Annotated in this window: 38 protein-coding genes, 4 tRNA genes, 1 rRNA gene and 2 pseudogenes; 24 read left to right on the forward strand and 21 right to left on the reverse strand. The window is 56.7% G+C overall.

Features of this window, described 5'->3' with window-relative positions:
- Positions 1–9: 9 nt before the first annotated feature.
- A tRNA-Thr gene (locus tag HA43_RS12825) sits at positions 10–85 on the forward strand.
- Between the two features lie 37 nt (positions 86–122).
- A 5S ribosomal RNA gene (rrf, locus tag HA43_RS12830) occupies positions 123–238 on the forward strand.
- Between the two features lie 122 nt (positions 239–360).
- Here the strand turns inward: rrf and HA43_RS12835 are convergent.
- From HA43_RS12835 to msrP, 14 genes are all read right to left on the reverse strand, one after another.
- Positions 361–1,122 carry an amino acid ABC transporter ATP-binding protein gene (locus HA43_RS12835; protein WP_071669154.1) on the reverse strand — a complete coding sequence of 254 codons (762 nt, stop codon included), beginning with the start codon at positions 1,120–1,122 and terminating at the stop codon, positions 361–363.
- A gap of 8 nt (positions 1,123–1,130) precedes the next feature.
- Positions 1,131–2,231 (reverse strand): amino acid ABC transporter permease, encoded by a 1,101-nt coding sequence (locus tag HA43_RS12840; protein WP_071669155.1) that lies wholly within the window; start codon positions 2,229–2,231, stop codon positions 1,131–1,133.
- Between the two features lie 14 nt (positions 2,232–2,245).
- Positions 2,246–3,424, reverse strand: a complete 1,179-nt coding sequence (locus HA43_RS12845) for an amino acid ABC transporter permease (protein ID WP_071669156.1) — start codon at positions 3,422–3,424, stop codon at positions 2,246–2,248.
- A 68-nt stretch (positions 3,425–3,492) separates the two neighbouring features.
- Positions 3,493–4,518, reverse strand: coding sequence for an amino acid ABC transporter substrate-binding protein (locus HA43_RS12850; RefSeq protein WP_094111838.1), 1,026 nt, complete (start codon positions 4,516–4,518; stop codon positions 3,493–3,495).
- A 505-nt stretch (positions 4,519–5,023) separates the two neighbouring features.
- Positions 5,024–5,320 carry a DNA-binding transcriptional regulator Fis gene (gene fis, locus HA43_RS12855; RefSeq protein ID WP_003855228.1) on the reverse strand — a complete coding sequence of 99 codons (297 nt, stop codon included), beginning with the start codon at positions 5,318–5,320 and terminating at the stop codon, positions 5,024–5,026.
- A gap of 24 nt (positions 5,321–5,344) precedes the next feature.
- Entirely contained in the window at positions 5,345–6,310 is a 966-nt protein-coding gene (dusB, locus tag HA43_RS12860; protein WP_039380734.1) for a tRNA dihydrouridine synthase DusB, read from the reverse strand.
- Between the two features lie 371 nt (positions 6,311–6,681).
- On the reverse strand, positions 6,682–7,563 hold the full coding sequence (gene prmA / locus HA43_RS12865) for a 50S ribosomal protein L11 methyltransferase (protein ID WP_094111839.1): 882 nt from the start codon (positions 7,561–7,563) through the stop codon (positions 6,682–6,684).
- 11 nt (positions 7,564–7,574) lie between these two features.
- On the reverse strand, positions 7,575–9,020 hold the full coding sequence (gene panF, locus HA43_RS12870) for a sodium/pantothenate symporter (RefSeq protein WP_094111840.1): 1,446 nt from the start codon (positions 9,018–9,020) through the stop codon (positions 7,575–7,577).
- Positions 9,010–9,252: a YhdT family protein gene (locus HA43_RS12875; protein ID WP_071669160.1), complete on the reverse strand. Its 243-nt coding sequence runs from the start codon at positions 9,250–9,252 to the stop codon at positions 9,010–9,012. The genes panF and HA43_RS12875 overlap by 11 nt, the downstream gene beginning before the upstream one ends.
- Before the next feature lie 71 nt (positions 9,253–9,323).
- Positions 9,324–10,673, reverse strand: a complete 1,350-nt coding sequence (accC, locus tag HA43_RS12880; protein WP_071669161.1) for an acetyl-CoA carboxylase biotin carboxylase subunit — start codon at positions 10,671–10,673, stop codon at positions 9,324–9,326.
- An 11-nt stretch (positions 10,674–10,684) separates the two neighbouring features.
- The gene (accB, locus tag HA43_RS12885; RefSeq protein WP_039380716.1) at positions 10,685–11,149 is read right to left on the reverse strand and encodes an acetyl-CoA carboxylase biotin carboxyl carrier protein; all 465 of its coding nucleotides are present in this window, start codon (positions 11,147–11,149) and stop codon (positions 10,685–10,687) included.
- 21 nt (positions 11,150–11,170) lie between these two features.
- A complete protein-coding gene (gene aroQ, locus HA43_RS12890; protein WP_071669162.1) occupies positions 11,171–11,623 on the reverse strand; it encodes a type II 3-dehydroquinate dehydratase in 453 nt (150 codons plus the stop codon).
- 232 nt (positions 11,624–11,855) lie between these two features.
- Positions 11,856–12,458 (reverse strand): protein-methionine-sulfoxide reductase heme-binding subunit MsrQ, encoded by a 603-nt coding sequence (msrQ, locus tag HA43_RS12895; RefSeq protein ID WP_094111841.1) that lies wholly within the window; start codon positions 12,456–12,458, stop codon positions 11,856–11,858.
- Positions 12,459–13,463 carry a protein-methionine-sulfoxide reductase catalytic subunit MsrP gene (gene msrP, locus HA43_RS12900; RefSeq protein ID WP_071669248.1) on the reverse strand — a complete coding sequence of 335 codons (1,005 nt, stop codon included), beginning with the start codon at positions 13,461–13,463 and terminating at the stop codon, positions 12,459–12,461. It abuts the gene before it with no gap.
- A 297-nt stretch (positions 13,464–13,760) separates the two neighbouring features.
- On the opposite strand from msrP, the gene csrD reads away from it, so the two are divergent.
- From csrD to HA43_RS12965, 13 genes and pseudogenes are all read left to right on the forward strand, one after another.
- A complete protein-coding gene (csrD, locus tag HA43_RS12905; RefSeq protein WP_094111842.1) occupies positions 13,761–15,707 on the forward strand; it encodes an RNase E specificity factor CsrD in 1,947 nt (648 codons plus the stop codon).
- A gap of 309 nt (positions 15,708–16,016) precedes the next feature.
- Positions 16,017–17,060, forward strand: coding sequence for a rod shape-determining protein MreB (mreB, locus tag HA43_RS12910; RefSeq protein ID WP_003855260.1), 1,044 nt, complete (start codon positions 16,017–16,019; stop codon positions 17,058–17,060).
- Between the two features lie 212 nt (positions 17,061–17,272).
- The gene (gene mreC, locus HA43_RS12915; protein WP_094111843.1) at positions 17,273–18,307 is read left to right on the forward strand and encodes a rod shape-determining protein MreC; all 1,035 of its coding nucleotides are present in this window, start codon (positions 17,273–17,275) and stop codon (positions 18,305–18,307) included.
- Positions 18,304–18,791 (forward strand): annotated as a pseudogene (mreD, locus tag HA43_RS12920) (rod shape-determining protein MreD). The gene mreC and the pseudogene mreD overlap by 4 nt, the downstream one beginning before the upstream one ends.
- A gap of 8 nt (positions 18,792–18,799) precedes the next feature.
- Positions 18,800–19,393, forward strand: coding sequence for a Maf family protein (locus tag HA43_RS12925; RefSeq protein ID WP_094111844.1), 594 nt, complete (start codon positions 18,800–18,802; stop codon positions 19,391–19,393).
- Positions 19,383–20,852 carry a ribonuclease G gene (gene rng, locus HA43_RS12930; protein ID WP_071669165.1) on the forward strand — a complete coding sequence of 490 codons (1,470 nt, stop codon included), beginning with the start codon at positions 19,383–19,385 and terminating at the stop codon, positions 20,850–20,852. Before HA43_RS12925 ends, rng begins: the two co-directional genes overlap by 11 nt.
- A 47-nt stretch (positions 20,853–20,899) precedes the next feature.
- Positions 20,900–24,694, forward strand: coding sequence for an AsmA2 domain-containing protein YhdP (gene yhdP, locus HA43_RS12935; protein WP_094111845.1), 3,795 nt, complete (start codon positions 20,900–20,902; stop codon positions 24,692–24,694).
- A 64-nt stretch (positions 24,695–24,758) separates the two neighbouring features.
- On the forward strand, positions 24,759–26,204 hold the full coding sequence (tldD, locus tag HA43_RS12940) for a metalloprotease TldD (protein ID WP_039380688.1): 1,446 nt from the start codon (positions 24,759–24,761) through the stop codon (positions 26,202–26,204).
- A 377-nt stretch (positions 26,205–26,581) separates the two neighbouring features.
- Entirely contained in the window at positions 26,582–26,785 is a 204-nt protein-coding gene (aaeX, locus tag HA43_RS12945; RefSeq protein ID WP_065648072.1) for a p-hydroxybenzoic acid efflux pump operon protein AaeX, read from the forward strand.
- An 8-nt stretch (positions 26,786–26,793) separates the two neighbouring features.
- Positions 26,794–27,723: a p-hydroxybenzoic acid efflux pump subunit AaeA gene (aaeA, locus tag HA43_RS12950; protein WP_094111846.1), complete on the forward strand. Its 930-nt coding sequence runs from the start codon at positions 26,794–26,796 to the stop codon at positions 27,721–27,723.
- Between the two features lie 11 nt (positions 27,724–27,734).
- Positions 27,735–29,687, forward strand: coding sequence for a p-hydroxybenzoic acid efflux pump subunit AaeB (gene aaeB, locus HA43_RS12955; RefSeq protein WP_094111847.1), 1,953 nt, complete (start codon positions 27,735–27,737; stop codon positions 29,685–29,687).
- 105 nt (positions 29,688–29,792) lie between these two features.
- Positions 29,793–31,247, forward strand: a complete 1,455-nt coding sequence (locus HA43_RS12960; RefSeq protein ID WP_094111848.1) for an NAD-dependent succinate-semialdehyde dehydrogenase — start codon at positions 29,793–29,795, stop codon at positions 31,245–31,247.
- 14 nt (positions 31,248–31,261) lie between these two features.
- Entirely contained in the window at positions 31,262–31,531 is a 270-nt protein-coding gene (locus tag HA43_RS12965) for a barstar family protein (RefSeq protein ID WP_094111849.1), read from the forward strand.
- A 60-nt stretch (positions 31,532–31,591) separates the two neighbouring features.
- Here HA43_RS12965 and yhcN (HA43_RS12970) read toward each other — a convergent pair whose 3' ends face one another.
- The 3 genes from yhcN (HA43_RS12970) to argR all read right to left on the reverse strand — a co-directional run bounded on the left by yhcN (HA43_RS12970) (position 31,592) and on the right by argR (position 33,151).
- Positions 31,592–31,858: a peroxide/acid stress response protein YhcN gene (yhcN, locus tag HA43_RS12970; RefSeq protein WP_039380672.1), complete on the reverse strand. Its 267-nt coding sequence runs from the start codon at positions 31,856–31,858 to the stop codon at positions 31,592–31,594.
- Positions 31,859–31,951: 93 nt separating this feature from the next.
- Complete coding sequence (gene yhcN, locus HA43_RS12975; RefSeq protein WP_094111850.1) at positions 31,952–32,215, reverse strand: peroxide/acid stress response protein YhcN; 264 nt, start codon at positions 32,213–32,215, stop codon at positions 31,952–31,954.
- A gap of 465 nt (positions 32,216–32,680) precedes the next feature.
- On the reverse strand, positions 32,681–33,151 hold the full coding sequence (argR, locus tag HA43_RS12980; protein WP_039380667.1) for a transcriptional regulator ArgR: 471 nt from the start codon (positions 33,149–33,151) through the stop codon (positions 32,681–32,683).
- A gap of 419 nt (positions 33,152–33,570) precedes the next feature.
- On the opposite strand from argR, the gene mdh reads away from it, so the two are divergent.
- Positions 33,571–34,509 carry a malate dehydrogenase gene (gene mdh / locus HA43_RS12985; RefSeq protein WP_094111851.1) on the forward strand — a complete coding sequence of 313 codons (939 nt, stop codon included), beginning with the start codon at positions 33,571–33,573 and terminating at the stop codon, positions 34,507–34,509.
- A gap of 47 nt (positions 34,510–34,556) precedes the next feature.
- Here mdh and mscM read toward each other — a convergent pair whose 3' ends face one another.
- The 3 genes from mscM to rsgA form a co-directional block, all read right to left on the reverse strand.
- Positions 34,557–37,892 (reverse strand): miniconductance mechanosensitive channel MscM, encoded by a 3,336-nt coding sequence (gene mscM / locus HA43_RS12990; protein WP_094111852.1) that lies wholly within the window; start codon positions 37,890–37,892, stop codon positions 34,557–34,559.
- Between the two features lie 16 nt (positions 37,893–37,908).
- Positions 37,909–38,805 (reverse strand): archaetidylserine decarboxylase, encoded by an 897-nt coding sequence (gene asd / locus HA43_RS12995; protein WP_094111853.1) that lies wholly within the window; start codon positions 38,803–38,805, stop codon positions 37,909–37,911.
- 96 nt (positions 38,806–38,901) lie between these two features.
- A complete protein-coding gene (gene rsgA, locus HA43_RS13000) occupies positions 38,902–39,951 on the reverse strand; it encodes a small ribosomal subunit biogenesis GTPase RsgA (protein ID WP_039380655.1) in 1,050 nt (349 codons plus the stop codon).
- Positions 39,952–40,053: 102 nt separating this feature from the next.
- On the opposite strand from rsgA, the gene orn reads away from it, so the two are divergent.
- The 4 genes from orn (at position 40,054) to HA43_RS13020 (ending at position 41,151) form a co-directional block, all read left to right on the forward strand.
- Positions 40,054–40,602 (forward strand): oligoribonuclease, encoded by a 549-nt coding sequence (gene orn, locus HA43_RS13005; RefSeq protein ID WP_039380653.1) that lies wholly within the window; start codon positions 40,054–40,056, stop codon positions 40,600–40,602.
- 218 nt (positions 40,603–40,820) lie between these two features.
- Positions 40,821–40,896, forward strand: a tRNA-Gly gene (locus tag HA43_RS13010).
- Positions 40,897–40,974: 78 nt separating this feature from the next.
- Positions 40,975–41,050, forward strand: a tRNA-Gly gene (locus tag HA43_RS13015).
- A gap of 25 nt (positions 41,051–41,075) precedes the next feature.
- Positions 41,076–41,151 (forward strand) — tRNA-Gly (locus HA43_RS13020).
- A gap of 425 nt (positions 41,152–41,576) precedes the next feature.
- On the opposite strand, the gene queG is transcribed toward HA43_RS13020, so the two are convergent.
- Positions 41,577–42,716 (reverse strand): tRNA epoxyqueuosine(34) reductase QueG, encoded by a 1,140-nt coding sequence (queG, locus tag HA43_RS13025; RefSeq protein WP_094111856.1) that lies wholly within the window; start codon positions 42,714–42,716, stop codon positions 41,577–41,579.
- Between queG and nnr the strand changes: the two are divergent.
- From nnr to mutL, 4 genes and pseudogenes are all read left to right on the forward strand, one after another.
- A pseudogene (nnr, locus tag HA43_RS13030) lies at positions 42,715–44,228 on the forward strand (bifunctional ADP-dependent NAD(P)H-hydrate dehydratase/NAD(P)H-hydrate epimerase). The gene queG and the pseudogene nnr sit on opposite strands and share 2 nt — an antisense overlap.
- 6 nt (positions 44,229–44,234) lie before the next feature.
- Positions 44,235–44,708 (forward strand): tRNA (adenosine(37)-N6)-threonylcarbamoyltransferase complex ATPase subunit type 1 TsaE, encoded by a 474-nt coding sequence (gene tsaE, locus HA43_RS13035; RefSeq protein WP_039380649.1) that lies wholly within the window; start codon positions 44,235–44,237, stop codon positions 44,706–44,708.
- Positions 44,705–46,366, forward strand: coding sequence for an N-acetylmuramoyl-L-alanine amidase AmiB (amiB, locus tag HA43_RS13040; protein WP_094111854.1), 1,662 nt, complete (start codon positions 44,705–44,707; stop codon positions 46,364–46,366). Before tsaE ends, amiB begins: the two co-directional genes overlap by 4 nt.
- A gap of 40 nt (positions 46,367–46,406) precedes the next feature.
- Positions 46,407–47,535, forward strand: a 1,129-nt coding sequence (mutL, locus tag HA43_RS13045) for a DNA mismatch repair endonuclease MutL (protein WP_094111855.1), incomplete at its 3' end; no start/stop codon positions are given.

Raw genomic sequence — 47,535 nt, forward strand, 5'->3', positions numbered from 1 at the left:
TTAAAGCGTGCTGATATGGCTCAGTTGGTAGAGCGCACCCTTGGTAAGGGTGAGGTCCCCAGTTCGACTCTGGGTATCAGCACCAGTTTTAAAAAAAGCATGAGTTCGGGTAAAAGAATTTGCCTGGCGGCACTAGCGCGGTGGTCCCACCTGACCCCATGCCGAACTCAGAAGTGAAACACCGTAGCGCCGATGGTAGTGTGGGGTCTCCCCATGCGAGAGTAGGGAACTGCCAGGCACCAAACACAGAAGCCCTGAACGAAAGTTCAGGGCTTTTTTGTTTTTGCCTGACAGGATAAAAACGCGAAGCCATAAAAAAGCCCCTGCTGCATGGCAGGGGCAGAGCTAAGGGCGCTGAGATCAGTGAATAACCTGCGACAGAAACGCGCGGGTACGCTCTGAGCGTGGATTAGCGAAGAACTCCTCTGGCGGCGCCATCTCTACGATCTCTCCCCGATCCATAAAGATCACCCGATCAGCCACCGTACGTGCAAATCCCATTTCATGCGTCACACACAGCATGGTCATGCCATCTTCTGCCAGGCCAATCATGGTATCCAGCACCTCTTTTACCATCTCAGGATCAAGGGCTGAAGTCGGCTCGTCAAACAGCATAATTTTGGGTTTCATACAGAGCGAACGGGCTATCGCCACACGTTGCTGCTGACCACCAGAGAGCTGTCCCGGAAACTTATGTGCATGTTCGGCGATGCGCACCCGCTCAAGGTAGTGCATCGCCAGCGCTTCCGCCTCCTTCTTCGGCATCTTTCTCACCCAGACAGGGGCCAGCGTGCAGTTCTGCAGAACGGTAAGATGCGGGAACAGATTAAAGTGCTGAAACACCATGCCGACTTCGGTGCGTACCCGTTCGATGTTACGCACGTCATCGTTAAGATGAATACCGTCCACGACGATACGTCCCTGCTGATGCTCTTCCAGATGGTTGATACAGCGAATAGTGGTCGATTTTCCTGAGCCTGACGGGCCGCAGAGTACAATGCGCTCACGCGGTTTAACCTGCAGATTAATATCCTTAAGCACGTGAAACTGTCCGTACCACTTGTTCACGTTTTCGAGCGTAATCATCATAGCGTTAGCCGCCGTCGTTATTGTGGATGTCATAGTAAACCTCAGTGCGCTTTACGCCCGGTGTGAAAACGCTTCTCCAGATACTGGCTATAGCGCGACATGCTAAAACAGAAAATCCAGTAGACCAGTGCAGCAAAGACATAGCCTTCTGTGGACATGCCCAGCCATGCAGGATCGACCGTGGCCTGCTGCACGCTGCTGAACAGATCAAACAGGCCAATAATGATCACCAGACTGGTATCTTTGAAGAGTGCGATAATGGTATTCACCAGCCCGGGAATGGTGAGCTTAAGCGCCTGCGGCAGGATCACCAGCGCCTGCGTCCGCCAGTATCCCAGCGCCAGCGATTCAGCCGCTTCATACTGGCCTTTTGGCAGCGCCTGCAGACCGCCGCGCACCACTTCCGCCACATAGGCGGACTGAAACAGAATCACGCCAACCAGCGCCCGAACCAGTTTGTCGATAGTCGTGCCTTCCGCCATAAACAGCGGCAGCATGACAGAGGACATAAACAGCACGGTGATCAGCGGTACGCCACGCCAGAACTCAATAAAAATAACGGATAGCGTACGCACCACCGGCAGGTTTGAGCGCCGGCCCAGTGCCAGCAGAATACCCAGCGGTAATGCGCCGGCGATACCAACGGATGCGATAATCAGCGTCAGCGTCAGGCCGCCCCACTGACGGGTTTCCACCCGCTCCAGACCAAAATAGCCGCCATAAAGCAGTAGCCACACCGCGATCGGATAGAGCACCGCCCAGCAGGCCAGATAGCGGCCACGGCGCGGCATGGCGCGGATAAAGAGCGGAATGACTGACAGTAAACCGATAACCAGAGCCAGGTTGATTCGCCAGCGCAGTTCGTGCGGATAGAGTCCATACATAAACTGACCAAAGCGCGCATGGATAAACACCCAGCAGGCCCCCGCTTTAGTGCAGTCAGCACGGGTTTCACCCAGCCAGTTTGCCTGAAATATCAGCCAGTTCAGTGCCGGTGGAATAACACTCCAGATGAGCCACAGACTGACCAGCGTAAGCAGGGTATTCAGCCAGCCGGAAAAGAGATTTTTGCGCGCCCAGCTCCAGCTCTTCTGCAGCAGATTACTGCTTACCGGCGGCGTTTCATGCGTTGTCACAGACATAGTGTTTCGTTCTCTTAACGCTCAACCAGCGCAATTTTGCGGTTATAGAGGTTCATCAGCAGGGAAATGGTCAGGCTGATGATGAGATAAACCGCCATGGTAATCGCAATGGTTTCTATTGCCTGGCCGGTCTGATTAAGCACCGTACCGGCAAAAAGCGACACCATATCGGGGTAGCCGATAGCGGCGGCCAGCGACGAGTTTTTGACTACGTTTAAATACTGACTGGTCAGCGGAGGAATAATGACGCGCATCGCCTGAGGAATAATGACCTGACGTAGCGTCACGGGATTCGGCAGTCCCAGCGAGCGCGCTGCTTCACTCTGGCCATGTGGTACTGACTGAATACCGGCGCGGATCACCTCAGCAATAAATGAAGAGGTATAAATAGAGAGCGCCACCGTCAGCGCCGCCAGCTCCGGGATCATCACAAAGCCACCGCGGAAATTGAATCCGCGTAGCTCAGGCACATCCCAGTGCACGCCCGCGCCGAACAGGGTATGGGCAATCAGCGGCAGCAGCACAATGAGCCCGGCTGCAGCGGGCCAGGTACGACGCAGCTGACCGGTTTTCAGCTGATGTTTGCGATTAAAGCGAAACAGCGCCAGGCTGGCGATAATGCTTAATGCCAGCGCAACCAGAAATGGCAGTGTACCGGGCGCATACTGTGGCCATGGAATATACAGGCCACGATTACTGACAAAGGCGAGGTCAAAGGCGTTCAGTGCCTGACGCGGGCCGGGCAGATTACGCAGTACGGCAAAGTACCAGAAGAAAATCTGCAGCAGCGGCGGAATATTACGGAACGTCTCAATATAAATGGCAGAGAGCTTACGCAGCAGCCAGTTATCGGACAGGCGCGCCAGGCCTACCGCAAAGCCAAGCAGGGATGCAAAGACGATGCAAAGCGCGGAGACCAGCAGGGTATTGGTCAGCCCGACCATAAAGACCCGGGCGTAGGTGTCTCCTTCGGTGTAGTCAATCAGATGCTGAACAATACCAAAACCGGCACTGCGCTCCAGAAAGCCAAAACCTGACGTAATGCCGCGGTTAGCCAGATTGATAATGGTGTTGTGGATTAAATATCCCACCACGGCCACTACCGCAATAATCGCGACAAACTGGTAAAGCCAGGCGCGAACCGCAGGGTTACCGAATGAAAAATCCCTTTTCACGGTTGGGCGTTGCGACATGTTGAAACCTCAATGATAGATACGCGTGGGCACCGCAGGACGCGGTGCCCGACTGGCACAGCAGTAAATCAGCGCACCGGCGGTGCGTACTGAATACCGCCCTGATTCCAGAGCGCATTCTGTCCGCGTGCGATTTTCAGCGCGCTATCTTTACCGACGTTGCGGTCAAAAATTTCCTGATAGTTGCCCACCTGCTTGATGATGTTATAGGCCCACTTGTTATCAAGTTTCAGGTCTTTACCAAAGTCGCCTTCTGCACCCAGCAGATGCGCCATGTCAGGCGTGGTCGGTTTTGCTGCCATCTGATCGACGTTCTTTGAGCTGATGCCCATCTCTTCGGCATTCAGCATGGCAAACAGCGACCACTTAACAATCGTAAACCAGTCGTCGTCACCGCGACGTACCAGCGGCCCGAGCGGCTCTTTGGAGATCACTTCCGGCAGTACGATAAATTCGTCAGGCTTGCCCAGCTTGATACGCAGCGCATAGAGCTGGGATTGATCGGAGGAGAGCGTATCGCAGCGGCCGCTATCAAGTGCTTTGGCTGACTCATCGGAGCGGTCAAAGGTGACCGGGGTGTACTGCATTTTATTCGCTTTGAAATAGTCGGCGACATTGAGTTCGGTATCGGTACCCGCCTGAATACAGACCGTTGCGCCATCCAGCTCTTTGGCACTTTTCAGTCCCGCTTTCTTATGCGTCAGAAAGCCGATGCCGTCATAGTAGTTTACGCCGGCAAACAGAAAGCCCATGCCGCCATCGCGCGAAGAGGTCCAGGTAGTATTACGCGACAGGATATCCACTTCGCCCGACTGCAGCGCAGTGAAGCGCTCTTTAGCCGTCAGCGGGGTATATTTAACTTTGCCGGCATCGCCAAACACGGCGGCGGCGGCGGCACGGCAGACATCCACATCAATACCCGTGAATTTGCCGCTGGCATCTGCGTATGAGAAACCAGGCAGTCCATCACTGATCCCACACTGCACAAAACCTTTCTTTTTAATTGCGTCCAGAGTGGCGCCTGCATGCGCCTGCTGAGTCACGGTCAGCAGCGTGGCAGCGGCAATCAGGGTGGAGAGCATCATCTTTTTCATAAAGCATCCTGTGTGGCGGTTCGTCTGTTGTTATTGTGGTGCGCACTTTGTAGTGCACTGCTGTCTGTCGGTGGCAATCAGCCATCCAGCCTGTTGCAAAGCTGATGCCAGGTTTGCAGCAAGCTGAATTCTTCAGGAAAGAGCGTCAGAAAAGGGCAGGAAGTAACGTGCGGTTACTATCGCGCACCAAAAGGCGGCATGACGAGTCGCCGCGATCACAAATAGTGCAAATAGTTTCACTATTGGAGCGCAGTGTGAGCTACCGCTCATTAGCCGGACCAGTTAATGCCGCTATGGGTAAACGCAGCAGTGACCGGGGATAGTGGCAGGCACGTGTGAACAGCCCGCAGATTTACGCAGGAGAGGGAGCAGGAAAAATGACGCAGGAGATTGCAACGATAGTTACCATTCAGGCGGTAACTGTTTCATGCAGGGTGACAGACGGAAGCGGCAACAGAAACAAAAACGCCAGCCCGGAGGCTGGCGTTATCGCAGCAACGAACAATTAGTTCATGCCGTATTTTTTCAGCTTCTTACGCAGAGTACCACGGTTGATACCCATCATCAGGGCTGCACGGGTCTGGTTGCCACGGGTATACTGCATTACCATGTCCAACAGAGGCTGCTCAACTTCAGCCAGTACCAGCTCATACAGATCACTAACATCCTGACCATTCAGTTGAGCAAAATAGTTCTTCAGTGCCTGTTTAACCGAATCACGCAGTGGCTTTTGGGTCACCTGATCCTGTGAGTTAACGGTAGAAACGGTCAGTACGTCAGAATTTACGCGTTGTTCGAACATAGTTCTTTCAGCTCTTTATTTCGTTTACGCAAGATTTTCGAAGTATGCCTCCAACGCCTCCAGCTGTTCGCTGGCATCCTCAATGGCGTTGAATGTGCGCCGAAACTGGTCGTCAGGGGCACTTTCCTGCAAATACCAGGAAACGTGTTTTCGGGCAATACGGTATCCCTTGCGCTGACCGTAAAAGTCGTGCAGCTCCCGTATATGTCCAATCAGCATTTGCTTCACCTCTGCCAGCGGCTTTGGTGCAAGCAGCTCCCCTGTGTCCAGATAATGCTGGATTTCCCGGAAGATCCACGGTCTTCCCTGAGCAGCACGTCCTACCATCAGAGCATCTGCCCCGGTGTAGTCGAGCACTGCCCTGGCTTTATGCGGGTCAGTTATGTCCCCATTCGCGATAATCGGAATGGAAACGCTCTGCTTAACTGTCCGAATGCTGTCGTATTCAGCCTGCCCCTCAAACAAACAGGCGCGGGTGCGTCCATGAATGGTGAGAGCCTGAATGCCACAACGTTCAGCCAATTGGGCAATCTCTGTACAATTACGATTTTCTTTGTCCCAGCCGGTGCGAATCTTCAGCGTAACCGGTACGTCTACTGCATTAACGACCGCACGGAGAATCGATTCTACCAGTTGCGGATGCTGCAGCAGCGCGGAGCCAGCCATCTTACGATTCACTTTTTTAGCCGGACAACCCATATTGATATCGATAACCTGCGCGCCAGACGCAACGTTAATTCGCGCGGCGGCAGCCATCTCATCGGGATCGCAGCCAGCAATTTGCACGGCACGAATGCCGGGCTCGTCACTATGCACCATACGCAGCCGGGATTTGTCACTGGCCCAGACTTCCGGGTTAGATGACAGCATCTCGGAGACAGTCATACCGGCGCCGTTCTCGTAACAGAGTGTGCGAAATGGCTTGTCGGTTACTCCGGCCATAGGCGCAGCAATGAGGCGATTACGTAGCTGGTGGTGTCCAATGCGCATGAAAAAAGAAGTGACCCTAACTGTTCGCAAGGCGGCGTATATTACGCATTTTTTCCGGAAGATGAAAGGCCAAACTTTGAACAACAGCCTCTTAACATTAAAGCGTCTGCGCTGCCATCAACCCGCCTCTCGTAATAGTCTTTTAAAATCATTAGGTTAAATATTTAAGGCGAAATTGTGAACAAACATTTTTCTGAATTCAGACCGCAAAGTGCGATATAAAAGCCGCGATTTTAACGAATTAACCACAGAATTAACGGCTATTTGCGCAAATTTAATACAAAATTATTCTGTCCGAAGACAGTGCCGGTGGTGCATGCTATCTGTTCCGAAGAAACCCCAGGCTTGCGCTTGCAGACCTGGGGTAAAAACTAACGCAGGCGTCCGGTAATACGGCACCACTCTTCTTTCTCCGCGACCGGATCAAGCGCGAAGCGCTCAGCATAAGCTTCACAGACGCTTTCTGCCTGACTGGCCAGTACGCCAGAGAGGCCAAGGTCGCCGCCTGCTTTTGGCAGAACGCCAATCAGCGGTGCCAGTTCGCGCAGCGGGCCCGCCAGAATGTTGGCGACCACCACGTCAGCCTGCAGGTTTTCAGGCTGCTGATGTGGCAAGTAGAGCGACAGGCGATCTGCCACGCCGTTGCGTTCAGCATTATCACGGCTCGCCTGAATGGCCTGCGGATCGATATCGATTCCGATCGCCTGTGCGGCACCCAGCTTGAGCGCGGCGATAGCCAGAATGCCGGAGCCGCAGCCAAAGTCGATCACCGTTTTGCCCTGCAGATCGAGACCATCCAGCCAGCTCAGGCAGAGTGACGTGGTAGGGTGAGTTCCGGTGCCGAAGGCCAGGCCGGGATCGAGCATGACGTTGACCGCGTCCGGATCGGGAACATCCCGCCAGCTTGGACAGATCCACAGGCGTTCACCAAAGCGCATCGGATGGAAGTTGTCCATCCACTCGCGCTCCCAGTCTTTATCTTCGATCTGCTCGATCTTGTAGTGAAAGGTCGATCCCGGCACCGGCTGCAGACGCAGTGCGGCTACCACCTCATCCATATCACTTTCGGCGTCAAACAGGCCAATGACATCAGTATCACCCCACAGTCGGGTTTCACCCGGGAGGGGTTCATACACCGGATTGTCGTGCGTGTCCTGAAACGTCACCGAGACGGCACCCACTTCCATCAGAGCATCGCTCAGCGGCTCAGCCTGTTCTCCGGTGCTGTTAATCTTGATTTGAATCCATGGCATAGTGTTTCTCTTTATTTCAGTGCAGCGTCGTGCGTCGCAGACGCGCTGCCAAACAGGTTACCTGCCAGAAAAGCGAGCAGGCTCAGGGTTAGCGAGGGAACAATAGGGTGGAGTCCCCACCACTCAATATTCAGGCTGGCGAGCAGCGTATAGCTTACGGCGCCGGCGATCATACCGCTGATGGCTCCGGCAGCATTGGCGCGCTCCCAGTAGAGACCCAGCACCAGCGGCCACAGAAAGACCGCTTCCAGCCCGCCAAACGCCAGCAGATTAAGCCAGATGATCATATCCGGCGGATTCCAGGCCGCCAGCAGCAGCAGGATGCCCAGCACAAAAGTAATCGTGCCGGAGAGCATGCGCAGCCGCGCTTCATTTTCACTCTGCCGGGGCGCAAGACGCAGATAGAGATCTTTGATCAGCGTAGCGGATGCCTGCAGGAGCTGCGCGTTAATGGTCGACATAATGGCCGCCATCGGCGCGGCAAGAAAAATGCCGGCTGCCATCGGCGGCAGTACGGTAATCATCAGCGTCGGGATCACCTGGTCAGGTATGGTCAGGTCAGGCAATACCGCACGTCCCAGCGCGCCAGCCAGATGCATCCCCAGCATCAGTATCACCACCACGATGGTGCCGAGAATGATCCCGCGATGCATCGCCTTGCTGTCTTTGTAAGAGATGCAGCGTACGGCGGTATGTGGCAAACCGATAACGCCAAAGCAGACCAGTACGGCGAATGAGCTGAGGAAGGCAGGTGTAATCACATTGTCTGCCCCTTCCGGCGACACCAGTTGCGGATCGATAGCGCGCAGCGTGCTGACCGCGTGACTCAGCCCGCCGGCATGATGAATAACAGCAAACAGCAGCAGAAACGTGCCAGCCAGCATTACCAGCCCCTGCATCGCATCGTTCAGCACGCTGGCGCGAAAGCCCCCGAAAGCCGTATAAAGGGCGATAGTTCCGCCAAAAATCAGCAGGCCCGTATCGTAAGGAATGCCCGCCGCCGTTTCCAGCAGGCGAGCGCCGCCGATAAACTGCACGGTCATGGCACCGATAAATGCCACCAGCAGGCTGATACTGGCCAGCCAGATCAGCAGCGGGCTGCGATAGCGACCATAAAGCATATCGTTGAGCGTTACTGCGTTATAGCGCCGGGCCAGAATGGCAAATTTCTTGCCGAGCACGCCCAGTGATAGCCAGACGGCAGGCACCTGAATCATCGCCAGCAGTACCCAGCCCAGACCATATTTATAGGCGGCACCGGGCCCCCCTATAAATGAGCTGGCGCTGATATAGGTTGTGGTCAGCGTCATGGCCAGCACAAACCCGCCCATGGAGCGGCTGCCGAGAAAATATTCGGTCAGAAAACTGCCCTGGCGCTGTTTGCGCATGGCGATTACCGATAGCACGGCGATCAGAACCAGGTAAGCCAGCAGCGGCAGAAGGATCTCACTCTCCATCACGGTCCTCCAGTGACATATCACGGAAAATGACGCGGACCATCAGCGCACAGAGTCCGGTAAACAATAGCGGTGCAAATATGCAGGAGAGTTCGAACCAGCGGGGCAGGCCAGATATTCCGCTTTGCGTCCCGCCGAGCCAGGCAGACAGGGCCCACACCAGCAGATATGCGAGAGCGAGGCCCAGCGACCAGCGCGCCTCTTTGTTCGCTTGTAGAAAACGCCCATCCATCAGATAACCTCACAGGCGATAACAATAAAAAAGGCCGGATTAACCGGCCTCTGTCGTGCTCTGCGCTGCGATTACTTTTCGTGCAGGCCGAGTTTTTTCTCCAGATAGTGGATGTTGGTGCCACCCTGCTGGAAGTTTTCGTCGGACATGATTTTCATCTGCAGCTCGACGTTGGTTTTGATGCCGTCGATGATCAGCTCAGCCAGTGCATTTTTCATGCGGGCGATCGCCACTTCACGGGTTTCGCCGTAAGTAATGAGTTTGCCAATCATGGAATCGTAGTACGGCGGCACGGTGTAGCCAGCGTAAATGTGCGATTCCCAGCGTACACCAAAGCCACCCGGCGCGTGGAAACGCGTAATTTTACCCGGGCTTGGCAGGAAGGTATTAGGATCTTCGGCGTTGATACGGCATTCCACCGCATGACCACGTACGACCACATCTTCCTGTTTGATCGACAGCGGCTGACCGGCAGCAATACGCAGCTGCTCTTTGATAAGGTCAACGCCGGTGATCATTTCGGTAACCGGATGTTCAACCTGAATACGGGTGTTCATCTCAATAAAGTAGAACTCGCCGTTTTCATACAGGAACTCAAAAGTACCGGCTCCACGATAGCCAATTTCCACGCAGGCGTTAGAGCAGCGCTCGCCGATGAAGCGACGCAGTTCCGGCGTGATGCCTGGCGCAGGTGCTTCTTCCACCACTTTCTGGTGGCGACGCTGCATGGAGCAGTCGCGCTCCGCCAGATAGATGGCGTTGCCCTGGCCATCGGCCAGCACCTGAATTTCGATATGGCGCGGGTTCTCGAGGAATTTTTCCATGTAGACCATGTCGTTATTGAAAGCCGCTTTGGCTTCCGCTTTCGTCATGCCGATGGATTGCTCAAGATCTTTTTCATGGCGTACAACGCGCATACCGCGTCCGCCGCCGCCGCCAGAGGCTTTGATGATAACCGGATAACCGATACGCTTCGCGATAGCGCGGTTCTTATCCATATCATCAGTCAGTGAGCCATCTGAACCCGGAACGGTCGGTACGCCCGCTTTTTTCATCGCGGTAATAGCAGAAACTTTGTCGCCCATCAGGCGGATCGTATCCGCTTTCGGACCCACAAAGATAAAGCCTGAACGTTCAACCTGCTCAGCAAAATCAGCGTTCTCAGACAGAAAGCCGTATCCCGGATGGATCGCAACTGCGCCGGTAATTTCAGCGGCAGAGATCAGAGCCGGAATATTCAGGTAACTTTTGACCGACTGCGCCGGGCCGATGCAGACAGTTTCATCTGCCAGCAGCACGTGCTTGAGGTCGCGATCTGCCGTGGAGTGAACCGCTACGGTTTTGATGCCCAGCTCTTTGCAGGCACGCAGAATGCGCAGCGCGATTTCACCACGGTTAGCAATGACAATTTTATCCAGCATGCTTCGCCTCGTTATTCGATGACGACCAGCGGCTCGTCAAATTCAACCGGCTGGCCGCTTTCTACCAGGATCGCCTTCACAACGCCGGATTTATCGGCTTCGATCTGGTTCATCATTTTCATCGCTTCAACGATGCACAGGGTATCGCCAGCGTTCACTTTCTGACCCACTTCCACAAACGCTTTTGCGTCCGGGCTTGGGGTGCGGTAGAAGGTGCCGACCATCGGTGAACGGACAATGTGACCGCTGACTTCAGGCTTAGCGGCTTCAACCGGAGCGGCAGCAACCGGCGCAACGGCAGCGGCCAGTGCAGGCTGCGGAGCAGGTGCAGCATAAGCCTGCTGCATCATAGGATAACCGACATTGGCAGGTGAACGGCTGATGCGAACTGACTCTTCGCCTTCAGAGATTTCCAGCTCAGCAATGCCGGACTCTTCAACCAGTTCGATCAGTTTCTTAATTTTACGAATATCCATGAGTGTGGTTCCGTACTCTGTTTAATTGGAATGTGACAGGCGTTTTATCGCCGTTTGTAAAGCCCACGCGTACCCATCCGCGCCAAGTCCACAAATGACGCCGGCAGATACATCGGAAAGATAGGAGTGGTGCCGGAACGGCTCGCGTGCATGCACGTTGGAGAGATGCACCTCGATAAAAGGTATGCTTACCGCCAGCAAAGCATCACGCAGCGCAACGCTGGTGTGCGTGAACGCAGCCGGATTGATGATGATGTAATCCACATCGCTGCGCGCGGCGTGAATACGATCGATCAGCTGATATTCTGCGTTCGATTGCAAATGACTCAATTTCACATGGTGCTGGTCAGCCTGCTGCGCCAGATCGCTGACGATATCAGCCAGCGTGGCGTGACCATACTTGTCAGGCTCGCGCGTTCCCAGCAAATTCAGGTTGGGACCGTTCAACAACAGTATGTGAAATTTATGCGCCATCTTGCGGCTATCTCCTGCAATCATTAGGGCATCGCGTAAAATACCGCGACATCCTTCATTTGTCACCCTTGAGAGTGAAAAAGAAGGATTTGCTTGCAATAAAGCCGGGCATTATATCCGTTTCGGGACAATTCGCAGCAAAATACTGGTCTTATCTGCGAAGTTGATCCGGTGCGGCCCGAAGGCCACACGTTTTAACAGAAAGCGGGGGGAGAAAACAACCTCAGGAAAATCAGCGGCTGAAGCTTTTGCGTAACTTTTTGTAGCGCCACGCCAGCAGCAGCGCGGCTGCCAGCGCATAGAGCCACGGCTGTGGTGACAGGACTTTGACTGACCAGAGATAGTGAATGGGAACGAGGATCGCTACCAGATAGATAGCGTTATGCAGCGTTTGCCAGCGTCTGCCCAGCTTGCGCTGCGCGCGCTGAAACGAGGTTATCGCCAGCGCAAATAGCACCACCCAGCTGATCATACCCAGCAGCAGATAGGGGCGGGCGAAAATTTCACTGCCGAGCAGGCGCAGATGCATAAAGCCCAGCTCCAGCAGCCAGTAGCTGATCAGATGTAGCGTGGCCCAGGCAAAGCACCAGAGACCCAGCATCCGGCGGGTGCGGATCAGCAGTGGCTGTTTGAGATAGCGCGTCAGCGGAGTGACCAGCAGCGTTGCCAGCAACAGCTTCAGCGCCATTCTGCCGGTAAAGTGCTGAATATCTTTGGCCGGATCGGCACTCAGCCAGCCCTGAGCAGCCGAAAGCACCAGATAGATCAGCGGCAGCAGGGCGGCCAGGTGCAGCACCACTTTGAGCCAGGTAACCTGTCGCAGGGTCAGTCGCATTTAAAAATTCTCCCGCAGATCGAGCCCGCGATAGAGTGACGCAACCTCACGTGCATAACCATTAAACAGCAGCGTAGGCTGCCGCTCTACGTTGAGCAGGCCGCCCGCGCCGATAAAACGCTCTGTCGCCTGTGACCAGCGCGGGTGGTCAACGTGCGGATTCACATTGGCGTAAAACCCATATTCGCTGGCGGCAATCTGGCTCCAGGTGGTCGGCGGCTGTTCAGCGGTCAGCGTAATTTTCACAATCGATTTAATGCCTTTAAATCCATATTTCCACGGCACCGTCAGGCGTATCGGGGCACCATTCTGCGGCGGCAGGGCTTTGCCGTAGACACCGGTGCTGAGCAGCGTCAGCGGATGCATCGCTTCATCCAGCCGCAATCCTTCAACATAGGGATAGTCGAGCCCGCCGCCAATAAAGCGATCTTTCTGACCTGGCATCTGTTCAGGGTCGTAGAGCGTCTGAAACGCCACATAGCGTGCGCGGCTGGTGGGTTCAGCCAGCTTCAGCAGCTTACTGAGTTCAAAGCCCACCCAGGGCACGACCATTGACCAGGCTTCAACGCAGCGCATACGGTAGATACGCTGCTCCATGGCAAAGCGTTTAAAAATGTCATCCATATCCAGCGTCATGGGCTTAGCCACTTCGCCATCAATACGCAGCTGCCAGGGTTCAGTCTTTAGTGAGCCGGCGTTAGCTGCGGGATCGGCCTTATCCAGGCCAAACTCATAAAAGTTGTTGTAGCCCGCAACCTTATCGTAAGGCGTCAGGGGTAAATCCGCCTGCCACTGTGCGGGTTTGGTGAACGTCAAATCGCGTCCTGCGGGTGCCGGCGGTCGATCGTTTCCTTTAAACCAGCTCAGAATGTCCGCCCGCGCGCTACCCGGCAGCGTCGCAGCGGCAGCGCCAATCCCCAGCGCCTTCAGCACCTGACGCCGGCGCAGCGCAAAGATGTTTTCCGGGGTAACATCAGCTTCAGTGAGAGTGTGCTTGAATTTCATGGTGTTCTCCGGCAGATAAGCAGTGATCATTAAGATGCGTAAACCCCATCGGCGATGCCACTTTGCCGGGGAAAATATGAAATTTCCTGGCAGACAGCCTCTGTTGAGAATAGGACGAAAAAGTCCGCCCGGCAGTCAGGCGCCGTGACTTTACCGTTATACTCGCGCGACAGCGTGCTTGCCGGAGCATTGGCGCTGATTCAGACAGCTATTTATGGTACTTTGCTCAGGATTGCGTCAGCTGAATGACGCACAGGCTGGCTGCCCGTTTATAACCGCAGTGGTACAGGCACAGGGATGCGATTAACAACGAAGTTTTCTGCGTTTATTACATTATTAAGCTTACTGGCAATGTTACTGATGCTGGTAGGCTGCGCTTTTAGTTTTATCTGGCTGTCGCAGGAGCGCGTTGAGAGCCGTATCGATACGCTGGCGACCGAAGTTGACAAAGCGCTGATGACTCAGTCGCCGCAGGAGGTTGAACAGTGGCTAACGCGGCTGATGCCGGTGATTAACGCTGAGCAGGTCACGCTGCTCAATGACGAAGGCGAAGTATTCCGTCTTACCCGCCATGAGAATCCGATGCTGGAAGATGAGCCTAACCGGTTTATTCAGCTTGAGCTGCCCCTGGTGCATGCGCCCGAAATGCAGCTGCGCGTCGTGGTTCTCGATCCGGCAAAAACCTGGTTCCGCTCCTTTACCGGCGCCTATACGCTGGTGGTGCTGCTGAGCGTGGTTGCCATTATGGCGGCGCTGCTGGCGATGACGCACCACTGGCTTAATCGCCGCTGGCGCAATATGGATCGGCTGGAGGCGCGCGCGGAACGCATTATTGCCGGCGAGCGCATTGCCCGCGTTCCGGGCACCACTGAATGGCCGGCTAAAGCCAGCCGCGCGCTGGATACGCTGCTCAGCGATCTGCAGGAAGCAGGAGAACAGCGTCTGCGAATCGATACGCTGATCCGCACGTTTGCGGCTCAGGATGCGCGCACGGGTCTCAATAATCGCCTCTTTTTTGATAACCAGCTGGCGACGCTGCTGGAAGATCAGGAGGATGTCGGTACGCATGGCGTGGTAATGATGATCCGCCTGCCTGACTTCGACAATCTGCATGAGATAATTGGTCCGACGCTGGCCGAAGAGTACCTGTTTGATATCATCAATATGTTTTCTACGTTTGTGCTGCGCTATCCGGGGGCGCTGCTGGCCCGCTATTTTCGCAGCGATTTTGCCGTGCTGCTGCCGCACCGGACGCTGAAAGAGGCGAACAGCATCGCCGAGCAGCTTATCAATGCGGTGGACTCGCTGCCGCCGATGCGCAGGGTGGATCGTGATGATTTAATCCATATCGGCATCAACGCCTGGTGCAGCGGACAGAGCGCACTGCAGGTGATGGAGAGCGTAGAGCTGGCCACGCGGCGCGCCGTGCTGCAGGGAGGCAACACCTGGTCAGTGGGCGAGGGTAATCCGCTGGAGATGGGCCGCGGCAGCGTGCGCTGGCGTACGCTGCTGGAGAATACGCTCAATCGCGGTGGTCCCCGTCTTTATCAAAAGCCTGCGGTACTGCTGGATGGTAAAGTGCACCACCGTGAGATGCTGGCGCGCATATTTGATGGTGATAAAGAAGTGGTTGCCGCCGAGTTTATGCCGCTGGTCATGCAGCTGGGGCTGACCGACAGCTGGGATCGCCAGCTGGTGACGCGCATCGCCGCGCTGACAGAAGTGTGGCCGGATGAGACGCTGGCGCTGCCGGTAAGTATCGATTCACTGCTGCAGCGCCCGTTCCAGCGCTGGCTGCAAAAATTGCTGCTGCAGTGTAATAAATCCCAGCGCCGGCGATTTTTATTTGAACTTGCCGAGGCGGATGTGTGTCAACACATCAATCGTTTGCTGCCGGTCTTTCACATGCTCACCACGTTTGGCTGCCGTATCGCAGTCGATCAGGCGGGAATGACGGTGGTCAGCAGCGCCTATATCCGCCAGCTTCCTGTTGATGTGATTAAGCTGGATCCGGGGCTGGTACGGAATATTGACCGCCGCACAGAGAATCAGCTTTTTGTGCAAAGCCTGCTGGAGGTGTGTAAATCCACCTCCAGCTATGTTTTTGCTGCTGGCGTGCGTACCCGGGCTGAATGGCAAACCCTGACTGCGCTTGGGGTAGCGGGCGGGCAGGGCGATCTGTTTGCGCCTTCCTTACCGGTTAACAGTAACGTTAAAAAACACTCGCAACGTTACCGCATTTGATGCGCTGGCAGGGTTTGTCCCGGCAATCGATGTTTTTCTGGCGTTAACCAGCGGGAGCGGGCAGAGCCAGAGGCATGAAATGTTAAATTTTATGTCGATAACCCCGCCGCAGGTCCGGGCAATTTGCGTTAAAGAGGGCCGTTTAGCGCTATCTGGCGCTGCCAGTAGCGAACAGTACCGGCCGGAAAAATTATATGGTCTATTTTTTCACCTTAGCCGAACGTTTTTGCGCCTTGTAGCGGCTTCGTGTGGTTGGTAAAGTAAGCGGATTTTATTTTCCGCCCCCAGCTTGCAGGATTATCCCTTAGTATGTTTAAAAAATTTCGCGGCATGTTTTCCAATGACTTGTCCATTGACCTGGGTACTGCGAATACCCTGATTTATGTAAAAGGACAGGGCATCGTGCTGAACGAGCCTTCAGTGGTTGCTATCCGTCAGGACCGCGCCGGCTCCCCAAAGAGCGTAGCGGCTGTTGGTCATGACGCAAAGCAGATGCTTGGCCGTACGCCGGGCAACATTGCCGCTATTCGTCCGATGAAAGATGGCGTGATTGCCGACTTCTTCGTGACTGAAAAAATGCTCCAGCACTTTATCAAGCAGGTACACAGCAACAGCTTTATGCGCCCGAGTCCGCGCGTACTGGTGTGTGTACCGGTCGGCGCGACCCAGGTTGAGCGTCGCGCTATCCGTGAATCTGCGCAGGGCGCAGGGGCACGCGAAGTATTCCTGATTGAAGAGCCGATGGCTGCGGCTATCGGTGCCGGCCTGCCGGTCTCTGAAGCAACCGGTTCTATGGTCGTGGATATCGGTGGCGGTACGACTGAAGTCGCCGTGATCTCCCTGAACGGCGTGGTCTACTCCTCTTCTGTACGTATCGGTGGCGATCGCTTTGATGAAGCTATCATTAACTACGTGCGCCGCAATTACGGTTCACTGATTGGTGAAGCCACCGCAGAACGTATCAAGCACGAAATCGGTTCAGCCTATCCGGGCGACGAAGTGCGCGAAATTGAAGTGCGCGGCCGTAACCTTGCAGAAGGTGTGCCGCGTGGCTTTACGCTGAACTCAAATGAAATTCTTGAAGCGCTGCAGGAGCCGCTGACCGGCATCGTCAGCGCGGTTATGGTTGCGCTGGAGCAGTGTCCGCCAGAGCTCGCTTCTGATATTTCAGAGCGTGGCATGGTGCTGACCGGCGGTGGCGCACTGCTGCGTAATCTGGATCGCCTGCTGATGGAAGAGACAGGTATTCCGGTCGTGGTAGCGGAAGATCCGCTGACCTGCGTAGCGCGTGGCGGCGGTAAAGCGCTGGAGATGATCGACATGCATGGTGGCGATCTGTTCAGCGAGGAGTAATTCCTCACTGGCTGCGACCATGGTCATATTGCGCAGGGAATCGCGACAATACTCATCATAAACTGAACCGCACGCAGCGTTGTATTATGCAGCGGCGGTTCAGGCATGGGTAAATGGCGCGGCTGCGTATGACGGCATAGTGCGTCCAGCCCTGGAGGCGCGGGTCTGCGGACTGGTGCTTCTTCCCTGATGTCGAGGAATTCGCAGAATTTATGAAGCCGATTTTTAGCAGGGGGCCTTCCCTGCAGTTGCGTCTCTTTCTGGCCGTTATCGTGGCAATTGCGATTATCATCGCCGACAGCCGCGTAAGTACTTTCTCCCGGATCCGCAACTATCTGGACACGTCAGTCAGCCCATTTTATTTTCTGGCCAACGGCCCGCGACAGCTGCTTGACGGCGTGTCGGATACGCTGGCATCCCGTCAGCAGCTGGAGCTGGAGAACAAAGCGCTGCGCCGCGAGCTTTTCCTGAAAAACAGCGATCTGCTGATGCTGGGGCAATATAAGCAGGAAAATGCCCGCCTGCGCGAGCTGCTTGGATCGCCGCTGCGTCAGGATGAGCACAAAATGGTGACGCAGGTGATCTCAACCGGCACCGATCCTTATACCGATCAGGTGGTGATCGATAAGGGCAGCGTAAACGGCGTTTACGAAGGTCAGCCGGTGATCAGCGATAAAGGCGTCGTCGGGCAGGTGGTGGCCGTTGGCCAGCTGACCAGCCGCGTGCTGCTGATCTGCGACGCCTCTCACGCGCTGCCGATTCAGGTGCTGCGTAACGATATTCGCGTTATTGCTGCCGGTAACGGCTGCAGCGAAGATCTGCAGCTGGAGCATCTGCCAGGCAATACTGATATTCGCGTCGGCGACGTGCTGGTGACATCCGGCCTCGGCGGCCGGTTCCCGGAAGGTTATCCGGTCGGCGTCGTGTCGTCAGTTAAGGTAGATACCCAGCGCGCCTATACGGTCATTCAGGCGCGTCCGACTGCCGGCCTGCAGCGTCTGCGCTACCTGCTGCTGCTGTGGGGAGCAGATAAAAATGGCGATATGCCGATGGCACCGGATGAGGTACATCGCGTAGCGAACGAGCGTCTGATGCAGATGATGCCTCAGGTACTGCCACCGGCGGGTGAAATGGGGCCGCCGGCGCCCGCGGGGATGCAGCAGAGTCAGCAGATGGGACCGCCATCCTCTGCGGCCAGCGGGAATGTGCAGAGCACGCCGGCGAACACGCGTGGGGGCCAGCCTTGAGCCGATATCGCAGTCAGGGACGGTGGGTAATCTGGCTCTCTTTTCTGCTGGCATTAATTCTGCAAATCATGCCGTGGCCGGAGCAGTTCTATATGTTCCGGCGTCGTGGCTGCTGCTTATTCTGATCTACTGGGTGCTGGCGCTGCCGCATCGGGTCAACGTCGGCACCGGATTCTTTCTCGGTGCCGTTATGGATCTGATTGCCGGCTCCACGCTGGGCGTACGCGCGCTGGCCTTCAGTATCATCGCCTACCTGGTCGCCTTTAAATTCCAGCTGTTCCGCAACCTCGCATTGTGGCAGCAGGCGTTAATGGTTATGGTTCTTTCACTGGCAGTAGATGTCATTGTTTTTTGGGCTGAATTCCTGGTCATAGACGTCTCATTCCGGCCAGAAATTTTCTGGAGTAGCGTGGTCGACGGCATCCTCTGGCCCTGGCTATTCTTATTGATGAGAAAGATCCGCCGGCAGTTTGCCGTTCAGTAAGGAACACAATGATTACCCTGTATCTGGCTTCCGGCTCGCCCCGCCGGCGCGAGCTGCTTACGCAGCTTGGGCTGCAGTTTGAGCGTCTGTTAACCCATACTGAAGAGCAGCGTCAGCCCGACGAAGCGGCTGAACATTACGTTCGCCGACTGGCGGCGGATAAAGCCCGCGCCGGTGTCACTATGGCACCCCGGGATCTGCCGGTGCTGGGCGCGGACACGATTGTGGTGCTGAATGGTGACGTACTGGAAAAACCGCGTGATGCGGAACACGCCGCAGAGATGCTGGCAAGGCTCTCCGGACAGACGCATCAGGTGATGACCGCGATAGCGCTGGCTGACAGCGAGACGCTGCTGGATTGCCTGGTGCTTACCGATGTGACCTTCCGCAACGTGACCGCTGATGAAATCGCGCACTATATCGCCAGTGGCGAACCGATGGATAAGGCGGGCGCCTATGGCATTCAGGGTCTGGGCGGTAATTTCGTGCGCACGATTAATGGCAGCTACTACGCCGTAGTGGGACTACCGCTGGTGGAAACCACAGAGCTGCTGAGCCATTTTCAGTCGCTGCGTGCATTAAGGGGACAGAATGACGGCTGAACTGCTGGTAAATGTGACACCTTCGGAAACGCGCGTTGCCTATATTGATGGCGGCATTTTGCAGGAAATTCATATTGAGCGCGAAGCGCGACGCGGCATTGTTGGCAACATCTACAAAGGCCGGGTCAGCCGCGTGCTGCCGGGTATGCAGGCCGCCTTTGTCGATATTGGCATGGATAAAGCCGCCTTTCTGCACGCCTCCGACATCATGCCGCACACCGAGTGTGTTGCCGGCGATGAAAAGAAAAATTTTGTTGTACGCGACATCGCCGAGCTGGTACGCCAGGGGCAGGATCTGATGGTGCAGGTAGTGAAAGATCCGCTCGGCACCAAGGGCGCACGCCTGACCACCGATATCACGCTGCCGTCCCGCTATCTGGTCTTTATGCCCGGCGCATCACACGTTGGTGTTTCACAGCGTATTGAAAGTGAGGCGGAGCGCGAACGGCTGAAAGCGGTGGTGGCTGCCTACTGTGACGATCTGGGCGGCTTTATTATTCGTACCGCTGCGGAAGGCATTGGCGCAGAAGAGCTGGCGCAGGATGCGGCGTTTCTCAAACGCCTGTGGACCAAAGTCAGCGAGCGCAAAAAGCGTAACCAGACGCGCTGCCTGCTCTATGGCGAACTGGCGCTGGCGCAGCGTGTGCTGCGCGATTTTGCTGGCGCCGCGCTGGATCGCATTCGCGTCGATTCGCGTCTGACCTGCGATCTGCTGGTGGAATTTACCAGCGAATATATTCCTGAAATGGCGGGCAAAATAGAGCATTACAGCGGCAAGCAGCCTATTTTCGATCTCTATGATGTAGAAAATGAGATTCAGCGTTCGCTGGAGCGCAAGGTCGAGCTTAAATCGGGTGGCTACCTGATTATCGATCAGACGGAGGCGATGACCACGGTAGATATCAACACCGGAGCGTTTGTTGGCCACCGCAACCTGGATGAAACCATATTTAATACGAATATCGAAGCGACGCAGGCTATTGCCCGTCAGCTGCGGTTACGTAACCTCGGCGGTATTATCATTATCGACTTTATCGACATGAGTAATGACGATCACCGCCGTCGCGTGCTGCATTCGCTGGAGAGTGCGCTGAGTAAAGATCGGGTCAAAACCGGGATCCATGGCTTTTCAGCGCTGGGCCTGGTGGAGATGACCCGTAAAAGAACGCGTGAAAGCATTGAGCATGTGCTCTGTGCCGACTGCCCGGTATGTAAAGGACGCGGCTCGCTGAAAACCGTAGAGACCGTCTGCTATGAAATCATGCGTGAAATTGTACGCGTGCATCACGCCTATGACTCCGACCGCTTTCTGGTTTACGTCTCGCCGGCGGTAGGCGAAGCGCTGAAAACAGATGAGTCGCATGCGCTGGCCGAAGTCGAAATCTTTGTCGGCAAACAGGTCAAAGTTCAGGTTGAACCGCTCTATACTCAGGAGCAGTTTGACGTCGTCATGATGTAGGGCCTGCGGCCAGACGTTATTATCCAGTGACCAGCAAGGAGAGATGTGTGAGGCGGTTGCCAGGGATTTTGTTACTGCTGATCGCCACAGTGATTGTCATTGTGGCGCTGCTGGTGAGCGGGCTGCGTCTGGTGATGCCGCATCTCAACAGCTATCGCAGCGACATTCTGCAGACGGTTTCACGCATCAGCGGCGTCACCGCAGACGCCAGCGAACTGCAGGGAACGTGGCAGAATTTTGGCCCGACGTTGCAGGTACGCGATCTGCGCATTGATATGAAGCAGGATGGCGAACTGCACATTGGCCGCATCACTCTTGCGCTGGATGTCTGGCAGTCGCTGCTGCACTGGCGCTGGCAGTTCCGCGATCTCACCTTCTGGCAGCTGCGTCTGGCGACGGAGCGGCCACTGTTTACCCGCGACAGCGATACCACCAGCATCAAGCCTGCTCAGATTAACAACCTCTTCCTGCGCCAGTTCGATCACTTCGATTTACGCGACAGCACTATCCGCTTTCTGACGCCTTCAGGCCAGCATGCCGAGCTGGCAATACCGCGCCTTACCTGGCTGAATGAAGCCAGCCGGCATCGCGCTGAAGGCGAGGTCAGCCTCAGCAGCTTTACCGGCCAGCATGGCGTGGTGCAGGTCAGGCTGGATTTAAAGGATACCCGTGGCCTGCTGAACGACGGTCGCATCTGGATGCAGGCAGACGATGTGGATGTGCGTCCCTGGATTGGCCGCTGGCTGCGTGATAACACCAGTCTGGAGAGCGCGCGTATCAGCCTGGCGGCGTGGGCCAGCCTGCGCGATGGCGAACTCTATGCGGGCGATGTGCTGATTAAACAGGGTGGGGCGCGCTGGCGCGGCGAGCAGCGCGACCATCAGCTGCAGATTGACGGACTGACCGCACACCTGGCGCGCTTCCGCGACGGCTGGAGCCTGAATATACCGCAGACCCGGCTCAGCACCGATGGCGTGGCCTGGGCGCCCGGCCGGATTGCGCTGCTGTGGCAGCCTGAAGATAAAGCGGCAGCGGAGATCCGCGTGCGCGCTACCCGGCTGGACCTGCAGCGGTTTGCGCCGCTGGTGCCGCTGATTGGCCCGCTCTCGCCGACGCTGCTGGATACCTGGCGTGCGCTGCAGCCGCGCGGTTATATCGATACGCTGGCACTGGATATTCCACTGGCGCAGCCGGAACAGACGCGACTGCAGGCGACGTGGCGCGATCTGGCATGGCATAACTGGAAGCTGCTGCCGGGCATCAGCAATCTCAGCGGGCGCGCCAGCGGCAGCGTCAGCAATGGTCAGGTTTATCTCAGCATGGGGCAGGCTGAAGTGCCCTATGGTGATATGTTCCAGGCGCCGCTGGATATTCATCAGCTGAGTGGCCAGCTGAGCTGGCTGCGCGACCGTCACGGCCTGACGCTGGCCGGACATCAGCTTGATGTGCAGGCGCGGTCGCTCTGGGCGCGCGGAGATTTCCGCTATCAGCAAAACAGTGACGCTGCACCACGGCTCGATATTCTGGCCGGCATCCGCGTAACCGACGCGGGTGATGCCTGGCGCTATCTGCCGGAACCGCTGATGGGGCATAACCTGACGCACTACCTGAGCGAAGCGATAAAAGGCGGGGAGACCGATAACGCCACGCTGCTGTTCGCCGGCGATCCGCGCCTGTTCCCGTTTAAGCATAACGACGGCATGTTTGAAGTTAAAGTGCCGCTGCGCAATGCCGCGTTTCGCTTTCAGCCGGGCTGGCCGGCCCTGCAGGATCTGGATATCGATCTCGATTTTGTGAATGACGGCCTGTGGATGCGCGCCGATAACGCGCGCCTGGGCAAGGTCGAAGCGCGTAACGTCACGGCCGTTATTCCGGATTATCTTAAAGAGAAACTGCTGATCGCCGGCGATCTGAGCGGGCAGGGGGCGGATATCGGCGCCTACTTTAATGAGACGCCGCTGAAATCGTCGCTCGGCGCTGCGCTGCAGCAGCTGCAGGTTGGGGGCAATGTCAAAAGCACGCTCAACCTGGAGATCCCGCTGGATGGCGAACAGGTACACGCCAGCGGCAACGTGGTGATGAATAACAACACGCTGCATATTAAACCGCTGAAGAGCACGCTGACGCAGCTGACAGGGCGTTTCCGCTATAACAACGGCAACCTTGAAAGCGAAGAGATGCAGGCAAACTGGTTTGGTCAGCCGCTGGGCGTGACCTTCAGCACGCAGGAAAATCCGCAGGATTTTGGCGTTAACGTCCACCTGCTGGGCGACTGGCAGCCCGCGCGTCTCAGCGTGATGCCAGCGGCGGTAGCGCGTCAGCTCAGCGGTTCACTCGCCTGGCAGGGCGATGTGGCTATTACGCTGCCGCATAGCGGAGGTGCGAACTACAGCGTCGATCTCAGAGGCGATGGCAAAGCAGTAAGCAGTCACTTACCTGCGCCGCTGACCAAATCTGCCGGTGAGGCGCTGCCGGTGACGGTTAAGGCTAAAGGCGATCTGAACGGCTTTATGCTCAGCGGCAGCGTGGGCGAGATGCACCGCTTTAACAGCCGCTGGCTGCTGGAGCCGCAGCTGCGCGTCGAACGCGGCATCTGGCAGAACCAGACCACGGCAACGCCTGCGCTCCCGGCGCAGCGCGGTATGGTATTAAACCTGCCGCCGCTGGATGGGGAAGCCTGGCTCGGTGTTCTGGCCGGAGCGGGCGGCAGCGGAGAGGGCGCCACGCAGGTGGGCGGGGTCGGCTTACCTGGCGATGTCACGCTGCATACGCCAGCCCTGACGCTGGGCGGGCAGCAGTGGCACGATCTCAGCGCCACTCTGCTACAGGGCGCGGGCGGTGATGCGCAGCTGAAGCTGGAGAGTCGTGAAGCGCGCGGCACGCTGACAACAGCGCAGCGTGCACCGTGGCGCATCAATCTGAACTACCTTTATTACAATCCGCAATGGAAAGAGACCGGCAGCAAACAGGCGTCATCACCGTTCAGCGGCGACAGCGGGATCGATTTCAGCCAGTGGCCTGCGCTGCAGCTTAACTGCGATGAGTGCTGGCTGCGCGGACAGAAGTTCGGACAGATGGCTGCGACGCTGACGCCGCGCGGAGAGACGTTAGCACTCACTAACGGAATTGTGGACAGCGGCAGCGCCCGGCTCAGCATCAGTGGCGAATGGGTTAACTCGCCGGGCAATCCGCGCACCTCGCTGAAGGGACGCCTGAGCGGCAGCAATATCAATGACGCCACTAACTGGTTCGGTATGAACACGCCGCTGCGCGATGCGCCGTTTAACGTGGATTATGACCTGCACTGGCGCGCCGCGCCCTGGCAGCCTGCTGAGGCGTCGCTGAGCGGCACGCTGAAAACGCACTTTGGCAAAGGAGAGATTGCCGACGTTAATACCGGACGGGCAGGACAGCTGCTGCGTCTGGTAAGTTTTGATGCGCTGCTGCGCAAGCTGCGTCTGGATTTCAGCGATACCTTCAGCGATGGCTTCTATTTTGATTCAATCAACGGCACCGCCTGGATCGAAAATGGCGTCATGCGCACTGATAACCTGCTGGTAGATGGGCTGGAGGCGGATATCGCGATGCAGGGCCGGATCGATCTGGTACAGCGAAAAATTGATATGGAAGCGGTTGTGGCGCCGGAGATCTCTGCGTCGGTCGGTGTGGCAACGGCGTTTGCAATCAATCCGGTGGTTGGCGCCGCCGTTTTTGCCGCCAGCAAGGTACTGGGACCGCTCTGGAACAAGATTTCCCTGTTGCGCTATCACATTAGCGGCCCGCTGGATAAACCGGAAATCAGTGAAGTGCTGCGCAAAGCGCGCGACGCCGGCAGCAAGTGAATTTGACGCCGTCGGGGAATTGCCGCAGGCTATGACTATCTGAGCACATAATGAGTGAGAAACGATGACTCTGAATCTGGTAAGTGAGCAGTTACTAGCTGCGAACAGCATTAATCAGCAGGACCTCCATTCCCTGTTAGGGCAGCTTTCAGAACGTCGTCTGGATTATGCCGATCTCTATTTTCAGTCCAGCTTCCATGAGTCCTGGGTGCTGGAAGATAAAATTATTAAAGATGGCTCCTACCATATCGATCAGGGCGTTGGCGTACGTGCCGTAAGCGGTGAAAAAACCGGCTTCGCTTATGCAGACCAGATCACCCTGAATGCGCTACGGCAGTCTTCGGAAGCCGCGCGCAGTATCGTACGCGAGCAGGGCAATGGCACCGCACATACGCTGCAGGCAGTAATGCAACGTTCGCTCTATGCGCCGGTTAACCCGCTCGACAGCCTGACGCGCGAAGATAAAATCGCCCTGCTGCATCGCGTGGACCGCGTGGCGCGCGCGGCCGACCCGCGCGTACAGGAGGTCAATGCCAGCCTGAGCGGCGTTTATGAACAGGTGCTGGTTGCGGCAACCGATGGGACGCTGGCAGCCGATATTCGTCCGCTGGTGCGTCTGTCAATCAGCGTGCAGGTGGAAGATCAGGGCAAGCGCGAGCGCGGCTCAAGCGGCGGCGGCGCGCGTACCGGCTATGAATTTTTCCTCGCCGATGAGAGCGGTGACGTCCGGGCTGACGCCTGGGCGCGCGAAGCGGTGCGTATGGCGCTGGTTAACCTCTCTGCAGTGGCAGCCCCAGCTGGCGCGCTGCCGGTTGTGCTGGGCGCTGGCTGGCCGGGCGTGCTGCTGCACGAAGCGGTAGGACATGGCCTTGAGGGCGATTTTAACCGTCGTGAAACGTCGGTATTCAGCGGCAAGATGGGGCAGCTGGTTGCTTCGGAACTCTGCACCGTGGTGGATGATGGCACGCTGGAGGGGCTGCGCGGCTCGCTGGCGGTGGATGATGAGGGCGTTCCGGGTCAGTACAACATGCTGATCGAAAATGGCGTCCTGAAAGGCTATATCCAGGACAAGCTGAACGCCCGCCTGATGGGTGTGCCGCCAACCGGTAACGGCCGGCGCGAATCGTATGCGCATCTGCCGATGCCGCGCATGACTAATACCTACATGCTGGCGGGCAAGTCCACGCCGCAGGAGATCATCGAAAGCGTGGAATATGGCCTCTATGCGCCTAACTTCGGCGGTGGTCAGGTCGATATCACCTCGGGAAAATTTGTCTTCTCTACCTCAGAGGCGTATCTGATTGAGAAGGGTAAAGTTACCCGGCCGGTTAAAGGCGCTACGTTGATTGGCTCCGGCATTGAGGCGATGCAGCAAATCTCAATGGTCGGTAACGATCTGGCGCTGGATAAAGGCGTCGGCGTATGCGGTAAAGAGGGTCAGAGCGTCCCGGTTGGCGTGGGCCAGCCAACGCTGAAGCTGGACAAAATCACCGTAGGCGGCACCGCCTGAGGTGCTGAACCTCTGTCACTATAAGGGCTGCCCGCGGGCAGCCTTTTTTGTGGCTGCATCAGCTATAAATGCCTCCGATTCAGCCACTTTGGCAAAAACAGACAGCGCGCTAAGTCGTGCGATTATTTATTCGGATTAAAAAGTGATTTATGTCACGATTTGTAGAAAACATATAGTCAGGCACGTTATTATACGCGCGCTGGGTTTATGCACTGCATTCCGTTACGGACCAGACAGGCTGATGATACGCTATGATTAGCGCAGGGCGGCCTGAAGGTTACTGCCATTTTTCTGCTGCCTGCTTAACCATTCCCGGTGCGGCACAGCGTGGGGGCAAAAGCGGTGCGATTCCGGCAAGGTCGAACTAAGGAACCGAAATGAGTGTGCTTCCGGTATTTGTCGTATTCGGGCTATCTTTCCCGCCCATCTTCATTGAACTACTGGTTTCGCTGGCGCTGTTCTGGCTGGTGAAACGTGTGCTGACGCCAAGCGGGATCTACGATCTGGTCTGGCATCCGGCTCTGTTTAACACGGCCCTGTATTGCTGTGTGTTTTATCTTGTATCCCGTCTATTCATCTGAGGTTTTAAGTGAAAGCGCTCATAAGAAAAATCGCGCGTTACGCGATTACGCTCCTGCTGGTTATCATCGCCGTCGTGATTGTCTTCCGCGCCTGGGTGTTCTACACCGAATCCCCGTGGACACGCGATGCTAAATTCTCTGCGGATGTGGTGGCTATCGCACCTGATGTCACCGGTCTGATCACCGACGTGCCGGTACATGACAACCAGCTGGTGAAAAAGGGCGATACGCTGTTTATCGTCGACCGGCCGCGCTATCAGAAAGCGCTGGCGCAGGCGCAGGCAGACGTGGACTACTATCAGGCGCTGGTGAGTGAAAAACGCCGCGAGGCGGGACGCCGTAATCAGCTCGGTACCAGCGCGATGTCGCGTGAGGCGATTGAACAGGCCAACAGCGATCTGCAGACCAGTGAACATCAGCTGGCGAAATCGATCGCTACCCGCGATCTGGCGGTTATCGATCTCGACCGTACCACGATCAAAGCCCCCTCTGATGGCTGGGTGACTAACCTCAATGTCTATGAGGGTGAGTTCATTACGCGCGGCTCCGTGGCGGTCGCGCTGGTACAGCAGCACTCTTTCTACGTGCTGGCTTATATGGAAGAGACCAAACTCAGCGGTGTGCGTCCGGGCTTTCGCGCTGAAGTCACGCCGCTGGGCAGCAATACCGTGTTACGCGGCACGGTGGACAGCGTGGCTGCCGGGGTGACCAACAGCAGCAGCAGCATTGATAATAAAGGTATGGCAACGGTGGACTCTAATCTGGAATGGGTGCGCCTGGCGCAGCGCGTGCCGGTGCGTATCCGTCTGGATGCCCAGCCTGGCAACCGCTTCCCGGCAGGCACAACCGCGACCGTGGTGATCACCGGCGAGCAGGATCGGCAGACCAACGTCTCGCCGCTGGCGCAATTCTTCAATCGCCTGCGTGAGTTTGGTTAAGCGGGGGCGTGATGATTGAGTTTTTGCGTTTCCCGATCAAGCTGACGTTTGCGCTGGTGGCCGCGCTGATGATTGGCTTTCACTTTCATCTGGAAACGCCGCGCTGGGCGGTGATGACGGCCGGTATTGTCGCTGGCGGCACCGCCTTTGCGGCCGGCGGCGATCCCTACTCCGGCGCGCTGCGCTATCGCGGCGTGTTGCGCATCATCGGCACCTTTATCGGCTGTATCGCCGCGCTGACTATCATGATCACCACCGTGCGTGCGCCGGTCGTGATGTTGCTGCTGTGCTGCATGTGGGCCGGTTTCTGCGTCTGGCTCTCTTCGCTGATCAAAGTCGAAAACTCCTATGCGCTTGGGCTGGCAGGCTACACGGCGCTGATTATCGTTGTAACCGCTGACGCAACCGGCGGGCTGACGCTCGCCCCCCAGTTTGCCGTTGAGCGCTGCAGCGAAATTGTGCTCGGGATCCTCTGTGCGATTCTGGCAGATATGCTGTTTTCACCGCGTTCCATTAAAAAAGTCATCGATGCCGAAGTGGATGCACTGCTGGTGGCGCATTATAAACTGCTGCAGCTCTGCGTTGCGCATGAAGATAAAGATGAGGTGGACAAAGCCTGGAGCGCGCTGGTACGCCGCACCACTGCCCTGAACGGCATGCGCAGCCAGCTGATGATGGAGTCATCTCGCTGGCAGAACAGCAGTCGCCGGCTAAAGATGCTTAATACGCTGTCGCTGACGCTGATTACGCAGGCCGCTGAGACGTTTCTTATCCAGAACTCCCGGCCCGACTATATTCCGCCGCAGTTCCGGCTGCTGCTGGAAAAAGAGGCAAACAGCGCCGGTGAGGTGCATAAGCGCATGAAAGTGCTGCGTCGCGTTATCAGCGACAGCAGCAAAACGGTTCCGGTCACGCTGGCGAGCTGGACCGGAGCAGCGACTGAATATCTGCTGCTGATCAAAGGGATTAAATGCAACAGCCGTATCAGCGCCCTTGAAGAGAACATCCTGCAGCGGGAGATTATCGTTCAGGCCCGTTCGGCTGAAACGCACCATGCGATGATCAACGGTATTCGCACCTTTGTCGCCACCGCGCTGGGGGCCCTGTTCTGGCTCTATACCGGCTGGACCTCCGGCAGTGGCTGCATGGTCATGCTGGGGGTGATCACCGCACTGGCGATGCGCATGCCCAATCCGCTGATGATGGCCAAAGATTTCTTTTACGGTATGGCGGTCGCCGTGCCGCTCGGGTTGTTCTACTTCACCTGGGTTCTGCCTGCCACGCAGCAGAGTGCGCTGCTGCTTTGCATCGCCATCGGCCTGCTCGGCTTTGTCGGCGGTATCTTTGTGCAGCGGCGGCAGATTGGCACGCTGGGCGCGCTGATCGGCACAATCAATGTGCTGGTGCTGGATAACCCGATGAAGTTTGAATTCAACGTGTTTCTCGATAACGCGCTGGGGCAGTGGATCGGCAGCTTTGTCGCCATGATGGTGATTTTGCTGATTCGCGATAAATCCAAAGCGCGTACCGGCCGCAAACTGCTGAATCGCCTGATGTATGCTGCTGTTGCAGCGCTGACGACGAATCAGGCCCGGCGCCGGGAAAACCATCTGCCGGCGCTTTATCAGCAGCTTTTTCTGCTGCTCAATCTGTTTCCGGGCGATATCGATAAATACCGTATCGCCCTGACGCTGATTATTGGTCATCAGCGGCTGCGTAATGCAGAAGTGCCGGTCAATGCGGAGCTCTCCGCTTATCACCGGCAGCTGCGACACACCGCGGATCGGGTTATCTCAGCCAGCAGCGATGATAAGCGACGCGACGCGTTCAAAACGCTGTTGCAGGAGCTGGCTGGCTATCAGGAGAAGCTGGCGCATTATAGTGCCCCTGCCAGCGTCACGGAGCCGGTCGCCCGCCTGACGCAAATGCTGGACAAATATCAGAACACCCTCATCCAGATTTAAGCCTGCCGCCCCGGGCGGCGGCGGGTTTATGCCACGCTGACACAAATCGGCTGCGCGTTGCCATCTATACTTTCCTGACGGATGCATACTGACAGGAGAATATCTATGTCCGTTTCTTTGCAGCAACATGAACTCTTCAAAACCGGCTTCTTCGCTGCGGGTCAATGGCATGCCGCCTCCGCGACGTTTGACGTAACCAATCCGGCGACCGGCGAGGTCATTGCCCGCGTCGCCAAAGCGGGTAAAGCGGAAACCGAACAGGCGATCGCTGCCGCGCAGCGCGCTTTCCCCGGCTGGCGGGATAAAACGGCCAAAGAGCGATCCGGGATCCTGATGCGCTGGTATCAGCTGATCGTGGAAAACAAACGCTGGCTTGCAGAGCTGATGACCGCCGAGCAGGGTAAGCCGGTCAAAGAGGCGGAAGGCGAAGTAGAGTATGCCGCGAGCTTTATTCAGTGGTTTGCAGAAGAGGCAAAGCGCGCTAACGGCGAGATTATTCCGCCCGCTAAACCCGGCTCGCGTATTCTGGCCACGCGTGAACCGGTTGGCGTGGTCGCGGCGATTACCCCCTGGAATTTCCCGATGGCGATGCTGACCCGTAAGCTTGGGCCGGCGCTGGCCGCAGGCTGCACCGGGATCATTAAACCGGCGAACAATACACCGCTCAGCGCGTTTGCCCTGATAGCCCTGGCGCAGCAGGCTGGCGTGCCGGACGGCGTGCTCAATGCCGTCGCGGGCGATACCCAGGCGATCAGCGACGCTATCATGGCCTCACGCGCGGTGCGCAAAATCTCGTTTACCGGCTCAACTGCCGTGGGCAAAACGCTGATGCGCAATGCGGCTGAGACGATGAAAAAGGTCTCCATGGAGCTGGGCGGCAACGCGCCATATATCGTCTTTGAAGATGCGGATATTGACGCTGCGGTACAGGGTGCGATTGCCAATAAATTCCGCAATGCCGGTCAGGTCTGCGTGAGCGTGAATCGTTTTTATATCCATGAGCAGATTTACGATCGCTTTGTTACGCAGCTGGCAGAAGCGGTTAAGCAGCTCAAAGTCGGGAACGGTATGGATGAAGGCGTAATCGTCGGGCCGCTGATCGCTGCCTCCGCGCTGGAAAAAGTTGAAGAGCATGTGCAGGATGCGGTGCGTAAAGGTGGCCGAATTGTCACCGGTGGCGAACGGCATGCGCTGGGCGGCAATTTCTGGCAGCCCACGGTCATTGCCGGGGCGCAGGAGAGCATGATGCTGGCGCAGGAGGAGACATTTGGTCCGGTTGCGGCCTGCTTCCGCTTCAGCAGTGAAGAGGAGGTAATCGGGCGGGCGAATGATACCGAATATGGTCTGGCTGCCTACTTCTATACGCAGAATCTGCAGCGGGTGTTCCGCGTCGCTGCCGCGCTGGAAGCGGGGATGATCGGTATTAATGAGTGCGCGGTCTCTACTGAGGTGGCGCCGTTTGGCGGGATTAAAGAATCAGGTCTGGGACGCGAAGGCTCAGTGCTGGGTATTGAAGAGTACCTGGAAGTCAAAGCGCTGCATCTGGGCGGTCTCTCTTAGCAGGAGGATACAGCATGCGAACCGAGCGTTTCGATTTTGATGAAATCGTCGATCAGGCCCACTTCTACAGTCAGTTTGGCGAGCGTTTTATGCTGAACGAGGCCGCTATTCGCGATCCGGACGATCTCTGGCGGGTGATGACCGGTGAACAGCTTCCGCTGCCGCTGGAAATTGTCTTCGTTAATCTGGGGAGAGGGCAGAAACGCCGGTATAGCGCACTGATCCTGCTATTTGAAAAGGCAGAAGAGGAGCTGGAGGGCCAGCTCCGCTTTACCGCTCAGTAATACAACCCAAAAAGGGCCCCGCAAAGCGGGGCCAAAGGGTTCGTCAGGGGTGACGAGGAATTACTTATAGAGTTCGGCGGTCACATGATAGCTGTCGCCGGTACGCGCTTCGATGACGCGGTAAGCACTGGCACCCTGCGCATCAGCTTTCTGAGAAAGCTGTTCGCGATAATCCATTGGTGAACCGCCGGTACCGCTGATTGAGATGGTGCTGCCAGCAGGCTGCAGATTTTGTGCTGATTCACTGGTAACCAGTTGAGCCGCAGAGGCGCCAAAGGCAAACAGAGAGAGCAGGCCAGCCGTTGCAAGAGTTGTTTTGATTTTCATGATGTATCTCCTCGTTAGCATCAACAACCTGCAGCTACACCAGAGTAAGCGGGTCGTCGATTAGCATCGGCGTTGTATCACGCCGGTTGACAGTTATTTATAGAGTTCAGCTGTAGCGTGGTATGTGTTGTCGTTATAAGCCTCGATAACACGATACGCTTTTGCGCCCTGCGCATCGGCTTTTGCATTCAGCTGCCGGTGGATATCCATTGGCGAGCCGCCCACGCCGCTGACGCTGATGGTGCCGGCAGACTGCAGGTTCGCTGCCTGATCGGCAGAAATAGAATCTGCTGCAGAAGCGCCAAATGAGAGTGCAGAGAGAATGCTTAGGGTGGCGATAGCCGCTTTAACGTTCATGGTATTTTCCTCGTCTGTGATTTTTATCTTTTTAGTTAGTGTGATTTGCGTCACGAAAAGAAGTATAGATCTAATCACGCGGGAAATTAATACTTCGCTAATAATGTTTCGTTGTTATCCTTTATCCTTATGCCACCTTTTTATAACGTTAAGTTATTAAAATCGGCTATTTTTCATCCGTTAAGCGCTTTTTTTTCGCAAAAACAGTGATCTGCGTCAAATTAACTTTTCGTGCCAAAGTTTATGGTCAATGCCGCTGCACGCTGGCGAAAAAATTAGTTAAAACGGGCGAAAGAGCGGTTACAGGCAGGAGAATATATGGCTGAGAGCAACAGGAGCTTAAAGGTCTGACCTATATTAGCCGGCCTGATAACCTTTAGCGATAAAGGCGGGGCGAAGTAACAGAGGACATCAGGTATCTGAACGCCAGAAGGTGCCGGCAGACTGGCCACCGGCAAAGAAGTGTTACAGCTCCTGCTCAAACAGCACCAGTACCGCGTCATAGAGCTGCTTAACGGTAAAAGCACGCGCCGGGGTGATGAAAATGGTGTCATCGCCGGCGATAGTACCCAGAATTCCTTCTGCTTTGCCGAGAGAATCGAGCAGGCGGGCAATCAGCTGCGCGGCGCCCGGACTGGTATGAATCACGACCAGCGCTTCATTGTAATCGATATCCAGCACCAGGTTTTTCAGCGGGCTGGTAGCGGTAGGGACGCCCAGTTCAGCGGGCAGGCAGTAAACCATCTCCATTTTCGCGTTGCGCGTGCGCACCGCGCCAAACTTTGTCAGCATGCGGGAGACTTTTGACTGATTGATATTTTCAAAGCCATCTTCCTGCAGCGCCTGCACGATTTCGCCCTGAGAGCTGAATTTTTCTTCTTTAAGCAAGGCTTTAAATGCCTTGATAAGGTCGTCTTGTTTTGAAGGATTACGCATAAGCTACCAATGAATGAGAGGCGCAGCAGGCAACAAGCCTGCAGCTGATAAATTATTATGCATTTAGATGAATTTTTATGCAATGCGTCAGCAGCGACTTTCGCCATACGTCCGCGCGGGACGGGCATTCTAGCAGAAACTGGCTACGCACCAAAATCGCGCGCTGACGCGCAAAGCAGAGGTTGCAAAGTTGTTATATTATTGACGTGGTAACAACCAGATCGACGATCAAAGCCGTATATCTCTGCTGGCTGCGGTAAGATCATTCAGGTGCTTCTGAAACAGAGCGGTATCGGAAGCGGATAGCAGCATGCTGCCTGTGCGCAACGGCTATGTCGCTATCGCCTGAGATGTTGACTAAACTCGTAAGCTGATGGATTTCTGGCATATCTTTGCCCCATCTTAATAAGGAGTTCAGGATGAAAGTTGCCGTTCTCGGAGCCGCTGGCGGTATTGGCCAGGCGCTGGCTCTGCTGCTCAAAACGCAGTTACCCGCGGGTTCCGCCCTCTCTCTCTATGATATTGCACCGGTCACGCCTGGCGTGGCGGTCGATCTCAGCCATATCCCTACCGCTGTGACGGTTGAAGGTTTCAGCGGTGAAGATGCCACCCCTGCGTTGAAGGGGGCCGACGTGGTCCTGATTTCTGCCGGGGTAGCGCGTAAGCCCGGCATGGATCGCGCGGATTTGTTTAACGTTAACGCGGGCATTGTCCGAAACCTGATCGCGCAGGTAGCCAGCACGGCGCCCAAAGCGCTGATTGGCGTCATTACTAATCCGGTTAATACCACCGTGGCGATCGCCGCAGAGGTGCTGAAAAAAGCCGGCGTTTACGATAAAAACCGGCTGTTTGGCGTCTCCACGCTGGATGTCATTCGTGCTAATACCTTTGTCGCTGCGCTCAAGGGTAAACAGCCAGGAGAAGTAGAGGTGCCGGTCGTGGGCGGCCACTCTGGCGTGACCATTCTGCCGCTGCTGTCGCAGGTGCCGGGCGTCAGCTTCAGCGAGCAGGAGATCGCCGATCTTACAAAGCGTATTCAGAACGCCGGCACCGAAGTGGTAGAAGCCAAAGCGGGTGGCGGATCGGCGACTCTCTCAATGGGGCAGGCCGCCGCACGCTTTGGTCTGTCGCTGATCCGTGCGCTGCAGGGTGAGGCCAATGTAGTTGAATGCGCCTATGTCGAAGGCGACGGTGAATATGCGCGCTTCTTCTCTCAGCCGCTGCTGCTGGGGAAAAACGGGATTGCCGAACGTCGCCCGCTGGGCACGCTGAGCGAATTTGAACAGCAGGCGCTGCACGGTATGCTGGAGACGCTGAAAAAAGATATTGCGCAGGGTGAAGAGTTTGTGAAGCAGTAACTCCTGTTACGCAGTGTGAAACGCCCGGCTGAAGCCGGGCGTTTTTGTTACAGTCCGCCAGATTTGAAGGTCTGCGTCGCCGCCGTGCCATTGCCGGCAGGCGTTTTGCGTCCCAGCGTTTCCATACGTACCTGGAAGGGCGGGAAAGGCATCTCAATATTGTGCTCCGCGAAGCCCCGCAGAATGAGCTGATGCAGCTCATGCCGTAGCGGCATGCGATGGCCCATCTCTGCCGCATGCACGCGCAGCTCAAACAGCTGAATACCCTGCTGCAGGTCCACCAGGTAAACTTCCGGCGGCGGCATATCCAGCACATAGGTGCAGCGCTCGGCCGCCTGTTTCAGTATGGTGGTGGCTTCTTCACTGTTTACGCGCGCCGGCGCCGGAATCGTCAGCACCACACGCGTAACGGAATCTGACAAAGACCAGTTCACGAACTGCTCGGTAATAAACGCTTTATTGGGCACGATAATCTCTTTCCGGTCCCAGTCGGTAATGGTGGTCGCGCGGGTGTTAATACGCGTAATGCTGCCGGTAAGATCGCGAATAGTGACGGTATCGCCGATGCGGATCGGTTTTTCAAACAGTATAATCAGGCCGGAGATAAAGTTGGCAAAAATCTCCTGCAGGCCAAATCCGAGCCCAAGACCCAGTGCAGCGACCAGCCACTGCAGCTTTGACCACTCCACGCCAATCATTGAGAAGCCTATCAGGCCCCCCATCAGCATCAGCGCATATTTGGTCAGCGTTGTAATGGCGTAGCCGGTACCCGGCGCGAGGCTGAGATGCTGCAGCAGCGCCAGCTCCAGCAGCGCCGGCATATTGCGGACCAGCTGCGTGGTGATGATCAGCACCAGAATGGCGATAAGCACCGCACCCAGCGTGATAGGCTGCACGCTCTCAACGCCCTGAACCGTGGTACTGGCATCCCAGAGCGGAATGTTATCGAGGAAGCTAAACGCGGAGTGGATTTCCGACCAGAGCAGGATCACCGATACCAGTGCAATCAGCGTCAGGATAGAGCGCACCAGCCGCAGCGACTGCGCACTGATGGCATCGAGGTCAATCACCGGCTCATCAATTTCAATGGTGTCAGTATTGGTGGCGCTCTGCTGCTCTTTTTCTTCTTCACTGCGGGCGCGATTGGCCAGCATATCAGCGCGACGCTGGCGGGCGCGATCGAACGCAATGCGTCGGCGCTGAATCAGCATCCAGCGGCGAATAATGTGATAAATCACCAGCAGGAAGAACCAGATACAGACTGAGGTTTCCAGGCGAGCCAGCAGCGCCTGGGCGGTTGCCAGATAGCCGATGCAGGATGCAAAAGCGGCCACCAGCGGAATGGCGATCATCAGGTTCCACAGGATGCGATTGACAAAATTATCACCGCTGCCCTCTTTATCAAGATAAAGCGGAATACCGGCGCGCTTCAGGCTGACCGTGACAATGCTCAGTGCACCGCAAATCAGCACAAAACAGAGTCGTCCCAGCGTCGCGGAAAACTGCGGATCTTCCAGATTGGCAAAGGCGATCAGCAGCATGATCAGCGGTACAATCAGCCCAACCGTCAGCGAATAGTAGCGCATGGCGCGCGCCACCCGCGTCTGCGGCCAGCGAAAATGCACGACAAACAGGCCGTCGTGACGGGCAAAGGCGGCGCTGATCATAAACGCCCACAGCAGAGGCAGCGTGGCGGTAATGCCATCCCCTATCGCCACGGCAAACGGATAGGGCCACGCATGCTGCAGGCCATACCCCAGTGCCGCCCAGAGCACCGGCAGCGGCAGCGCCACCAGAATGGACCAGAATACCGTCCGCAGCGTCAGGCTGAAGCGATCCTGTGTCACTTTGCCCACGCGGCTGGCGGCGCGCGCCATAAACGCGTTGTAGTGGCGGCGTGAGCTGATGCTGAAACCCACCAGCAGCACGGCACCCATAATCGGCAGCACCGTTTCACGACTGGTAAACATCATGGCCAGCGCTTTGCCCATCTGACCCAGCGTATCCAGCGACAGCAGGCGGGTGAGGGCGCTTGCTACCTCAAGGGGATACTTCAGGCCCACCGGACTGACATCTGCCGTCCAGAAGAGGTAACGATGCGTCGCCTCTTTAACTTCGCTGAGCGCATCCTGCAGCTGCGTGTTTGACACCCGCAGCTTAGTGATCTCCAGAATCAGCGTATCGCAGCCGGAGATCAGCGAATTAAGCAGTTCACGCTGGGTGCGCAGCTGCGCGTCCAGGATCCGGCTCTGTTCGCTGGTATAAGGCGTGCCATCTTCCTGCTTCTCTTTACGCAATGTCTGCTGACGCTCGAGCAGTGACTCATAGTGCAGCCGCTGCACCCGCAGCTCGCCCATTTCGCTATCGATCTGCTGTGCTTTTGGCATATCGGGCAGACGGGCTACCTGCGCGCGCAGTGCTTCACCCAGCAAATTAGAGGCGCCCAGCCACTGTGACTGCTCGCGCAGCGTGCTCAGCGCCTGGCGCACCTGCAGCGTCTGATTAGTTGCCAGACGCTGCTGCGAGGCGACCAGATCCATACGCTGCGCCTGCTGATTCAGATCGGCAGAGAGCTGACGATTAATACGCAGCTGCTCGCTAATGGTGGGCGGCAGATCGCCGCTGTTTTCCGCCAGCTGCTCCGTGCGCTCCAGCGCCAGTTCCGCCTCGCGCTGACGCTGATTGTTCAGCTGGCTGCGCAGCGCCTGCAAATAGTTATCCAGCTGCGTGGCTTTCCGCTGATGCACTTCTGCCCGCATGCGCGCCAGTTCCTGACGGTTATTGGCTGAAAGCTGCGCCAGCTCCAGCTCATCCACCCGGGCTTTGCTCGCTGCGCTTTCCGCCTGACGGGCATACACCTGCGCCTGGGCAAGGGGTGACGCGTTGTTTGAAATGCCCTGCGCGCGACGCTCATTCTCCGTCATGGCACGGCGCGCATCAGTCTGCTGCTGCGGCAGCTGCGCCAGCGAGTCGCTGATTTCACGTGCGCGGTCCTGCTCCTGCTGCGCCTGCCGTCCCTCTTCCAGCAGCTGGCTGCTGACCTGGAGTATTTCCTGATCCAGTTCCGCATTGCTCATGTTGCTGCGTACGGGTTTGCTGGTCTCGTTCAGCGTGGCGATCTGCTGGCGCAGTTCGCGTGCCAGCCGGGGAAAATCGTCGATCACCTGCTGATACTGCTTCGCCCGCTCCAGCGAGTCGCTGCGTTCAGAGAGAAAATTGATGGCCGCTTCCAGCGCCTGCACCTGTTCGGTTTGTGCAGGACTGTTTTTAGCGGATTTCGCCTCATCCAGCTCCTGCTGCAGCTGCGTAGTGGAGGGGAGGGAGGCGGCACAGAGAGGGCTGCTGAGCACGAGGCTCAGCAGTAGAACAAGGAAAGCGCGCACGGGAGCAGGTCTCTGATTATTGAGTCAGCGGGGCGCTGTCGCCAGACTGCGGCAGTGCAATAGCCAGCGGCTGGCCGAGACGCGTTTTACTTTCCGCCTCCAGGCTTTCCGCCAGTTTTACCCGGTCAGGAGCGAACAGGTTGATCACGGTTGAACCCAGCTTGAAACGGCCCATTTCCTGACCTTTCAGCAGTACGACCGCACCATCATGTTCGGCAGAAGGATAGCGCCAGCGTTTGATCACACCTTCACGCGGCGGCGTCACGGTTCCTGCCCAGACAGTTTCAATACTGCCGACGATAGTGGCACCCACCAGAATTTGCACCATCGGGCCGTGATCGGTATCAAATACGCAGATAACGCGCTCATTACGCGCAAACAGATTAGGAATATTGCGCGCCGTGAGCGGGTTAACGGAGTAGAGGTCGCCCGGCACGTAGATCATTTCACGCAGAATGCCGTTGCAGGGCATATGCACGCGGTGGTAGTCGCGCGGGGCAAGATAAGTGGTAACGAACTCCCCATCAATAAACTTCTCTGCCAGCTCGTCGTTGCCTGCCAGCAGCGCCTGCAGCGTATAGTAGTGTCCTTTCGCCTGAAAAATCTGATCGCCGGTGATGCGGCCCAGCTGGCTGATCGCGCCGTCACACGGCAGCGCCAGCAGCGAGGCGTCAGGATCGACAGGGCGGGCACCCTCTTTCAGCGGGCGGACAAAGAAATCGTTGAACGTGCGATAGCTGCCGGTATGTGGCTTACTGGCTTCCGCCATATCAACTTTATAGAACCAGACGAAAGCATCAATGACCGCTTTGGTCAGCCAGCCACCGCGGCGACTGGCGCCCCAGCCGGCGAGTTCGGTCAGCGCCTTCTTGGGCAGAATATGATTCAGGCCGAGTTTAAAACGATCAAACACCGTTGCCTCCTGGCTTAATACCTGTGGTTTACGTAAAAAAGGGGGGGCGGATTGTAGCAGCGCCCCGGTGAGTTAGCGACTATGTCGTTTTACCGATCAATCTTCATCGGCAGAAAAGTTTTTACGCGTTTTTACCTGCGCCATACTCTCAAGAATACGGTGGTAATTATCAAAGCGCGACGCGTTGATCAGGCCATTCTCTACCGCTTCACGGATTGCGCAGCCGGGATCGGTATCGTGCTTGCAGTCGCGGAACTTACAGCTGCCGAGAAATTCGCGGAATTCGATAAACCCGCGGGTAACCTGTTCCGGCTCAAGATGCCACAGGCCAAATTCACGCACTCCGGGTGAGTCGATTACATCGCCGCCGTGCGGGCAGTGGTAAAGACGTGAGGCGGTCGTGGTGTGCTGACCCAGTCCGGACACATCCGACACATCATTGGTCAGAATCTCACTGCCGGCAACATCCAGTCCCAGCAGCCGGTTCAGCAGGCTCGATTTACCCACGCCTGACTGGCCGGCAAAAATGCTGACGCGCCCGGTCAGTGCCGCTTCCAGATCTTTCAGGCCATCCTGTGCGTAGCTGGAGACCATCAGCACGCGATAGCCGATATGGCGATAGATATCCATCTGCTCATCAACAAACGCACGCGCGTCACTATCCAGCAGATCGATCTTGTTGAGTACCAGTAACGGCTCAATACCCAGCGTTTCGCTGGCGACCAGATAGCGGTCGATAATATTGAGCGAAAGCTCCGGCAAAATAGCTGACACGATCATGATCTGATCGATATTGGCCGCGATAGGCTTTACGCCGTCATAAAAATCGGGGCGGGTCAGCACGGTTTTACGCTCGTGTACCGCTTCAACGATACCTTTACCGCCATTTTCATTCGCTGCACGCCATACAACGCGATCGCCGGTAACCAGCGAGCGGATAGTGCGGCGGATATTACAGCGATGCACTTCGCCCGCCTGGTCTTCGACATCTGCGTGCATGCCAAAGCGGCTGATCACCACGCCCTCAGACGCATCGCCAAACAGGCTATCATCAGGCTCCGGTTTTTCACTCCGTTGCTGCAGACGACGCTGATGGTTTGCGCTTACGCGACGTTGTTGACCCTTCGACAGTTTATTTTTGCTCACGCATCCTCTCACGCTTTCGCCAGGCTTCGCCCCGCTGGGCAAAACGTCTATGATACACCTTAACGCGGTCGAATGACGACACTGGCAACGGATGGAAAATAGATGACAGCTGGAAACGAAAATAACCTGATCTGGATCGACCTTGAAATGACCGGACTCGATCCGCTTCGCGATCGCATTATTGAGATCGCGACGATCGTTACCGATGCAAACTTAAACGTGCTCGCTGAGGGGCCGGTACTGGCGGTGCATCAGTCTGATGAGCAGCTGGCCCTGATGGATGAGTGGAACGTGCGGACCCATACCGGCAGTGGCCTGGTTGAGCGGGTCAAAACGAGTCAGTATGACGATCGGGCGGCAGAACAAGCCACGCTGGCGTTTCTGCAGCAGTGGGTGCCTGCCAACACTTCACCGATTTGCGGCAACAGCATCGGTCAGGATCGCCGTTTTCTGTTTAACTATATGCCAGAGCTGGAAGCCTACTTCCATTACCGCTATCTGGATGTCAGCACGCTGAAAGAGCTGGCGCGACGCTGGAAACCGCAGATCCTGCCGGGCTTTAAAAAAGCGGGTACGCACCAGGCGCTGGATGATATTCGCGAGTCAATCGCGGAGCTGGCGTACTATCGCGAGCATTTTTTGCAGCTTTAACGGCCTGAAATGCACAGTAAAGCATCATTTTGTCGATTAAATCAGCAAACGCGCTGAAAGCGCAAAATTTTGCGATAAGAGGCTTGCGGCAAAAACGAATTCTCGTATAATGCGCACCCCGTACCGATGAAGAATTTCGTGTGGTGCGCAGCAGTAAAGCATCAGCGTTTATCCCTCCGCGTGAAAGTTACGCCGGTTCAGATAGTCGCGATGATGATGCGGGAATAGCTCAGTTGGTAGAGCACGACCTTGCCAAGGTCGGGGTCGCGAGTTCGAGTCTCGTTTCCCGCTCCAGATTTAAAGATGTAGTCAGATACCAATATCAGATGTTTTGCTTTGCCGCATAGCAGCAGGCTGAATATCAACGATAATGCGGGAATAGCTCAGTTGGTAGAGCACGACCTTGCCAAGGTCGGGGTCGCGAGTTCGAGTCTCGTTTCCCGCTCCAGAATCTGTTTTGTAGTAACCTCTTTGCGGGAATAGCTCAGTTGGTAGAGCACGACCTTGCCAAGGTCGGGGTCGCGAGTTCGAGTCTCGTTTCCCGCTCCAGTTTTCTTATTCACGATTGTTTCCTGCCTGCGGGCGTCATCAGACATTAAGCACTGCTTTTGCTCTTTCTGCAGTCTGCGTTGTTCTGAACATTACACACGCTGTGTCAGCGTCGATATTGCCGATGGTTTGCTGCATACCGCTGCAAGTTATCCACAATTTGTCCGTGCCTGAAAGGCGGCGTTATACCCATCATGCAAAACCCTTTTAAACAGAGTTATCCACAAGCTCTGGCTCGACGCCTGCGCGTTATTCAGCAAATATAAGTTTACAATTTACATTCAAGTAATTGTTTTTATTATATAAATCACTATTTCATTATGTTAATGGTCTCTATAGACCACGCATGCTTGTGCGTCACTATTTTTATAAAAAAATCTTATGCACAGCGTGTGGACAAGCCTGTGTGCAGCAGATGCGCTCAATCATGCATCACGTGTCAGACCCTTTTCCACGGCGCGGACTAAACGCAGCGTTTTCGCAGGCTGCACCTCAATAACTTCAGCTGCGCGCTTCTGCTGCTGCTGATCCAGCGCCCAGTCAATATGCTCATCCAGCAGCGGATCTTCACCGCGTCGCTGCTGCAGCGCCGCCACGCATTCATCTGACCAGGGGGCATTGCCCAGCGCCACGGCAATGTTGCGCAGCCAGCGCAGATGACCGATTCGCCGGATTGCCGAGCCTTCCGTCACGCGCAGAAAACGCGCCTCATCCCAGCCAAACAGCGCGGTCAGCTCTGGCGCATGCAGTACCGCACGCGGTGAAAAGTCCGCTTCATCCGTCAGCTGGCTGTAGCGGTTCCAGGGACAGATCAGCTGGCAGTCATCACAGCCATAAATACGGTTGCCGATTAGCGGGCGAAACGCTTCAGGGATGGCGCCTTCCAGCTCAATGGTGAGGTAGGAGATACAGCGCCGCGCATCCACAACATAGGGCTCCACAATGGCCCCGGTCGGGCAGATTGTCATGCAGGCGACGCAGCGGCCACACTGCTCCTCCTGGGGAGCATCAACCGGCAGCGGCAGATCGATCAGCAGTTCACCGAGAAAAAACCATGAGCCTGCTTCACGATTCAGAATCAGTGAATGTTTTCCGGTCCAGCCGAGGCCCGCTTTCGCCGCCAGCTGCCGCTCCATTACGGGAGCGGAATCCACAAACGGGCGAAAATTGAGTTCACTGCAGTGTGCCTGGATCATTTCTCCGAGCTTTTTCAGACGATTGCGCAATACTTTGTGATAGTCGCGACCCAGCGCATAGCGGCTAACGTAGCCAAGCTGAGGATTTTTCAGGGTTTGGGCAAAAGCCGCTTTTGCAGGCAGATAGTTCATGCGGACGCTGATCACCCGCAGCGTGCCGGGCAACAGTTCATGCGGACGCGCACGCATCATGCCGTGACGCGCCATCCATGCCATCTCACCGTGATACTGCTTGTCCAGCCACGCCTGGAGCTTTGGCTCTTCGGCACGTAAATCGGTGTCGCAGATGCCGACCTGCTGAAAGCCGAGGTCGCGGCCCCACTGTTTAATCTGTTGAGCAAGCTGTTGAAGATCGAGAGGGTATGACATGAGAAACCAGGCAGTTGATGCAAACGCGCGCAGTTTATCACACTCTGTCTGGCCTGCGCAGGCCATGGCGCAGCTGGAGCAGGATGCAGCAGACAGCTGGGGCTGACGCTTTATGAACTGATGCAGCGCGCCGGTCAGGCGAGCTTTACCCTGGCGCGCCAGAGCTGGCCAGAAGCCGGGCACTGGCTGATCCTGTGCGGCCACGGCAACAACGGCGGTGATGGCTACGTCATTGCGCGGCTGGCTCAGGCAGCCGGTATGGCGGTCACGCTGCTGGCGTGTGAGGGCAGCAGGCCGCTGCCTGATGAAGCACGGCAGGCGCGCGAAGCCTGGCTGGACGCAGGCGGCGAGATCCATGCCGCAGACAGCCCGTGGCCGGAGCAGGTCGATTTAATTGTGGACGCGCTGCTGGGCACCGGCCTCAGCCGCGCGCCCGCGGCACCTTATGCACCCCTGATTGAAGCGATCAATCAGCACACCGCGCCGGTACTGGCTATCGACGTGCCGTCTGGCTTACTGGCGACGACCGGTGCCACGCCAGGTGCGGCGGTTGTCGCCAGTCGCACGCTGAGCATGATTGCGCTGAAGCCGGGTCTGCTGACGGGAAAAGCACGCGATCATGTCGGTGAGCTGCGCTGCGATACGCTGGGCCTTGATGCCTGGCTCAGCGGGCAACAGGCGCCTGTCCGGCGCTATGCAGCGGAGCACCTGACGCGCTGGCTTAAACCGCGCCAGGCGACCTCGCATAAAGGCGATCACGGACAGCTGCTGATTATTGGCGGCGACAGCGGTACTGCCGGCGCCATCCGTATGACCGGCGAGGCGGCACTACGCAGCGGTGCCGGACTGGTGCGCGTGCTGACGCAGGCTGATAATATCGGTCCGCTTATTACCGCACGCCCTGAGCTGATGGTTGATGCATTTACGCGCGAAAAACTGCATAACGCGCTGGCGTGGGCGGACGTCGTGGCGATTGGGCCGGGTATGGGACAACGCGACTGGGCACAGCAGGCGCTGCAGCAGGTCGCGGCCTGTGAAAAGCCCATGCTTTGGGATGCAGATGCGCTTAACCTGCTGGCAATCAATCCGGATAACCGTCAGAATCGCATCATTACGCCGCATCCCGGCGAAGCGGCCCGGCTGCTCGGAGTAAAAACCAGTGAAATCGAGCACGATCGCCTGCAGGCCGCGCAGACCCTGGCCCGGCGTTATGGCGGAGTCGTGGTTCTGAAAGGCGCCGGTACGGTCATTGCCAGCGCCGCGGGCGATATTGCCATTGCTGATGTCGGTAACGCCGGTATGGCGTCGGGCGGCATGGGCGATACGCTGAGCGGTATCATTGCGGCCCTGCTGGGCCAGCAGCTTTCGCTGTTTGAAGCCGCCTGTGCGGGCTGCGTGGTACACGGCGCAGCGGCCGATGCAGTTGCCCGTCAGCACGGAACGCGCGGTATGTTAGCCACTGATTTGTTTGAGCAACTGTGGCAGTTTGTTAATCCAGAGATGATGCAATAATAACGCATGAAAACCTGTGTAATTTCTTTGCCCGATGAGGCGGCAACCCTGAAAATGGGTGCGCAACTGGCTCGCGTTTGCAGCAGCGCGGCCGTTATTTATCTGTATGGCGATCTGGGCGCCGGTAAAACGACGTTCAGCCGCGGCTTTCTGCAGGCGCTCGGTCATCAGGGCAATGTTAAAAGCCCGACCTATACGCTGGTTGAGCCCTATGAGATTGGCGATCGTACCCTCTATCATTTCGACCTCTATCGCCTGGCCGATCCGGAAGAGCTGGAGTTTATGGGTATCCGCGACTATTTCAGCGGTGAGGCGCTCTGTCTGGTTGAATGGCCGCAGCAGGGCGCAGGCTTTCTGCCCGAGCCCGATCTTTCACTGACGCTGCGTTATGCAGAAACGGGGCGTGAAGCAGAAATCACGGCGGTTTCCGCACACGGCGCCGTGCTGCTGGAGCAGATGCAACAGGGAGATCCGGCATGAAGCCACGGATAAAAAGCATCGTGCTGGTCGTGCTCTGCCTGTTTTCCGCTACGTCATTTGCCGCCACGCTTTCAGATATTAAAGTTGAGAACGGGGCGAATCAGGCAACGGTGACGCTCAGCTTCAACGGCCAGCCGGTATACGGTTTTTTTCCGCTGCATAACCCTGACCGGGTGGTGCTGGATATTCGCCAGAGCGGCACGATCAAAGGGCTGCCGCTGAGCTTCAGCGGTGAAAACATCGTGCAGCGCATTCGCAACAGCCAGCCTAAAGATGCCCAGAGCATCCGGCTGGTATTTGATTTAAACCAGTCCACTAAAACGCGCGCTGCGACGCAGCGTGACGGCAATAATTATCGCGTGGTGTTTACCCTGCGCGGCACCCGGCCGGTAAATCGCAGCAGCACCGCAGCCGCGCCGGTTACCGCTGCGCGCCAGAGCGCCAGCGTAGCCAGCAGCCAGGGCAATCCGTTTGATGGCAATCCGGTCACCGCGGTGACCAACAGCAACACCACGATACGTCCGGGCGGCGCGGTTACCCTTAACGATGCGGTGATTGTGGCCATTGACGCCGGTCATGGCGGGCAGGATCCGGGAGCGATGGGGCAGCGCGGGCTGCGGGAAAAAAACGTTACTATCGCCATTGCACGCAAGCTTAAAGCGCTGCTGGATCGGGATCCGATGTTTAAACCGGTGCTGACGCGCAACGGCGATTACTTTATCTCGGTGATGGGACGTTCAGAGGTTGCCCGCAAAGAGAACGCCAATTTGCTGGTCTCTATTCACGCCGATGCGGCGCCAAACCACTCGGCAACCGGCGCTTCCGTCTGGGTGCTGTCAAACCGGCGCGCCAATAACGAAATGGCAAACTGGCTGGAGCAGAAAGAGAAACAGTCTGAGCTGCTGGGCGGAGCGGGCGATCTGCTGGCGAACAGCCAGGCCGATCCCTATCTCAGCCAGGCGGTGCTGGATCTGCAGTTTGGCCACTCGCAGCGCGTCGGTTATGACGTAGCGGTCAAAGTTCTGCAGCAGTTACGCGGCATCACGCCGCTGCATAAACGGTTGCCGGAGCACGCCAGCCTTGGCGTGTTGCGTTCACCCGATATTCCATCTTTACTGGTTGAAACCGGCTTTATCAGTAACGCCGGGGAGGAGCGGCTGCTTGGCAGCAGTGCGTACCAGGAAAAAATTGCGCTGGCGATCCATAAAGGCCTGCGCAGTTATTTCCTCGCACATCCGTTACAGTCCGTCCCAAAGCAGGAAAACCGGCCGCTGGACAGCGCACCAGCGGTTAGCGTCGCCAGCAATCCCGCCAGCGGAACCGTACAGTATACGGGCGTGACGCAGCGCCACACGGTAACGCGCGGCGAAACGCTGTCGGGAATCGCCGCAAAGTATGGGGTCAGCATGGCGACGCTGCGCGATCTCAACAACCTGAAGCGCGACGTGGTCTGGGTGGGGCAGCGCCTGAAAGTACCTGCCGGCAGCCGCGTCAGCACGACGGCTGCACGCCCGGCGCGCCACAAAGTGGTTCGCGGTGATTCGCTGACGGCCATTGCCGTGCGTTACGGCGTGAGTCCGAAAGCGATTATGCAGGCCAATAATATGAAGTCAGACAATGTAATGCTGGGACAGAATTTAAAAATTCCTCAATCCTGATCGCTGGCCTTCGGGCCAGCAAGCTACAAGGATCACCACCATGCCTATACAGATTTTACCGCCGCAGCTGGCAAACCAGATTGCCGCTGGCGAAGTGGTTGAGCGTCCGGCATCGGTTGTAAAAGAGCTGGTGGAGAACAGCCTCGATGCCGGCGCAACGCGTATCGATATCGATATTGAAAAAGGCGGAGCCCGGCTGATTCGCATTCGCGATAATGGCTGCGGTATTCCCAAAGCAGAGCTGGCGATGGCGCTGGCGCGTCACGCTACCAGTAAAATTGCGTCGCTGGACGATCTCGAAGCGATAGCCAGCCTTGGCTTTCGCGGTGAAGCGCTGGCCAGCATTAGTTCAGTTTCCCGTCTGACGCTGACCTCACGCACCGCCGATCAGCAGGAAGCGTGGCAGGCGTACGCCGAAGGGCGTGATATGCAGGTCACCGTTAAGCCGGCGGCCCATCCGGTGGGAACCTCGCTGGAGGTGCTGGATCTGTTCTACAACACGCCGGCCCGGCGCAAATTTATGCGCACGGAAAAAACGGAGTTCACCCATATTGATGAAGTGATCCGTCGCATTGCGCTGGCGCGTTTTGACGTCGCGATTTCGCTCACGCACAACGGTAAACTGGTGCGTCAGTACCGCGGCGTGACGCAGACGTCGCAACAGGAACGACGTCTGGGCGCGATCTGCGGTACGGCATTTATGCAGCATGCGCTGCGTATCGACTGGCAGCATGACGATCTGGCGCTGCGCGGCTGGGTAGCCGATCCGGCTGGCGCGCGGCAAACTCCGGACCTGCAATATTGCTACGTCAACGGTCGTATGATGCGCGACAAGCTGATCAACCATGCCATCCGCCAGGCCTGGCAGGCCCAGGGGGGCGACGATCAGCAGCCTGCCTATGTACTCTATCTGGAGATCGACCCGCATCAGGTTGATGTCAACGTTCATCCTGCCAAGCATGAAGTGCGCTTTCACCAGTCGCGACTGGTGCATGACTTTATCTGGCAGGGCGTGATGAGCGTGCTGCAGGCGAGCCGCAGTGCGGAGCTGCCGGAAGTCGCGGCAAAAGAGCCTGCTGCACCGTGGCAGCCAGAGAACCGTCAGGCCGCCGGCGGTAACCATTTTGCTCAGCCTGCCGCTGCCCCATCCCGGCCTGACGACGCCGCCG

Origin of the sequence: Pantoea eucrina (assembly GCF_002095385.1) — a bacterium.
In the GTDB taxonomy this organism is placed as follows: domain Bacteria; phylum Pseudomonadota; class Gammaproteobacteria; order Enterobacterales; family Enterobacteriaceae; genus Pantoea; species Pantoea eucrina.

Coding starts and splice junctions, on each gene's coding strand:
- HA43_RS12835 (WP_071669154.1), bottom strand. CDS start 1,122: ATGACATCCACAATAACGACGGCGGCTAACGCTATGATGATTACGCTC.
- HA43_RS12840 (WP_071669155.1), bottom strand. CDS start 2,231: ATGTCTGTGACAACGCATGAAACGCCGCCGGTAAGCAGTAATCTGCTG.
- HA43_RS12845 (WP_071669156.1), bottom strand. CDS start 3,424: ATGTCGCAACGCCCAACCGTGAAAAGGGATTTTTCATTCGGTAACCCT.
- HA43_RS12850 (WP_094111838.1), bottom strand. CDS start 4,518: ATGAAAAAGATGATGCTCTCCACCCTGATTGCCGCTGCCACGCTGCTG.
- fis (WP_003855228.1), bottom strand. CDS start 5,320: ATGTTCGAACAACGCGTAAATTCTGACGTACTGACCGTTTCTACCGTT.
- dusB (WP_039380734.1), bottom strand. CDS start 6,310: ATGCGCATTGGACACCACCAGCTACGTAATCGCCTCATTGCTGCGCCT.
- prmA (WP_094111839.1), bottom strand. CDS start 7,563: ATGCCATGGATTCAAATCAAGATTAACAGCACCGGAGAACAGGCTGAG.
- panF (WP_094111840.1), bottom strand. CDS start 9,020: ATGGAGAGTGAGATCCTTCTGCCGCTGCTGGCTTACCTGGTTCTGATC.
- HA43_RS12875 (WP_071669160.1), bottom strand. CDS start 9,252: ATGGATGGGCGTTTTCTACAAGCGAACAAAGAGGCGCGCTGGTCGCTG.
- accC (WP_071669161.1), bottom strand. CDS start 10,673: ATGCTGGATAAAATTGTCATTGCTAACCGTGGTGAAATCGCGCTGCGC.
- accB (WP_039380716.1), bottom strand. CDS start 11,149: ATGGATATTCGTAAAATTAAGAAACTGATCGAACTGGTTGAAGAGTCC.
- aroQ (WP_071669162.1), bottom strand. CDS start 11,623: ATGGCGCATAAATTTCACATACTGTTGTTGAACGGTCCCAACCTGAAT.
- msrQ (WP_094111841.1), bottom strand. CDS start 12,458: ATGCGACTGACCCTGCGACAGGTTACCTGGCTCAAAGTGGTGCTGCAC.
- msrP (WP_071669248.1), bottom strand. CDS start 13,463: ATGAAATTCAAGCACACTCTCACTGAAGCTGATGTTACCCCGGAAAAC.
- csrD (WP_094111842.1), top strand. CDS start 13,761: ATGCGATTAACAACGAAGTTTTCTGCGTTTATTACATTATTAAGCTTA.
- mreB (WP_003855260.1), top strand. CDS start 16,017: ATGTTTAAAAAATTTCGCGGCATGTTTTCCAATGACTTGTCCATTGAC.
- mreC (WP_094111843.1), top strand. CDS start 17,273: ATGAAGCCGATTTTTAGCAGGGGGCCTTCCCTGCAGTTGCGTCTCTTT.
- HA43_RS12925 (WP_094111844.1), top strand. CDS start 18,800: ATGATTACCCTGTATCTGGCTTCCGGCTCGCCCCGCCGGCGCGAGCTG.
- rng (WP_071669165.1), top strand. CDS start 19,383: ATGACGGCTGAACTGCTGGTAAATGTGACACCTTCGGAAACGCGCGTT.
- tldD (WP_039380688.1), top strand. CDS start 24,759: ATGACTCTGAATCTGGTAAGTGAGCAGTTACTAGCTGCGAACAGCATT.
- aaeX (WP_065648072.1), top strand. CDS start 26,582: ATGAGTGTGCTTCCGGTATTTGTCGTATTCGGGCTATCTTTCCCGCCC.
- aaeB (WP_094111847.1), top strand. CDS start 27,735: ATGATTGAGTTTTTGCGTTTCCCGATCAAGCTGACGTTTGCGCTGGTG.
- HA43_RS12960 (WP_094111848.1), top strand. CDS start 29,793: ATGTCCGTTTCTTTGCAGCAACATGAACTCTTCAAAACCGGCTTCTTC.
- HA43_RS12965 (WP_094111849.1), top strand. CDS start 31,262: ATGCGAACCGAGCGTTTCGATTTTGATGAAATCGTCGATCAGGCCCAC.
- yhcN (WP_039380672.1), bottom strand. CDS start 31,858: ATGAAAATCAAAACAACTCTTGCAACGGCTGGCCTGCTCTCTCTGTTT.
- yhcN (WP_094111850.1), bottom strand. CDS start 32,215: ATGAACGTTAAAGCGGCTATCGCCACCCTAAGCATTCTCTCTGCACTC.
- argR (WP_039380667.1), bottom strand. CDS start 33,151: ATGCGTAATCCTTCAAAACAAGACGACCTTATCAAGGCATTTAAAGCC.
- mdh (WP_094111851.1), top strand. CDS start 33,571: ATGAAAGTTGCCGTTCTCGGAGCCGCTGGCGGTATTGGCCAGGCGCTG.
- orn (WP_039380653.1), top strand. CDS start 40,054: ATGACAGCTGGAAACGAAAATAACCTGATCTGGATCGACCTTGAAATG.
- queG (WP_094111856.1), bottom strand. CDS start 42,716: ATGTCATACCCTCTCGATCTTCAACAGCTTGCTCAACAGATTAAACAG.
- tsaE (WP_039380649.1), top strand. CDS start 44,235: ATGAAAACCTGTGTAATTTCTTTGCCCGATGAGGCGGCAACCCTGAAA.
- amiB (WP_094111854.1), top strand. CDS start 44,705: ATGAAGCCACGGATAAAAAGCATCGTGCTGGTCGTGCTCTGCCTGTTT.